Raw genomic sequence first — 50,999 nt, forward strand, 5'->3', positions numbered from 1 at the left:
ACATTTTAACAAGCGAAAAGGTAGAAGATTGTCAACTGCTGATTCGCATAAATAATAGATATATCTTCAAAAATAGATTATCCGGTTATTTATCATCTTGATGATGATAAAAAACTTGAAAAACTTTCAGAACTACGTAGGAAAGAAAACAACGGGGGATTGTCAGAAAATGAAAAAAGAGAATTAATGAGTTTCGAACCGGATGATGAAGTCAAATATATTATATTGATAGAAGAATTATTGAAGAATGCGGATGAGTTTAAATTGGGGCTCGGCATTGAGCCGGACAGTATTCAGCCATATATTTATACGGGCTGTTACTGGAAAAACATAACCCGTCCGCTTTTGAAGGAATTTCTTGCTGTAGCAGCAAATAAGGCGGGCTTCAATTATTATGATATAAGACTGAGTAGGAATCTTGAGAGATTGTATAACCAGTTTGTCGCTCTTTGCACTCTTGTACCGGATTTGAATGAGAAAAAAGATGAGGTGAAAATTAATCTAAAGAATGGGACATTTGTCATTTCAAAGGACAAACAAGAGTTGAGAGACTTTGACAAGCGGGATTTTTTTAAATACCAATTGCCTTTTGAATATAATCCTGAAGCGACTTGTGATGAATTTAAGGCTTTTTTGAATAAGGTTTTGCCTGAAAAAGAATCACAAATGATTCTTGCAGAATATTTGGGATATATTTTTACTCAAAACTTGAAATTGGAAAAGTGCTTGATTCTGAAAGGTGAAGGAAGCAACGGTAAATCCGTCATATTTGAAATAGTGCAAGCACTGCTGGGAGAACATAACACTTGTTCCTATACTATAAGTAATTTGTGCAATGAAAATGGCTATTTCAGGGCGCAGCTAGGTAATTATCTGCTTAACTATTCTTCGGAACTTGGAGGAAAGAATATCAATCCAGACTTATTTAAGAAGCTAATTAGCAATGAGCCTATTGATGCACGTTCTCCTTACGGCCATCCGTTTATACTTCGTCATTACGGGAAGTTCATGTTCAATACGAATAAGTTTCCTAATAATATTGAATTTACCCATGCCTACTTGCGAAGGTTTATAATCTTGAACTTTGAAGTTATTATTCCGGATGAAGAGCAAGATAAGCATCTCGCCGAGAGAATAATATCCAAAGAATTAAGCGGTATTTTCAATTGGGTGCTTGAGGGATTGGACAGATTGTTAAAACAACAGCAATTTACAGAATCACCAAAAGCAAAAGAACTTCTTGAGGAAATGAGATTTGAGTCTGATAGTGTGGCACAATTCCTTGAAGAAAAACAATATTTGCCTTCCACGTCAGGAAATGATAAAATCTTGTTGAAAAGATTTAGAGAAGAATATCAAGCGTATTGTCACATCAAGAAGCTGATACCTGTAGGACAAAAAGAATTTTCGACCCGCATAAAGAGTTTGAAATTTGAGATTCAGAAAGGTGGCGGTGGCAATAATTATATTTTTGTGAAACGTAACAATATCGCTAGACAATTTTTAGAAAATTCATTGCCTGATGGCCTGTAAAAAGTAAGAAATATGGAAAATATCATAAAAGTATCAATGTTTGAAAGTGCGCAAAGTCGTTATGCAAGCGGAGTAGTGAACTTATGGGATTGGTTGTTCTTAGAGGACTATCGTACTGTTTTAATCAAAGAACTTCGGAATGAATCTGATTCGATGAAACGGCGAGAGTTGAAAAAACTTCTTCCTGCAATAACAGTCAGTTGTGTTTGTTCTGAACGACGAACTGAAAAAATTTACGAGTATACGAATTTGATTTGTATTGATATTGACGGAAAAGATAACCCGTCAATATCAAACATAGAAGACCTTAAGATTAAGTTGGGTGAACTGCCTTATATTATGTATTGTGGATTGTCTGCAAGCGGAAATGGCTTGTTCTGTATCATTCCTTATGCGGACCCTACTAATCATGAGAATGTCTTTGAAGCCATAAAAAACGATTTTGAAGAAATGGGTATCATTATAGACAAAAGTTGTGGCGATATATGCCGTTTACGCTTCCTTTCGCATGATACGCAACCGTATGTCAATAAACATGCGGAAGTTTATACGTCTAAGCCAAAAACAAAATCAAATGCAGTGGAATATATTTATAAGCCAAAACAGAAATATAAAACGAAACCACCTAAACCTCGAACGCTTCTTATTCCCAACGCGATAGAAACCTTTCTTCGTCCAAATAATTTTGTTTTGGAAAGCGCCACTCCTTTAACAAAGAAACAAAAAGTTGAGCGGCTATTGAGTGAAATAACTAGAAATCAAGTGGATATTACTTATTATTACAATGATTGGATTGCCATTGGCAATATCATTAAGAATATGTTTGGTGAGGAAGGTAGGGCTTTATTTCATAAGGTCAGTAGTTTTTATCCCAATTATGATTATGATGAAACTGATAGGGAATATTCCGCTATGATAATTGGACGGTATCGATATAATAGTGACCGCTTATTTGAAATAGCCGCAGAATACAAGCTCATTTCCCCAATCAAAAAATAATTTTGAGAAGAAAAGGGATGACTACCGGTGTGTAGCTTATCTCTTTTCTTATATCCGTTTGTGCAAATTATATGCGAAAACCTCATCATGGGCATAAATCGGAGAGAACTCTTGCCAATAGAAGAAACTAAAAGAAAAAGAATATCATTTACCGGTGTGTCACGTTTATCATTGATTATCACCACTTTCCAAAGGTTGTGTGCAAATTGTGTGCAAGGAGTTTCAGTGTGCAAGAAAAAAGCCGCTACAAGGTTGCTTGTAACGGCTTGATTTTCTTTATTTTATGCTTTGTGGACCAGCCTGGGCTTGAACCAGGGACCTCCAGATTATGAGTCTGTTGCTCTAACCAACTGAGCTACAAGTCCGATGTATCCTTTGTTGGATGCGGTGACAAAAGTAGTATTTTCCCTCGAATTATGCAAATCCTTTTGATAAAAAACTACGATACTTTATTTTTAGAACTTATATTTGCGCTTCGGGTTCTTGGGGAACCATCCTTTTTGTACCCGTTCTTCCTGTTCGAAGACCTCTTTAATCGTCCAGAAGGAAGAAAACGCAAACACGCCAAGCAAAGAAGATAAAATCACATTATCGATGCTTAATGAGGCGACCACACCGGCTATGCCGAGTACCAGGAATATCCACCAGCATTTTGTACCCCAATAGTATTCGGCCTTTACCACGACGGGGTGAAAAAGGCCGATAATCAAAAAGGTACATATTCCGATGAATAACCCCGCAAGGTGATATTCATTTAGAAATTCCATCACAATTATTTTTCAACGCGGATGGGGATTTCTTTCTTGATACTCTGTTCCAGAGAAATCAATGTCTCGGTAGCTACCACACCCGGTATTTCTTGCATTTTGTTATTCAGCAAATCCATCAGATGTTCGTTGTCGCATGCATAAAGCTTTGTCAGCATTGTGTACGGACCTGTAGTGAAATGACATTCCACAATTTCGGGAATCTTTTGTAGTTCCGCTACGACAGATTTGTACATGGAGCCTTTTTCCAGTTTGATACCCACGTAGGTACAAGTTCTGTATCCCAATGATTTCGGGTTCACATGGTAACCAGAGCCTACAATGACACCTAGGTCAATCAGTCTTTGCACACGCTGATGGATAGCTGCGCGTGACACTCCACATTCGGCTGCTACGTCTTTAAAAGGGATGCGGGCATTCTGGGAGATAATCTCTAGGATCTGCCTGTCGAGGTTGTCTATTCTTTCCATAATAATAAATTGTAATTTCCTGTTGTTATCAAATAGTAAGCAAATATAGAGATTTATTTTAATTATTCTTCTTTTCGGAGAAAAAAAATAGGAAAAAGCAAAAAAAAGAGGTACAAACGTTTTGCACCTCTTTCCTTTTTCTATTTAGAAAAGAACTTTCTTATTTCTTATCTTTTTCGATGCCCAACAGTTCAACTTCGAAAATCAAAGTAGAGAACGGTTTGATTTGATTGCCAGATTCTCTAGCACCGTAAGCAAGTTCTTGCGGGATGTAAAGTTCCCATTTAGAACCTACAGGCATCATAGTCAATGCTTCTGTCCAACCTTTGATTACTTGGTTGGCACGGAAAGTAGACGGTTCGTTACGTTTGTAAGAGCTGTCGAATTCTGTTCCGTCAATCAAAGTACCTTTGTAGTTCACTTTCACTTTGCAAGTGTCAGCAGGAATTTCACCTTTGCCTTCAGTGATTACTTTGTATTGCAGACCGCTTGCAGTTGTTTTTACGCCGTCTTTAGTCTTGTTTTCAGCAAGGAATTTTTCATTTTCAGCTTTATAGTCAGCATATTTTTCTTCCAAAGCTTTTGCTTTGATAGTTTCCATAGCTGTACGAGTATATTCTTGAGCTGCTTCCATAGTCATTACACCGCCTTTTTCCAAAGTACCTGCGATGAAACCTGCCAGGAAGTTTTCTTTGCTGATGGTTTTAGTAGAGTCAGTGCCAAACAATTCCTGGTTGATACCTTTCATCATCTGGTTGCTGATTTGCTGACCGATTTGCAGACCTGCCATGTAAGCGATGTCTTTTTTGCTAGTCTTGTTTGCACCTTCATTCAAACCTTTGATGAAGTCTGCCATATAAGCAGTATCAACGTCCAGACGACCTGTCAGATAGCCTTTCAGACCTTGAGTCTGAGCCATACCGATAGAATACGACAGTGAGTCGATGTCTGATTTCAGATTTGCTTTAGGAGCTTGAGCTGTACAAGAAGCAAGGCTTGCAGCAGCGGCGATTGCCATAAAAATACTAACTTTTTTCATTTTGCTTTGAAATTTTTTATTTATAATACTTCGAGTAATTCTACTTCAAAAATGAGTGTGCTATGAGGAGGGATCATTTCTCCGGCACCTCTTGCGCCATAACCAAGTTCTGACGGAATATACAGTTTCCATTTAGAACCTTCCGGCATCAGCTGCAAAGCTTCTACCCATCCCGGGATTACTTGGTTGACACCGAATACAGCCGGTTCTCCGCGTTGGATAGAGCTGTCGAACAGTGTGCCGTCAATCAATGTTCCTTCATAGTGGCATCTTACCTGGTCGGTAGCTTTCGGCTTTTTGCCTGTACCTTCTTTGATAATTTCATATTGTAGTCCGCTGGGAAGAACAACTACGCCCGGTCCTTTTTTGTTTTCTTCGAGGAAAGCCTGTCCTTGCTCGATAGCAACGGCACCCATTTTAGCTTCCAGTTCTTCGAAATACTTGTTTACTATTTCGCGGGCTTCATTGTGGCTGATAGCCGTCTGATTGCCTTCCAATACGTCTTTGATTGCTTGTGCGAAATCATCTACCGCAAGGTTTCCGATTCCCATACTTGATAAGTTTTGACCAATTCCGAGGCCAATAGCGTAACTGAATTTATCCATATAATGTTTTTTGTTGGCGATTGAAATGTATCACCATCATGGTTTTAGCTTTCAATCAATTGCAAATTTATGAATCGCAAAAGTACGTGTTTTATTTGAATGATTTAGCATTTGCTATTTAAAAATTCTTATATCTGTGAAAGTTAATCGCTTTTCTTTAAAGAATTAGTTTTTTTGTTCGTAGGATTTAATCGGCTTATTCTTATTATTTAGGTTGGTTTATGTAGATAATTAATCGTCTGACAGCTGTTGAACTTGCGTCTGACAATTGTTGTTTTTTCGTCTGACAACTGTCAGACGAAAGAGTAACAGTAGTCAGACGAATAGTTGTTGCTATAAATGATGCTAACTATCTGCATCTTTCATCTTAAAGTTCTGCATAAATTGGATTATATTAAGCGTGAGAAAGTGTTTTTTTATTCGATGATTCTGATTACATTTGTGTGGCTATTAAAAAAGAAGGAGGAATAGTAATGAAGAATCTGGTAGTTTTGACGGGTGCGGGTATGAGTGCCGAGAGTGGGATTAGTACATTTCGCGATGCAGGCGGTTTGTGGGATAGATATCCAGTGGAGCAGGTGGCCACTCCTGAAGGTTATCAGCGTGACCCGGCTTTGGTGATTAATTTCTATAATGAGCGCCGGAAACAGTTGTTGGAGGTGAAACCGAACCGTGGACATGAATTGTTGGCGGAACTGGAGAAAAACTTCCATGTGACGGTGGTGACACAGAATATTGATAACCTGCACGAACGTGCCGGGAGTAGCCACATCATTCATCTGCATGGCGAACTGACGAAAGTGTGTTCCAGCAGAGATCCTCATAATCCCCACTACATAAAAGAACTGAAACCGGAAGAATATGAAGTGAAGATGGGAGACAAGGCCGGCGACGGCACTCAATTGCGACCTTTTATCGTATGGTTTGGAGAAGCTGTGCCGGAAATTGAAACAGCCATCCAATATGTGGAGAAAGCGGATATTTTCGTCATTATCGGTACGTCGCTTAACGTATATCCTGCGGCGGGGCTGCTTCATTATGTACCGAGAGGAGCAGAGGTGTATCTGATTGATCCGAAACCGGTAGATACGCATACTTCCCGTTCGATACATGTAATTCAGAAGGGAGCTTCTGAAGGAGTGGCTGAATTGAAACAGTTGTTGGGAGTTTGAGAGGTTTCCTTTTCCCGGTTTTATTCCAGTTCGGTGGCAAAAATATGATTGTTCCGGAGTACTTCCGATATTTCGAGTGCAGAGATATCCCTGCACTCGATTCTTAATATTTTCTCCCAGTCCTCAAAGTCCACATTCCATTTGTCTATTTGGGGGAACTCTGCCAAAAGCTCTCCTATGCGCTTGATGTCACGCCTTTGGGTGATAGAAGTTCGAAAAATCAGAATCTTATTTTCCTTTTCCATATTCTTTAGAGTTTTATTTTAATGAACGGAACTCCCGGATCGTCATACTGAAATGTAACCTGAAATTGCGACTTAAAAGTGAAAGGCTGCTAAAGCCGCAAAGACGGGCGATTTCGGTGGCGGAAAGTTCCTTGTTTCGTTTTAATAATAGGGCTGCTTTTTCAATCCGGGTGCGTTTGATATAATCCGTAGGCGTTTCGCCCGTCAGGATTGTAAATACGCGATGGAAGTGGAAAGGAGAAAAGCAGGCGATACCTGCCATTTTCTGTAATGATAACGGCTGGTCTATGTGATTGTGAATATAGTCGGTCACTTTATTGATCCGTAACTGATATTCCTGTTTATTGATATCTTTCGTCTCCATGTTTTCTGCAAAGTAAAGGATAATAAATGCCGGAGAGTTGTCCTATCTTGCTAACTTCTCCGGCAGATAATCAATCTTTTTTTTGTCCTATATAGAATACGTAGCCGTAGTATTCTTTATACTTATTATATAGGCTCTCTTCATACCGTTGCCCGGTGATGAGGTCTGCGGCTGCGTCATTTCCTGCATATTCCTTTAAGAAAGCTTCCTGAACCGGGAATTGGGGAGCGTAGAAATGCTCGGTCCAGCAATTTTCCGGTAAAATGAAATGGGCTGTCGGGATATATCCTGCTTTTTCCATTTGCATTATCTTTCTTGGGATCGTATCGATTTCCGGGTAATTGGCCATCCAGAAGTCTTCTATTTCAGAGGGACGTTCCGGGGTGAACCAGGAAGCTTCCGTTACAGCGATAAACCCGTTCTTTTTCAGGAATTTGTTCCATTCGTTCATGCCGCGTTCGAATCCTATGTTATAGATAGCGCCTTCGGACCAGATCAGATCGAGTTCTTCCTCTTGAAATGGCAGAGCGTCCATAGAGCCGACGATACCCTTTACTCTGTCTTCACAATGCGCTTCTATTGCATTTTTGTTGAATAGCTCGATAAAGTCGGGGAAAAGGTCGATACCTGTAATTTGTCCTTTCGTATAGTTGGCTAATGCCATTGTCTGACCGCCTGTGCCACAGCCAATGTCGGCTATTCGTGCCTTGTCGGACAGTTCGTTGATGAAGCTTACGGCTTTTTGTGTGACTTCAGGACTTCCGGGACCTTGACGTTTTAATGCCTTGAAGTAATTACATATCAGTGTAAAATCGAATTCGTGGATTGATTTAAAATCGTTACTCATTGTTTTAATGTTTTGGTTGTACGGCGAATGGAGGCATATAATGATGCTTGCAACCATTTGACCATACAAATAGTTTAAAAATTTAGATATAGAAAGTAACTCTGACAAGAGTATGTCAGAAAACATAAGGGATAATCTGTAATGAGAGGAAGGCTTACAGATTATTTACAGAACGGAATCCTTATGGAATGAAAATGAGTTAAACATCCAATTATTTCTTTTAGTTTGTGACAAAGATAGGGTTTTAGCTGCAAAACTCAATGATAACTTGATTGAAAAAAGACTGTAAACCTGTATTTTAGCAAGAATAGTCAAATAGGAATATGTTTATATATCCGGTTGCATGGATGAGATTGATCGTCCAAATTGATTGAAACTACATTTTTTTGAGTTATTTTTGTCGAATATTAAATACAAATCTCTCATTTAATGTATGATACCGATGAAAAGCAAATTATTACTCACATGTACCATCCTGTTTTTCTGTTCTTCTTTTCTGTGCGGACAGAATCAATCTTCTAAAGTGGCAAACTCTGTTGAAACGAATAATGGATGCATCCGGCACCCGTGGCAAGGAAAAAGAGTGGGATATTTGGGAGACTCTATTACAGATCCCAACTGTTATGGTGACAAGATAAAGAAATACTGGGATTTTCTGCAGGAATGGCTGGGAATTACTCCTTATGTATATGGTATCAGTGGCAGGCAATGGAATGATGTGCCTCGTCAAGCCGAACAACTGAAGAAAGAACACGGCGGAGAAGTAGATGCTATCGTGATTTTGATGGGTACGAATGATTTTAATGATGGTGTACCTATTGGAGAATGGTTTACGGAAACAGAAGAACAAGTGATGGCAGCCCGTGGGCAAACCCAAAAGCTGGAAACCCGTAAGAAACGCACTCCTATAATGGATGGAAGCACGTATAAGGGACGTATAAACATAGGAATCAATAGACTGAAACAACTCTTCCCGGACAAGCAGATTGTGTTGCTGACCCCGTTGCACCGTTCACTGGCCAATTTTGGAGAAACGAATGTGCAACCGGATGAAAACTACCAGAACAGTTGTGGCGAATATGTGGATGCCTACGTGCAGGCTGTTAAAGAAGCCGGCAATGTGTGGGGAGTTCCCGTGATTGATTTTAATGCGGTAACCGGATTGAATCCGATGGTGGAAGAACAACTGATTTATTTCTATGATGCAGGATATGACCGTTTGCATCCCAGCACGAAAGGACAGATACGCATGGCACGAACGCTGATGTATCAGTTGCTTGCGTTGCCTGCTACATTTTAAATAGGCCGGATGGAATTCTATGAAATTGTACACTATTCTATAGTACATTTTCTGCAAACTTGTAATTTTGTCTTCTATAAATAATAGAACCTATGAGACATAAACTTCTGTTTTCTTTTTTCATCTTTTTGATAGTTGCTTTACCGATTCGTAGTAAGGATTTTGTTTTGACTTCCGGTCAAACAGTTGTCATCGCTTGCAGCCCTTCTGAAGAACTGGTTGTACGAACCGCATTGGAAATGCTGGGGCGTGATATTCAGACAGTATTGTCGTCGACTACCCAAGCGAATGAGAAAACAGGTGAAATTGTGATAGGAACGGTGGGGCAGAGTGAGCTTATCAGCCGGACCGGCATAGATGTTTCTGCGCTAAAAGGCAAGAAGCAGGCTTTTCTATTATCTGTTTCTCCGGAGGGTAAATTGATCGTAGCCGGCAGTGACAAACATGGTACGGCTTATGGAATACTCGAAATATCCCGTTTGTTAGGTGTCTCTCCCTGGGAATGGTGGGCGGACGTAACTCCGGAAAAGAAGAAACTTTTTAAGCTATCTTCCAAATTCCAAAGTCTTCAGGCTCCTTCGGTGGAATATCGGGGTATATTTATTAATGATGAAGACTGGGGCTTGATGCCATGGAGCAGTCGGACCTATGAACCTTCAAAAGTGAAAGGTGAGATAGGCCCGCGTACCAACGAGCGTATTTTTGAACTCTTACTTCGTCTGCGTGCCAACACCTATTGGCCTGCAATGCACGAATGTACACTTCCTTTCTTCCTGACCAAAGGCAATCGGGAAGCTGCCAAGAAATATGGAATCTTCATCGGTGCTTCCCATTGCGAACCGATGGCTTGCAGCGCTGCCGGCGAGTGGAAACGAAGAGGAGAAGGGGCTTATGATTATGTGAATAATGCTCCGGCTGTTTACAAATTCTGGGAAGACCGTGTAAAAGAGGTGGCAGATCAGGAAATACTCTATACGTTGGGTATGCGTGGTGTACACGATGGCAAGATGCAGGGAGCGAAGACGGTGGAAGAACAGAAGGCCGTAATAGATCGTGTGTTTGCAGATCAACGCGGGTTGATTGAAAAATATGTTGATAAGGATGTAACTAAAGTCCCGCAGGTTTTTATCCCTTATAAAGAGGTACTCGACATTTATCATGCCGGATTACAGGTGCCTGATGATGTAACATTAATGTGGTGTGACGATAACTATGGCTATATCCGCCATTTTCCTACGGCCGAAGAATGCGCACGTAAAGGAGGGAATGGAGTCTATTATCATGTTTCTTATTGGGGACGTCCGCACGACCATCTCTGGTTGAGTACGATGAGCCCGTATCTGATTTTCCAACAAATGAAGCTGGCTTACGATCGAGGCATACAGAAGATGTGGATACTGAATGTCGGAGATATCAAGCCTGCCGAGTATCAGATAGAGTTGTTTATGGATATGGCCTGGAATATAGAAGCTGTGGCCTCGGAAGGAGTGACCTCTCATCTGAAACACTGGCTGGAACGGGAATTGGGAGCTTCGTGCGCAAAGGCAGTATTACCTGTGATGCAGGAACACTATCGTCTGGCCCATATTCGTAAACCTGAATTTATGGGAAATACGAGGGAAGAGGAGAAAGATCCTGTTTATCGTGTTGTCAAAGATCTCCCATGGAGTGAAAAAGAAATCAACGGACGTTTGCAGGCTTATGATAAATTGTCGGAGACAGTGGAACGGGCAGCTTCGAAAATCCCATCCGGCAGACAAAGTGCCTATTTTGAATTGGTGAAATACCCGGTGCAAGCTGCTACACAGATGAACCGGAAATTGCTATATGCCCAATTAGCCCGCCACGGAAAAGCGGACTGGGAGAAAAGTGATCTTGCCTATGACAGCATTGTAGTATTGACAAAACAGTATAACTCACTGGAAGATGGAAAGTGGAACCGCATGATGGATTTCCAACCCCGAAAACTCCCCGTATTCAATCGCGTGGAAAGAAAAACGGCTACTTCTCCGATGATGAAAGAGCGTGTAGCTATCTATAAATGGAACGGCTTGGATGGGAAGAATATCCTGAATAGTAAGACCTTGAATGCGCGGAAAGGAACTTCTGCTATTTGTGAGGGCCTGGGATATGAAAGCAAAGCGACAGGCATTGACAAGGGAGATGCACTGATGTTCTCTTTTGACAACTGGAAAACAGACTCGGTAGAGGTTGACATCCGCTTGTTGCCTAATCATCCTGTGAGAGGAGATCAATTACGTTTCTCAATATCGTTGGACGATGCAGCGCCTGAAGTGATCTCTTATGAAACGAAAGGACGGAGTGAAGAATGGAAAGAGAACGTGCTGCGCAATCAAGCCATCCGAACGGTTCGACTTCCGGTATCCGGAAAGAAGTCCCACAAATTGGTAATCAAGGCATTGGACGAAGGAGTGATATTAGACCAGGTGATGCTTTATATGCCTTCGCCTACTGGTGAGTAACTGCACGGATCACGAACCATGCATGATGCGCCACGGTTCCAATCAGCCCGTAATGCTTTGCCATGATCCGAAATCTTTCTTTGAGGGATGCTTTCTGATTCCGGGTAGTCATTCCCTCCTCCAGATAGTCGATGATTGTCAGGTGGGTATTGTGCAAAGTACGTGCTTTCTTCATGATGCGGATGCACCAGTCGAAATCTGCAGAAAAGCGATATTGCAGATTGTATGGCCCTACGAGCGTGTGGCGGGGGAAGAATGCCTGGTGGCAGACTAACATTCCCTGTTTGAAACTTTTCCAGGTGAGCGTTTCAGGGGCGGACAATCTGCGCATCCGCAGGAAATGCCTGTCCTTGTCTACGATAGCGGTTTCTCCGTAAAGTATATCGGGCAGTTCATTGCCGTTGATGGTGTGCACCATTTGTTGCAGCGTATCATCCTCATGAAAACAGTCGCCTGCATTCAGGAAACAGAGATAATCACCGCTGGCAAGGGCGATTCCTTTGTTCATGGCGTCATACAGTCCTTTGTCGGGTTCGCTGACGACGGTGTGTATGCGTGACCGGTAGCGGTTGATAATAGAGAGGGTTCCATCCTTGGAAGCTCCATCCACGATAATATATTCTATATGATGATAGGTTTGTGAAATAACACTTTGAATCGTGTCTTCCAATACCTTTTCAGCATTGTATGTCACCGTAATGATAGAGAACTTGGGAGTAGGATGGACACTATGCATATTTCCCCGTTATTTTATTGTAGACATCTGTATATTTCTTTGCAACGATACTCTCCGAATAATTACCCAGAACCTTGCGGCAGGCCTGTGCAGAGAGTTCGTTGTATTCCGGTTCCGTCAATATCCAATGTATGCCGTTGGCAAAATCTTCCGAGGATTTGTATTGTGCCACGTAGCCGTTGTGCAGATGATCGATCATTTCGGGGATACCTCCCACATTAAAACCGACACAAGGCACTCCACAGGCCATTGCTTCCATAATCATATTGGGAAGATTCTCTTCCAGAGACGGGATGGCGAAGAGGTCTACGGCATTGTAGATATTCACTACTTCATGCTCATTTTTGATATAAGGGAGCGGGTATACATGGAAAGGAAGTTGTTCCTGTAACTGCTGCGACTGGTTGCCGAATACGACTACACCCAGTGAGTCTTTCCATTCCGGATGCTTTTCTGCCAACAGTTTGCATGCCCCAATCAGATAGTCGACCCCTTTTCGTTTATCGGTGATCTTTAATGAGCCGAACAAAACTAGTTTCTTACCTTCCGGCAACATGAATTTGGCACGCGCTTCCTTCTTGTTCATGGGTTTGAACAAGTTGGTATTAATAGCGTTCGGAATATTGGTCACGCTTTTCCCTTCAAATAATGCACTGACCCGGGCTTGTTCCTTCAGCCAGTGGCTACATGTGACGAAATGAATGGGAGCGTAGCTGTATAACTTTTGTTTTTTGCGGAACGTGCGATAGGATAAATCCTTTCGTCCCCCGCCTTTGTAGATGTACGGACAGTCGTGACATTCCTGCTGATAGTTGTTGCACTCCCGTGCGTAATGGCAGATGCCGGTGCATGGCCACATATCGTGCATGGTCCAGACTACGGGTTTGCCGGAGGTCAGTATCTTTCGTATATCGTTCAGTGAGAGCATTCCCTGGTTGATCCAATGCAGATGGATCACGTCGGCCTGGCGGAATTCCGGGAGTGAGGTGATGTCTGTACCTGTGTTGGCGATGTCTACGTCAAACAAATGGTAACGCCGGAAACGGTTGGCACTCCAGATCACAATCCGTTCCCACATGAACTTCCACACTTGCAACCAGTTACTTTTTAAGCGGACAACACTGATTTGGTCGGTCTGTTTGTCACGTACCAGCATTTTGGCTTTGATGCCGTTGTTTTTCAGTGACTCCATCAACCGGCTTGCTGCGATGGCTGCTCCTCCTATTCGTTCAGATGTATTTATAATCAGGACTCTCATGGGCAAAAGTTTATGCAAATGTACGGTTTTTAGAGGAAATGTTTGATATTTCCAGCAAGCTTTCTGCTATTTCGCGTGAAAAGATTTCGAGGTTGAAACGTTCTTCCGCCAGTTTGCGGGCATTCTCTCCCATGCGCCGTGCCTCTTCGGGGTGGTCGGCGATGTAGCGGATAGCGTCTATCCAGCCTTGTACGTCGTTATATTCTACGGTGATGCCTATTCCTTCCTTGTCGATGTCTATTTCGAAGTTGGGGTTGCGCGAACAGATGACGGGGATGCCGAGGGCGAATGCTTCCACGAGCGTGGTCAGTCCTACGGTATAGGGGAAGTCCAGGCAGCAGATCACGATACAACTTTTGCGTGCCACCAGTTTCCCCAGTTCGTAGGGAATCACTCCGTCGGTATAATGGATGCGAATGGAGTCGGGCAATGCATACGGGTCGATGATCTTTTTATAGTTGATGTTACCGCATGAGATGGCAATGTACAAATCCAGTTTCTCGTTCGTTGCGGCAAATGCCTGGAGCAAGGTGTCTACGTCCCGGTTTTCTTTACCGGTGGAGATAAATCCTTCGGGCTTCCGGTCGGGCATTTCTGCAAGCAGGTGGTCGTAGAAAGGAAGATCCGGTCCCCAATGGATGAGTTTCAGTTTGTGGGACGGTGCTTTCCGGGTTTTCTGCGAGTCCTGAATCAGTTTCCGACTGAACAGGAACATTTGGTCTATACCTTTGTAGAAAAGGCGGGAGATTTGTTCGCGCCACGGTTTGGGATTGGTCACGACTGCCGTATGATGCCAGATCACGATGGGCTTGCGGTACAGTCCCAGTGCACGGAGGAAGATGACGGGCTCTATACCCCGGAAAGAGGTGGCGTAGAGGACGTCGTATTTCTCCTTGCAGAAGAGAATCTCTTTGGTGGCGTAAAGCATGAGTTTCAGACGGCCGGAGAAATATTTGCATTTGTGCATCACGGAGTGTATTCCGTAATTCTCCAGTAAAGGAAGTCCGTATAAGATGTGTCCGGGGAATTTATATTCTTTCCATTCCTCGTAGCTTTCCCGTGTGAGGCGGGTATGGTAAAAATAAATAGTAAGCAACTTATTTAGTGGTGCTTGTTTCTTTTCAGCCATTTGTTGATTCGGTTTTTGACAGCTTTCGTAATGATGGAGAAATTGCCGTATTTCAGGTTGAGGAACAGTTCTTCGAACGAACGTCCGATCTTGATCCACGGATGATCCCAGCCCATGATGCGGTAAACGCTCTCTTTGTAGGCAACGTTTTCGATGACGTAGCGGGGATGTTTCAGTGGAAAATCCACCTCATAGCGCTTCATCGTGAAGATGCGGCGGTAACCTTTGGGCAGGGTATGAATCGAGCCGGCGAAATGGGTGGAATCTGCCGTTGCTCCCAAGTTATTAATCATGTTGCGGGTAGGCACGATGCTTAGCCCGGAGTTGAACAGTATGGAGGCGTGGAAGATCGTTTCATAAAAGGCTTTCTGCTGTTCCCGGTGACGCTGGCACATGTAGATAAAGTCGCTCCGGAATTTGCGTTCCTTGATAAGCTGTTCCAGTTGTTGCATATTGAAGGAGTCGTCCAGGAAGTTGTAGAACTCATCCCATTGGTCGACTACCCGTTTCCAGCTTGCCCATCCCCAGATAGAGAAGGTGGTGGTAAAGAAATAGTCATAGGGCATATCTTGGGTGATTTCTTCGGGGTTGAATCCGGCAATCATGCTGATGCGGGTGTCATATTCGTATTTATCCAGCATCTCCTTGCAGAATTGGAAAAAGGAGACGGCGGGCACATCGTCGTCTTCCAATACGATGCACTTGTCGACTTTCGAAAAGGCCCATTTCTGCGAAATGTACTCCGAAGGGTCGCAGCCGAAATTCTTTTCCTGATAAAGCCGTTCTACTTCACATTCCCAGTCTATCTGTGATACGATTTCACGGCAGGCTTTTATTCCGGGCAGGTCACGTTCGTTTCGTGCTCCGTCCTGATAGAGGAAGAGGCGGGACGGACGCGCTTTCTTCACTTGCTCGAACACTTGCGACAACTGTTGCGGGCGGTTGAAGAACAGGATAAGTACCGGGACGTCTACTAAAGCGGATTTCATATTCATAGTTCTTGTTTTGGAGTTGTACTGAATGACAGGGCGGCAGGATAGTGGTTGTTCACTTTTTCCTGCTCTTCTTCTGTAAATCGATGCAGGGTTGGATAGTTGTAACGCAAAAATCCTTCCAGGTCGTCGGGGGCGGTCACTGTGAGAGGGCCGAATTTCACGGGTTGCAGGTGGCGGATGCTTTCTACGGTTACGTGGTCGGCAATGGCCATTACGTTGTTATAGTAACGGGTGTTTCGTGAGTTGAAACAGCTTTGAACTGACACCAGCATGCGGTAGATTGCTTTTTTAGAGAAAAGCAGGTCGACTACCCTGTTCAGGAAACAGGAGAAGGCTCCCCGGTTCGTGGGGTTCTCTATTTCACATGTACCGAAGTGTTTCCACATCCATATCTCTTTTCCCATCAGGCAGCATTTGAGGAAGCCGAGTGCTTCGGATTGTATTCTTCGCAGCAGCTTGTTGTCGGGAATCTTGTCGAATGGGAATATATCGACAAAAATGCCCGGATGCATCGGGACATTCTTGAACATTTCTTCTACAAAAAGGGTGTCGTTTTTCTTGACTTTGGCAAAATAATACGGAGTATGAGGGTCTGTCTCTATCCATGAAAGGAAGTAGGAAGGACCCAGTTCCTCGGGAGCTACTTTCAGAAATTTGTTGTAGTTCTCCCGCGTCATGCCTATGTCAATATCATCATCCCAGGGGAGAATCGCCTGGTCGTAGAGTGCACCGATTGCCGTGCCGCCAATCACAAAATAGGGAATGTTGTGCTTCTGACACACCCGGATGGTTTCTCCCAATATGTCGTAGAGTTCGGCATGTAATAAATCAAGCTCTTCGGCTGTATATTTCTTGTTCATCGGAAATGGTTAATGCACGTTGTGCTACAAAAGTAGTAATTATATTGCTAAGTTACTATAACTTTAAGTTTCCTTGCATAAATTCGGTGGCCACTTGTCCGCGTCCCGGTATGGGAAGGACGGATGCTTGCGGAAAGTCCTTGAGCAGACAGTCTGCCGGATTGATGTCCGGATAGAATTTCTTCAATAGGAACAGGCTGGGGCCGGTGGTGATGCTTCCTATAAAGACGGAGGCGTCCATCAATATCTGTATCGAGGAAAGGAAACGTGCCATTTGTCTTTGTTTCAGCTCTTTGGTGGTCTGCGTGAAAGCGCTGTTGACGTATCCTTTTTCGTCGGGGCTGCAAAGGGTGTACCAGTGTATGTCCGGGGCAAGGGTTTGTACTTGTTCGAAAAGGCGGTAATCGTCCGTTAATACAAAGACGTCGCGTAGGGCGGTCTTTTCTTTAATAAGCCGTATGTAATGTTCCGGTGGAAGCAGGTTGGTTTCGGTGATCTTGTCTCCTCCCCGTATCTGGCATCCTGCGTATTGGGGTGGAAGTTGCAGGTCGGCGGCACATTGGCGACATTCCTGTGCGGTGGTGTCGTTGAGTTTCCAAGTGATTTCCGTCAGTTTTTGGAAGGTATGGAGATAGTCGCCGTCTATTCCCAGTTCGGGAATATGGAAGTGCTGATTGGGGTTGAATGTCAGTTGAAAGTTGAGCAAGACCGGTTTGCCGTATGTGAAAAAGGCAATCGTTTTTCCGATGATGTTCTTACAGGTTACTTTCAGTTTCCATTTCAGTAACTTCGTCTTAGGCAGCTTTTTGTCTTTCATCAATGCCTGCCAGGAGGGGAGGCGATGGGTGTTATAAGTGTGATGAAACGGTTCGTGCACTTGCTCGCAGAAGGGGGCGAAACAATCTTCCCAACCTTTTTCCCATCCGAAGTTGGCGTCGTCGGAGTAAAGCTTGAACTGTATTTTGTGTTGCAGGCAATAGAGCATTGCATGGAGCATATAGGTATATTCGGTAAAGAATCCGGCGTCTATACCTATGTGATAGATCATCGTCTTTTTGAAAGAACGATTTAGAAGGTGGTATTTGGTGGCAAGATCATTGGGGTTCATGTGTCTTCTTTTTGATGAAATACTGGATGCTTTCTTTAAAGGTGACCGAACGGCTGCCCCTCATGGCGGCTACGTAGAGTGCTGCTGCGAGCACTATCTTGCTTGCCAAGCGGAGATAAATATTCTCGATGGAACGGGTGGAATAATAGGTGATTGCCATTACCGTAGCTGCAATGACAGCATAAGGAAGAATGTCTATCAGTGCATGGCGCAGCTTTAGTCCGATTTCCTGCCATACGAAGTAGTGCCACGTCAGTAGCCACAGTATATTGGTGGATACATAGACGGCGAGCATGGCATAGATACCGTGTGAGTGGACTAACAGAACGCCTGACAGTAGAATTATGCCGAGCGCTATGGTGTTCCACATATAGATGCGGGATTTCCCTTTGCTGATGATGAGCTGCTGATAGAGGTATGCGATGGGAGCAAAGGCTCCGCTGATACACAGTATTTGCATGATTAATATGCTGGAATACCACTTGTCGGTGATGGTGATGATAATCAGCTCTTCCGATACGATTCCCAATCCCAACATGGCGGGAAACGAGACAAAAGCGGTGAAACGCAGCATTTTGCGAAATACCCGTTTTTGCCGTTCAAGGTCGTCGGACACTTTGGTGAGTACCGGTTGCGCTACTCCGTTTATCATGCCAGAGATGAAGAGTTGGCCCATGCCGCACCATTTATTGGCTTGGTTGTAATATCCTACTTCTTTTTCGCTGTAGAATTTACCCAGTATCACGGAAAACAGATTGTTATTGATGTGATTGAATACATTGGTAACCAGTAGTTTCCCACTGAATCCGAACATTTCCTTAATCGGGGTGAAGTTGAACTGCAAGCTCGGTCGCCAATGGGTGAAATGCCAGTAACAGGCTGTGTTGATGGTTACGTAAACGATGCTTTGCGTAGCAATTCCCCAATAAGAGAAACCAAAGTAGGCAAGAGTGACTCCGGTGATTCCGGACACGGTGAGTCCGATAACCGAAGACAATGCCCGCTGTTTGACCATCAGATTACGCAGGAGATAGGCACTGTGGGATATTCCCAGACTGGCAATGAAGAAGCCGATAAAAGAATAACGTGCCAGTGGTGTCAGTTCGGGAGTATCGTAAAAGTCAGCGATAAGCGGTGCACAGAGGAATAACAGCAGGTACAGCGACAGACTGATGGCCGCGTTGAACCAGAATACGGCATTGTAATCATTGTGCGTCACTTCTTTCTTATTAACAAGGGCAGCTGTGAAACCACTTTCCTGTATCGAACTGGCAATGAGGGAGAAGATGGCCAACATTCCCACCATTCCATAATCTGACGGAGTGAGCAACCGAGCGAGGAATATTCCGAAAAGCAGATTTAACAACTGTTGTATGCCGTTGCTGAACCCTCCCCAAAATAGTCCTTTGGCTGTCTTTTCTTTTAGTGATTGATTCTCGCTCATGTAATCTTTTTTCCTTTCTCTGTTAAGCGATATTTTTGAGTTGGACTTTTAGGAGAATTAGGTTGAGTCTGTTCTATTAGTTCAAGCTTCATGGCCGGTTGAATATAGTCGTACAGTAGAGTAGGGCGATGCTTAAGATTTAGTGTCTCTAAAATCTCTTTAATACTCATCTCCCTACCAGATAATGCTTTTATTAAGGAGATTACTTGTTCGGTTACTTGTTCGGTTACTTGTTCGGTTACTTGTTCGGTTACTTGTTCTTTCAAATAGAAAGTTAGTACTACTTCCCCCTGATTATCAGATAAAGTAGGTGTCGGTAATCCTACTCGTTTACATTCGCTATACATTAAATCCAAACCACGTCCCCAACTTTCTAACATTTTCCTGCGATAAAGCACATTGGCTATCAATGGATTATTGGGTATTGATTTATGAGGAGATGTTAAGTTATTAATATCAATCCCTTTGGGGAGCTTTCCGGTATTGATAATTTCTACTCTGTCATCGTAAATGGCTATGCCGGCTGATCCACCTGGATTTGAATAATCTCTGTGACAAAAAGCATTTATTACAGCTTCTCGCAAAGCTTTATAAGGAACAGTTAACTCTTCTTCTCTTTCTGCTTTTATTATTTTTCCTGACAATGATAGATGTTTGAATAAGAAAGACATTGCTTCGTCAAATAAAACAAAGATATTTCCTTCTATTTGAGCGTTATCAATAAATTCCGACCGTGTGATACCCTTGAATCTGGCTAATCTTAACTTACATTGAGGAAAATGGTTACTTGTCTTTTTGGCAAAAAGAATGGCGGCTGCGTTTTTAAAAGAACCGTTATCCGCTAAATCTAATTTATCCAGAAGTACCGGGATAGATGTATTTTCAATAATAGATTCTGGTAAACGTCCATTCTCAATTCCCAAGCGTATGGTACCTATAATTTTTTCTTTATCAAATGCTTCAATGGAAAGTTGTTTGTTGAGAAACGCTTCCCATCTGAATTGCTCTTTATGTCTGTTAATAAGTAATTCATTGTAAGTATCTTGAGGCATGACAGAAGTTGTACTCTCTATCTTGATATAGGCTCTTCCATCAAACAGATAAGGCTTTCTGTTGAATATATCTTCAAAATGAATGGCTATGATACATCTATCTTCATGGGTAGGGATAGGAATGTATTGTACGTCTACAAAGACTCCGGGTTCAAACTTCTTGAGAGCTCCGGCTATTTCTTGTTTCGTTTTATCTGAAACCTCCTGTCCTATAATTTTCCCTTTGTCATTGACTCCAAATAACAGGTACCCACCATTTGTAGAGTTCATAAATGCACAACCGGACTCCATTCCTCGTGTTAGTTGACCTGTTGTCGCCTTGAACTCTAAAATATTGGATTCTTTTGAGGTGGCTAAAGATACTATTTCTTCAAATGTTAAGAGCATGGAATATGTACCTGTTTGAGAAAATATGAAACAGAATACATATAAGGAGGATTGGATTAATAAAAATTTTCCTCTTTCATGTATTCTGTTTTTGAATCTGTTATTTTACTTCGCTACCCGGCTTCACTTCACGTCCCGGCATGATAACTGCCAGACTGCCGTCGTTGTTTTCGGCACTAAGAATCATGCCTTCGCTGACGATTCCTTTCAGTTTGCGCGGAGCGAGATTAGCGATGAAGCAAACTTGTTTGCCTACCAGCTCTTCCGGTTGATAATGCTTGGCAATACCTGATACGATGGTACGTGTCTCCAGTCCGTCATCGATTTTGAATTGCAGCAATTTATCCGCTTTCGGAACTTTCTGACATTCGAGAATGGTACCTACACGGATATCCAGTTTCGTGAAGTCGTCGAATTCGATGTTCGGGCGGATAGGATTAGCTTTGTAGTTGGCTTCTTCGTTTGCCTTCTTTGTATCGAGCAGCTTTTGTACCTGTGCTTCGATAGTAGCGTCTTCGATCTTCTCGAACAATAACTCCGGTTTGTTTAACTGATGGCCTACAGGAAGCAGGTTATCTTTTCCCAGCTCAGACCATTCGAAAGTGTCCATATTCAGCATTTTGCGGAGTTTTTCCGAGCTGAACGGCAGGAACGGGTCGAAGGCGATGGCAAGGTTGGCAACCAGTTGCAGGGAGATGTTGAGGATAGTACCTACACGCTCCATATCTGTTTTTGCCAGTTTCCATGGTTCGGTGTCGGCCAGGTATTTGTTGCCGATACGTGCCAGGTTCATGGCTTCTTTCTGTGCGTCGCGGAATTTGAATACGTCGAGCAGTTTTTCTACTTCTGCTTTTACGTCTGCAAATTCTTTCAGCGTTTCCTTGTCGTAGTCGGTCAATTCGCCTTGTGCAGGTACGCACCCGTCGAAGTATTTTTGAGTCAATACCATTGCACGGTTCACGAAGTTACCGTATACGGCTACCAGTTCGTTGTTATTGCGTGCCTGGAAGTCTTTCCAGGTGAAGTCGTTGTCTTTTGTTTCCGGTGCGTTGGCGGTCAGTACGTAGCGGAGTACGTCCTGTTTGCCGGGGAAGTCGATCAGGTATTCGTGCAACCATACAGCCCAGTTGCGGGAAGTAGAGATTTTGTCTCCTTCGAGGTTGAGGAATTCGTTGCTCGGCACGTTGTCCGGCAGGATATAGCTGCCCTCTGCTTTCAGCATGGCAGGGAATACGATGCAGTGGAACACGATGTTGTCTTTCCCGATGAAATGAATCAGGCGGGTCTCGGGATCTTTCCACCAGGTTTCCCAGCTGTCGGGGAGAAGTTCTTTGGTGTTGGAGATATAGCCGATAGGTGCGTCGAACCATACGTAGAGCACTTTTCCTTCTGCTCCTTCTACTGGCACAGGGATTCCCCAGTCGAGGTCACGGCTCACGGCACGTGGCTGCAACCCCATGTCGAGCCAGCTTTTGCATTGGCCGTATACATTGGGACGCCATTCTTTGTGGTCTTCCAGAATCCATTTGCGCAGCCATGCTTCGTGTTTGTCGAGAGGAAGATACCAGTGCTTGGTTTCTTTCATCACCGGTTTGCTGCCGCTGATGGCGCTTTTGGGATTGATAAGGTCCGTAGGAGAAAGTGAGGTTCCGCACTTTTCGCATTGGTCGCCGTAAGCGCCTTCCGAATGGCAGTGGGGACATTCTCCGGTGATATAACGGTCGGCAAGGAATGTTTTTGCTTCCTCGTCATAATATTGTTCGGATGTTTTTTCGATGAATTCTCCTTTATTGTACAATGTTTTGAAGAAATCCGAAGCCAGTTGGTGATGCGTCGGTGAAGTGGTGCGGCTATACACATCGAATGAAATACCGAACTCTTCGAATGATTTTTTAATCAGTGAATGGTAACGGTCTACTACATCCTGCGGAGTAATTCCTTCTTTCTTGGCACGGATCGTGATAGGTACTCCGTGTTCGTCCGAACCTCCGATGAATAATACATCTTCTTTTTTCAGACGCAGATAGCGCACATAGATATCTGCCGGCACGTATACACCTGCCAGGTGACCGATATGGACAGGACCGTTCGCATACGGTAGCGCCGATGTGACGGTGGTTCTTTTGAATTTCTTTTCCATTATATAGTGTGATTTTTGTTGTTTTCAGCTTTGCAATGTGCAAAGATAGTGACTTTTCACCACAGATTACACGGATTAACACAGATTTTTCATTCTCATAGTCGTGGTTGTCTCATAAGAATGATGTAAATTTGATAGCTATTCTAACATAAAACTATTTGCTGATATGTTGGATTTATTTTCACATGTTCTGTTTTTAAGATTGAAACAATATATGAGGATCTAAACTTCGTCCTAATAAAATAAATGATGTATAAGATATTGTAAGAATATGCAGAGATAATTATGTGGATTTGAATATAAATAAGCAAATATGTATAATTATTGGCAGAATTGAACACTGTTCCTTTTAAAGGAAGCTTCTGTTGCTTTTAAAGGAACGATTCATTGGTTAGAAAGAAACATGTCTTTGCTTTTAAACAAAGAGGTAAAAGAGTCTTTTAGGCACAAATTTTCTTCTGGTTGTTCCTGAAATAGTGAGATGCTAATGGTGTTAATTTGAAATCTAAAATTGAGATAATTGATTCTTTTTTATATATAATCTCTTTGAACTATTAATATAATTTGTTTTAATCCCTATTTCGTGTGAATTTGAAATTTACAAATGGTCTCTCTTTCCCTTTTTTGATACATATTGATCTTTGTAGCGTATATTCCAGATTCTCCATCAGTTTTATATCCGTTTTTTCTGCATAAAAATAATTTCATCCCTGATGATCTGAATTTCATGAAGAGATGACGGCTTCATTTTCCAAAAAGTTAGTATAATCTATTTGTAATCTTAATCTTTTTCTTTTTTACAGTCTGTCTATATATAGATTTCTCCTCTTTTTCTTTCTTTTTTCTCATAAGAAAGAATATATTTGTACCTAAGTTAAACGAAAACCAAAGCATGATATGATAACAACCCAGTTGCTTCGTCCTGAAAGCATTGTCGTAGTAGGGGCATCGAATAATGTACATAAGCCGGGTGGCGCAATATTAAAGAATTTGATAAACGGAGGTTATCAGGGAGAACTTCGGGCGGTGAATCCGAAGGAAAAGGAAGTGCAGGGAGTTCCCGCCTTTGCGGATGTGAATGATCTGCCGGACACAGATCTGGCGGTGTTGGCTGTGCCTGCTTCGATGTGTCCTGATATGGTGGAAACATTGGCTAGCAAGAAACAAACTAGGGCATTTATCATACTTTCGGCAGGTTTTGGTGAAGAAACTCACGAAGGGGCACTGTTGGAAGAACGCATTTTGGAAACAGTCAATAAATACGGGGCTTCGTTGACTGGCCCTAATTGTATCGGATTGATGAATACTTGGCATCATAGTGTGTTCAGCCAGCCGATTCCTAATTTGAACTCAAAAGGGGTGGACTTGATCTCCAGCTCCGGTGCTACGGCGGTATTTATTCTCGAAAGTGCCGTTACAAAAGGTTTGCAGTTCAATTCAGTCTGGTCGGTGGGAAATGCCAAGCAGATCGGCGTGGAAGATGTATTGCAATTTATGGATGAGAACTTCGATCCCGAAACGGATTCTCATCTGAAACTACTCTATATTGAAAGTATTCAGAATCCGGACAGGTTGTTATTTCATGCTTCGTCTTTGATTAGAAAAGGGTGCAAGATTGCAGCAATCAAAGCCGGAAGTTCGGAGAGCGGAAGCCGGGCGGCATCTTCCCATACAGGAGCAATCGCCAGTTCCGATTCGGCAGTAGAGGCTTTGTTCCGTAAAGCAGGGATTGTGCGTTGCTTCTCTCGTGAAGAATTGACTACTGTAGGTTGCGTGTTTACTTTACCCGAATTGAAAGGAAAGAATTTTGCCATTATCACCCATGCCGGAGGACCGGGAGTGATGTTGACAGATGCGTTGAGTAAAGGTGGACTGAATGTACCTAAGCTGGAAGGAGAAGTAGCCGAGGAACTAAAAGCCCAACTATTCCCCGGTGCTGCCGTCGGAAATCCTATTGATATTCTGGCTACCGGAACACCGGAACATCTGCGCCTTTGCATTGACTACTGCGAGGAAAAGCTTGACAATATAGACGCCATGATGGCCATCTTCGGAACTCCGGGATTGGTTACTATGTTTGAAATGTATGATGTGCTTCACGAAAAGATGCAGACTTGCAAGAAACCGATTTTCCCCATTCTTCCTTCCATTAATACAGCTGGAGCGGAGGTTTCCGCCTTCCTGGCAAAAGGGCATGTGAACTTTGCAGACGAAGTGACCTTGGGTACTGCCCTTTCACGTATCGTCAATGCTCCTAAACCGGCAGTTCCTGAAATAGAACTGTTCGGAGTGGACGTTCCGAGGATTCGTCGTATTATTGATTCTATTCCGGAGGATGGTTATATCGCTCCCAATTATGTACAGGCATTGTTGCACGCTGCCGGTATTCCGTTGGTAGATGAATTTGTTTCCGATAATAAAGAGGAGATAGTAGCTTTTGCCCGTCGGTGCGGATTTCCGGTAGTTGCCAAAGTCGTTGGTCCTGTGCACAAATCAGATGTCGGCGGTGTTGTTCTGAACATTAAAAGTGAGCAACATCTGGCACTGGAATTTGATCGTATGATGCAGATATCTGATGCAAGAGCAATTATGGTACAGCCGATGCTGAAAGGTACGGAACTGTTTGTTGGCGCAAAATATGAAGAGAAGTTCGGTCACGTGGTACTTTGTGGTTTGGGAGGTATTTTTGTGGAGGTGCTGAAAGATGTATCTTCCGGTTTGGCTCCGCTTTCTTACGAAGAAGCTTATTCAATGATTCATTCTTTGCGTGCTTATAAAATCATTCAGGGAACACGTGGGCAAAAGGGAGTCAACGAAGATAAATTTGCTGAAATTATTGTCCGTTTGTCCACTTTACTACGTTTCGCTACAGAGATCAAAGAAATGGATATAAATCCGCTCTTAGCAACAGAAAAGGCCGTTGTAGCAGTTGACGCGCGTATCAGAATAGAAAAATAGGACTATTCTTTCATTCATTGAGACATATTTACTATCTTTCCGCTGTGATTTTGTCTACATTTGGTAACTCAAACGGAAGGATAGAAAACACGTATGTTTATGAAGAAAGTTCTCATATTTTTAATCTGTTTAATCGGCTATCAGATCGGCTGCCATGCGCAAATGGCGGACGAGCATTATTATTTCAAAAATCTTAGTGTACAGAACGGATTATCTCAAAATACGGTCAATGCGATTTTGCAGGATAAGCAGGGCTTTATGTGGTTCGGCACGAAAGATGGTTTGAATAGATATGACGGTTTGTCATTCCGCAAATTCAAACACGATGACCGCACACGGCGGAGTATTGGTAATAATTTTATCACAGCTCTTTATGAGGACTCAAAAGGAAATATCTGGGTAGGTACGGATGTAGGACTTTATATCTATAATCCGGAAAAAGATTCTTTCCGGCATTTTGCTGAATTGAGCGCAGAAAACACGAAAATAGAGCATACCGTAACTGCAATCTCCGGAGACAACAAAGGATGTGTCTGGGTAGCGGTAGAGTCGCAGGGGCTATTTTGTTATGATCTGGAGGAAGGAATACTCCAGAACCACACATTGAAGAACTTTTCTTTTATCTCCACCAATGTCCAGTCTTTTGTTTTCGATAATAGCGGAACCCTTTGGATTGGCTGCTATGGTGATGGACTTTTCTATTCGAAAGACCGTTTGCAAACCCTTCATCCTTATGTATCACCTGTAGACGATCAAAAAACTTATGAGAATGATGTCGTGATAGGCCTGGTGAAAGGAGCATATAATTGTCTATATATAGGCTCTTTAAAAGGAGGAGTGAAAGAACTGAACCTGACCTCTAACAAACTACATGACTTACTTTCAGAGGATGAAAATGGAGAGTCTGTTTTTTGTCGCGAACTGCTGGTCGCTTCTGATAATGAATTGTGGATTGGTGCAGAATCGGGACTCTATATTTATAATCTTCGAATGGGTAAATATGTTCATTTGCGCAGTTCGATCAACGACCCTTATTCTTTGTCCGATAATGCTATTTATTCCTTGTGTAAGGATCGAGAGGGTGGTATCTGGATTGGATCTTATTTTGGAGGTGTGAACTACTATCCGCGTTTTTATACGTATTTTGAAAAATATTATCCCAAAGGAACAGATAATGGTTTGCATGGAAAACGGGTACGTGAGTTTTGCCAGGATAATCAGGGTATTCTGTGGATTGGTACGGAAGACGGCGGTTTGAACCGTTTCAACCCGAAGACCAAGACTTTTTCCTTTTTTACCCCTAGCAGTGCTTTTACCAATGTGCATGGTCTGTGTTTGATTGATAACCATCTTTGGGTAGGAACCTTCTCAAAAGGAGTGAAAGTAGTAGATACGCGTACGGGAGCTATCGTGAAAACCTATCAGAAAACAGACTCTCCCCGTTCATTGATAGACAATAGCGTGTTCTCTATTTGCCGCACAACGACGGGTGATATTTATCTGGGTACTTTATTCGGTTTGCTGCGATACAACAGACAATCTGATGATTTTGACCGGATACCGGAACTGAACGGCAGGTTTGTATATGATATAAAGGAAGATTCCGGTGGTAATCTATGGCTGGCAACTTATGCAAATGGAGCTTATTGCTACAATGTGAGCGAAAAGAAATGGAAGAACTATTTGCACGATGAAAATAATCCGAAGAGCCTTCCGTATGACAAGGTCTTGAGCATCTTTGAAGATTCTCACCGGCAAATCTGGCTGACTACCCAAGGAGGAGGATTCTGTCGTTTTCAGCCGGATACGGACACATTTGCCAATTATAATTTGTCGGCCGGATTGCCGAACGATGTTGTATATCAGATTGTGGAGGATAAAGACGGATTTTTGTGGTTGACAACCAACAACGGTCTGGTTTGCTTCCAACCCAACACTGGCGTGATGAAAGTATATACCACCTCCAATGGCTTGTTGGGCGACCAGTTTAATTATCGTTCAAGCTTTGAGACTGAAGATGGTACGATCTATCTGGGTAGCATTGATGGTTTTATTGCTTTTAATCCCAAGAATTTCTCGGAGAATAAGTTCATTCCGTCTGTTGCCATTACTGATTTCTTTCTGTTTGGTAAGGAGGTATATGCCGGCGAGCCGGGATCTCCGTTGGAGAAGAGTATAACTTTCTCCGACCAGCTTGTGCTCCAGTCCAATCAGAATTCTTTTTCTTTCCGTGTAGCAGCGTTGGATTTCCAGGCTCCGAAAACGAGCCGGATTATGTATAAACTGGAGGGCTTTGATACGGATTGGCTGACGGTTGGCGAAAGCCCTATCGTTACTTATTCCAATCTTCGTTATGGTGATTATACCTTCCGGGTAAAGGTTGCTAATAGCGACGGTGTATGGAGTGACGACGAAGTGTCATTAGGGGTACATATTCTTCCTCCTTTTTATCTCTCTATATGGGCGTATTGTGTGTATGCTCTGCTGATTATCGGCTGCTCCCTGTATACGGTTATGTATTTCAAGAGACGCAGTAACAGCAAACACCGCAGGCAGATGGAGAAATTCGAGCAGGAGAAGGAACGTGAAGTTTATCATGCAAAGATTGATTTCTTTACGAATGTGGCCCACGAGATACGTACACCGTTGACGCTGATTAAAGGTCCTTTGGAAAACATCATATTGAAGAAACAGGTCGATGCGGAAACGAGGGAAGACTTGAATGTAATGAAGCAGAATACGGAACGGTTGTTGAACCTGACTAACCAGTTGCTTGATTTCCGTAAAACGGAAAGTCAGGGATTCCGCCTGAATTTTGCGAAATGTAATGTAACGGAGGTGCTGAAAGAGACTCATGTGCGTTTTACTTCCCTTGCCAAACAGAAAGGCTTGGAGTTTACTTTGCAAGTGCCCGAGGAGGATTTCTATGCGCATGTGAACCGGGAGGCGTTTACGAAGATTATCAGTAATCTGTTGAATAATGGGGTGAAGTATGCTGAAAGCTACGTACACATATCTTTGGAAGTGCCGGAAACGGATGACAACAATTCATTCTGTATTCGTACGGAGAATGATGGAGTGATTATTCCCAATGAGATGAAGGAGGAAATATTCAAGCCTTTCGTTCGTTTCAATGAAAAAGAAGACGGCAAGGTGACTACCGGAACAGGAATCGGCTTGGCTCTTTCCCGTTCATTGGCTGAACTGCATCAAGGGACTTTGGCTATGGGAGAAGGGGAAGAAAATAATACCTTCTGTTTGATTTTGCCGATTGTTCAGGACATGACAATAACCTTAACCCCGGAACCGGAAGTTGAAATAGACAGGATGAGTGGAGTTCCTGCCGGGGAGACGGAAAAGAAAGATAACCGTCCTACAGTGCTGGTTGTAGAAGACAATCCGGATATGCTTGCCTTTGTGGTGCGTCAGCTGTCGAAAGAATATACTGTGCTGACTGCTACCAATGGTGTGGAAGCGTTGCAAGTGTTGGATGGCAATTATGTGAATTTGGTGGTTAGTGATGTAGTGATGCCTGTGATGGATGGTTTTGAACTGTGCAAGACGATTAAGTCGGATTTGAATTATAGCCATATCCCCGTCATCCTGTTGACTGCGAAGACAAATATCCAGTCTAAGATAGAAGGGATGGAGTTGGGAGCCGATGCTTATCTGGAGAAGCCTTTCTCTGTGGAATACTTACAGGCTTGCGCTTCCAGTCTTATTCAGAACAGAGAGAAACTACGTAAGGCTTTTGCACAGTCTCCTTTTGTAGCAGCCAATACGATGGCGTTGACGAAGGCTGATGAAGATTTTATAAAGAAATTGAATGAGGTGATTCAGGTGAATTATAGTAATCCGGAATTTAGTATGGATGATATGGCGGATAGTCTGAATATGAGTCGTTCCAATTTCTATCGGAAGATAAAAGGGGTGCTGGATTTGAGTCCGAATGAATATCTTCGTCTGGAGCGTTTGAAGAGAGCTGCTCAATTATTGAAAGAGGGAGAAAACCGGGTGAATGAGATTTGCTACATGGTAGGATTCAATTCTCCGTCTTATTTTGCCAAGTGTTTCCAGAAACAATTTGGAGTGCTTCCAAAGGATTTTGTAAGTTAATATTAATTTATAGCTATAAAGATTAGGTAAAAAGGAACTCTTAAAAGAATGATTTGATGAAAAAATATGTAAATTTGTTCGTTTTCGTTTTCATGGTTGGTACTTGTTTTTCGCAGGGGAAAGCACAGACAAAATCTGCAGTGAGTTATAAGAATCCGGTTGTAGATATTGCCATGCCTGACCCTACGGTAATTAAGGCTGCGGATGGTTATTTTTATGTGTATGCTACCGAATCTACCAGAAACGTTCCGATCATGAAGTCGAAAGACTTGGTGCAATGGACTTATTGCAACACGGCATTCACAAATAAAACTCGTCCCAGATTTGAACCCAAAGCCGGAATTTGGGCACCGGACATTAATTATATTAGCGGTAAATATGTGCTTTATTATGCGATGTCGGTGTGGGGAGGAGAACAGACGTGTGGAATTGGAGTAGCTACGGCCGACTCTCCACAGGGACCTTTTACAGATCATGGTAAGATGTTCCGTAGTAATGAGATCGGTGTACAGAACTCGATCGATCCCAGCTTCCTGCAATATGAAGGGAGAAACTATCTGGTTTGGGGCAGCTTCCGGGGAATATATGTTATTGAGCTGACTGAAGATGGTCTGTCATTGAAGCCGGGAGCAGAAAAAAAGAGAATAGCAGGAACTGCTTTTGAAGCTGCCTATATTCATAAGCACGGCGATTATTATTATATGTTTGCCTCTATCGGAAGTTGTTGCGAGGGGATTAGGAGTACTTATAAAGTTGTAGTGGGCCGCTCTAAAAAAGTCTGGGGACCCTACAAAGATAAGTCGGGCAAACCGATGTTGAAGAATGGTTATTCTTTGGTGATAGGTGCGAATGATCATTTTGTAGGCAATGGGCACGGTTCGCAGATTATCCGGGATGATGCCGGACAAGACTGGCTTCTGTATCATGGTTTTTCAAGATCGATCCCGGAGAACGGACGTATTCTGTTGCTGGACCAAATCAAATGGGATAAAGAAGGATGGCCTTATGTAGAAGGAGAATCTCCTTCTTACGAAACACAAAAAGCACCTGTATTTAATAACTGATTTTCAAATAAACTAATTATAATCTTAAATACCACAAGCATGAAACATACCCCTATTAGCAGGCGGGATTTTCTAAAGAATTTAGGCATAGCCGGGGCTGGCACTCTTCTTGCAGCAAGCCCTTGGCTTTCTGCTTTTTCGGAGGTGATGAACACCTCAAACGAGAAGTGTCGTCTGGCAATTATCGGGCCCGGTTCCCGGGGACGGTTTTTAATGGGATTTTTGGCTAAGAACCCCAAAGTCGATATTGTAGCATTGTGCGACATTTATAAGCCGTCTATCGAGAACGCATTGAAACTTGCACCTAATGCCAAAGTGTATGGTGACTACCGGGAAGTGCTGGAGGATAAGTCGATAGATGCTATACTCGTAGCTACTCCTCTTAGTTCGCATTGTAAAATTGTATTGGATGCTTTCGATGCAGGAAAGCATGTATTTTGTGAGAAGTCGATAGGTTTTACGATGGAAGAGTGTTATCGTATGTATCAGAAACATCGTAGCACGGGAAAGATTTTCTTCACTGGTCAACAACGTTTGTTCGACCCTCGTTACATCAAAGCGATGGAGATGATTCATGCGGGTACCTTTGGTAAAATAAATGCAATCCGTACCTTTTGGAACCGGAATGGCGATTGGAGACGTTCGGTACCTTCACCCAATTTGGAACGCCTGATAAACTGGCGTCTTTACAAGGAATTTTCGAAAGGGCTGATGACGGAACTTGCTTGTCACCAGCTTCAGATTGGAAGTTGGGCTTTGCGTAAGATCCCAGAGAAGGTAATGGGGCATGGTGCCATTACTTATTGGAAGGATGGCAGGGATGTGTATGATAATGTGAGTTGTGTATATGTTTTTGATGATGGGGTGAAGATGACATTCGACTCTGTTATATCCAATAAATTCTATGGACTGGAAGAACAGATCATGGGCAACCTCGGCACGGTAGAACCGGAAAAAGGAAAATACTACTTTGAGAATGTGGCTCCTGCACCGGCTTTCCTGCAGATGGTGAATGATTGGGAAAACAAAGTTTTCGATTCTCTTCCTTTTGCCGGAACGAGTTGGGCTCCGGAAACTGCAAATGAGAATACTGGAGAGTTCATTATTGGAGAACGTCCCAAGAGTGACGGTACATCCTTGTTGCTGGAAGCGTTCGTTGAAGCCGTCATAACACAAAAACAACCGGAAAGAATAGCGGAAGAAGGATACTATGCGAGTATGCTTTGTTTGCTGGGACATCAGGCATTAGAGGAAGAGCGGACGCTCTATTTCCCTGATGAATATAAAATAGATTATCTGAACCATCAATCTGTAAAAACATCCAAAGCTGTATGAAAGACACGATTGTAACCGCACAACGAAAGAAAATAGAGTTAATTACTTTACTCGTTTGTTTCGTAGTATCCAATTTGATACACCTTTATGCAATTATTGCTTATCATGCGCCATTTACGGAGATGATAACGTCTATTTTTTATATAATTATATTTACTTTTGTGCTTTATGCCTTCTGGGGGATTTTGCGTCTCTTGTTTTATGGAATGCAAGCACTGTTTAAAAAAAAATTTAAAGAAGAACTTAATCAATATCAATGAAAATAAATAATTTATGGTAACACGAAGGGATTTTTTGAAAACGATGTCGATGGCTTCAGCCGGATTGGCATTGGGAACCGGTGATTTATTACATGCGCAAACCGTTTCACCTAAAAAAGGAAGAGGTGACAAAGTGAAAATTGCTTATATCGGCATTGGTAACCGTGGAGAGCAGATTATTGAAGACTTTGCACGGACAGGTATGGTGGAAGTGGTGGCTTTATGTGATGTAGACATGGGTGCCAAACATACACAAAAGATAATGGCTAAATATCCGAAAGCAAAGCAGTTTAGGGATTTTCGCCAAATGTTTGATAAGGCCGGTAACGAATTTGATGCTGTAGCAATTGCTACTCCCGACCATTCACATTTCCCGATCAGTATGCTGGCATTGGCATCCGGAAAACATGTATATGTAGAAAAACCGCTGGCACGTACTTTCTATGAAGCGGAACTGTTGATGCAAGCTGCACTTAAACGTCCGAATCTGGTTACTCAAGTAGGAAATCAGGGGCATTCTGAAGCAAACTATTTCCAGTTTAAAGCTTGGATGGATGCGGGAATTATCAAGGACGTTACTGCTATCACTGCCCACATGAATAACCCGCGGCGTTGGCATAAATGGGATACTAATATCTATAAATTTCCTTCAGGACAGCAGCTTCCGAAAGATATGGACTGGGACACCTGGCTCGGAGTTACCCCTTATCACGAGTATAATAAAGATTATCATTTAGGACAATGGCGTTGCTGGTATGATTTTGGTATGGGTGCATTGGGTGATTGGGGGGCACATATCCTCGACACGGCTCACGAATTCTTGGAATTGGGATTGCCTTATGAAGTCACCATGCAATACGCAAATGGTCATAATGATTATTTCTTCCCTTATTCTTCCACGATTCTCTTCCGTTTCCCTCAACGTAAAGGAATGCCACCGGTAGATATTACCTGGTATGACGGTCTGGATAATCTTCCTCCTATTCCTGCCGGTTATGGAGTTTCGGGATTGGATCCGAACATTCCTTCAACGAATCAGGGAGATACTCCTGCGGCTAAATTGAACCCGGGAAAGATTATCTATACGAAAGACTTAATCTTTAAAGGGGGTAGTCATGGAAGCACTTTGTCTATCATCCCGGAAGAGAAAGCGAAAGAGATGGCTGACAAATTACCGAAGGTTCCTAAAAGTCCTTCCAATCACTTCGAGAACTTCTTATTGGCATGTAACGGTATTGAAAAGACACGTTCACCGTTCGAAATCAACGGTGTTTTGAGTCAGGTGTTCTCACTGGGTGTAATGGCTCAACGTCTTAATACACAACTGTTCTTTGACAGCCGCACGAAGCAGATTACAAATAATGAATTTGCTAATGCAATGTTGGCGGGACTTCCGCCGCGTAAAGGTTGGGATGAATTTTATAAATTATAAATAGAAAATATTCTTTTCTATCCCTTTCTCGAAGGTAAGGGGATAGGGAAAGACTAATAAAATGATTATGAAGAAAAATATCGTATTAACTTTACTTTTATTCTGTGCCGCTTCTTTAGGTGCACAGAACTGGGAGCCTCTTTTCAATGGAAAGAACCTGAAAGGATGGAAGAAATTGAATGGCAAAGCCGAGTATAAAATTGTAGATGGCGCTATTGTCGGTGTATCTAAGATGGGAACTCCCAATACATTCTTGGCAACGACAAAGAATTATGGTGACTTTATCCTTGAATTTGATTTCAAGATAGATGATGGTTTAAATTCCGGCGTACAGCTTCGCAGTGAAAGCAAGAAGGATTATAAGAAAGGCCGCGTACACGGTTATCAGTTTGAGATTGATCCTTCGAAGCGCGCTTGGTCGGGTGGCATTTATGATGAGGCACGTAGAAACTGGCTTTATCCTTTGACACTGAATCCGTCGGCAAAAACAGCTTTTAAGAATAACGCATGGAATAAAGCCCGTATTGAAGCTGTTGGTAATTCGATCCGTACCTGGATAAACGGAGTTCCTTGTGCTAATATCTGGGATGATATGACTCCTGTAGGTTTCATTGCTTTGCAAGTGCACGCTATTGGAAATGCGGCAGATGAAGGAAAAACAGTTAGTTGGAAGGATATCCGTATTTGTACGACGGATGTAGAACGCTATCAGACACCGGAAGCGCAAGCTGCACCGGAAGTGAATCTGATTGCCAACACGATTTCTCCGAGCGAAGCAAAAGAAGGCTGGGCTCTATTATGGGATGGTAAGACTACTGACGGATGGAGAGGCGCTAAACTTTCTACTTTCCCTGCAAAAGGCTGGAAGATAGAAAATGGTATTTTGAAAGTAATGAAGAGTGGTGGAGCTGAATCTGCAAATGGTGGTGATATTGTGACTACCCGTAAATACAAGAACTTTATTCTGAAAGTAGACTTCAAGATTACTGAAGGTGCAAATAGCGGAGTTAAATATTTTGTGAATCCGGGGCTGAATAAAGGGGAAGGCTCTGCTATCGGTTGCGAATTCCAGATTCTTGACGATGACAAGCATCCTGATGCAAAACTGGGTGTGAAAGGCAACAGAAAGCTGGGCTCGTTGTATGACCTGATTCCGGCTCCTAAAGATAAACCATTCAACAAGAAAGAATTCAATACTGCTACTATCATTGTAAAAGGCAATCATGTAGAACATTGGCTGAACGGAGTTAAGCTGATTGAGTATGATCGTAACAATGATATGTGGAATGCATTGGTAGCATACAGTAAATATAAAAACTGGCCTAATTTCGGAAATCCGGAGGAAGGTAATATACTTCTTCAGGACCACGGAGATGAAGTATGGTTCAAGAACGTGAAGATTAAAGAACTGAAATAGTTCCGTTTTCTAGTTATTAGGAGATACGTCAAAACTCCTTTATGATTTTTATTCAGGCACGGATTACACGGGTTTCACGGTTACTCTAATGAAATAAAAACCGCGTAATCTGTGTAATCCGTTCCTAATTTGTCTTACTATACGATGCAAGTCTCTGTTCAACATTTGTATAAACCGTCCCATGAAGGTAATGGACTGCTTTATGCCTGGTTTCTTTCCATGCATACACGGATGGATATTATCCTGTATAGCCAGAAAACGGAAGAAGAATTGTTGCTTGTGGTCAATCGTATTTATGATGCATTGTGCCGGTTGGAAAAGATAGCGAACTTTTATGACCCGGTCAGTGAATTGTCTTTTGTCAACCGGACAGCTTCCGTTTCTCCGGTCGTTCTTAGCGAAGAACTTTATTCAATGATTGATTTATGTCTGGAGTATAAGGGAAAGACTTTGGGGTGTTTCGATGTCACGGTCCATTCAGAAAATTATAATCAGAACACAATACATTCGGTGCATTTATCAGCCGAAGATCATAGTATCTATTTTTCACAGCCGGGAATTGTTGTCAACTTATCCGGTTTTCTTAAAGGGTATGCTTTGGAAACAGTTAAAAGCATATTGAATGAGTACGTGATAGAGAGTGCATTGATAAATATGGGAAACAGTTCCGTCCTTGCTTTAGGTAATCATCCGGTAGGATCGGGATGGAAAGTCAATAATATACTTCTTCATAATGAATGCCTTACAACCTCTGGTAATGACTCTCCTGAACGTCGGCATATTGTTTCTCCTCGAAATGGAAAATTGGTGGAAGGTGCTCGACAGATATCTGTAGTTACAACTAATGGGGCAATAGGAGAAATATTGTCTACCGCTTTGTTTGCTGCTGACAGTGAACAAACTAAAGCCTTGATGGGTATATATGCGCACTGTCGTGTATATATATATCCACCATGCTGAATATATATACTCACCGTGCTGGTCATATATACCCACCATACTATATTGGCCATCTATATCTAATGATACTTATCCGACTAACTGCCAGGATATAGATAGTCTGTAGGCGAGTATAATTAATTATTAAATACGAACAAATATCCCCCAATTAAATATGACCTGATTTTTTTGTTTTTTGAGACAAAAATACTATTTGAGATAAGCTTGCATTTTTATCTTTGCCGTAAAATTATATTATATAATATTAATATGGATATAAAATATGATACAGATAGAAGTAGATAAGTTCAATGTAAGTTTGAATATTATCTTATAATATTAACTCAAATTTATTTAGTATGAAAAACAAAAAAGAAGGTTTCACATCTCGGGTAGGATTGTTCTTACTATTGGTGACTTTTTGTCTTGGTACAGTACAGGCTCAAAGTTCTAAAATTACGGGATATGTGAAAGATCAATCGGGTGAACCGTTGATTGGAGTAAATGTGATGGAAAAAGGGACTACTAATGGAACCGTAACCGATCTAAACGGATTCTACAGCATTGTGGTAAAGGCTTCAAATGCTGTGTTGAATTTCAGTTATATTGGTTATAAAAATCAAGAAATTCCGGTAGCAGGTAAAAAACAGATTAACGTCACAATGAAAGATGATTCAGAGACGCTGGATGAAGTCGTTGTAGTGGGTTATGGTACGATGCGTAAAAAAGACTTGACTGGTTCGGTCGTCCAAGTTCGCCCTGATAAGATTGCCAATGAAAATCCTAAAACTGTTCAAGACATTTTACGCGGAACACCGGGATTAGTGATAGGTTATGGTGAAGGCGATGCTGGTGCAAAAGGTGGCGGTGAGATGAAAATCCGTGGACAGCGTTCCGTTTATACAGATGGTGGTCATAACAATCCGTTGATTATCCTCGACGGTATGTTTTTCCAAGGAGAACTTTCGGAAATTAATCCGGATGATATTGGACAGATAGATGTTTTGAAAGATGCGTCGGCAGCTGCCGTTTATGGAGCACAGGCTGCTAACGGTGTAATCATCATCACAACGAAAAAAGGTAAAAAAGGCAAGCCTGTGGTCAATTTCACAGCTAGTGTAGGTTTAACTCAAAAGGCTGCTTATCGTGATAGATGGCAAACTACGGACGAATATCTGCAACATTATGTAGACTGGAAAGAAAAAAATACTTATGGTGTGAATGCTGAAACAGGAGAATATGCAGCTTATTCAAGACCTGGTAATGAATATACTTCAAAGCCGGAGTATTTTCGGAATCCTAATAATTTGTCGGGAGTGTCTTTGGAACAGTGGCGTAATTATTCGACCAATCGGGAAGGAGAATCTGATCTTAGTATATGGGCAAGGCGTTTAGGATTTAGATATGATACGGCTTTACTTGACAATCTTTTGTCGGGAAAGACCGTTGATTGGCAAGATGAAGCGTTTCGATTAGGTTTCAACCAAGACTATAATGTAAGCATTAGCGGTGCTGGCGATAAGGTGGATTATTACATGTCTTTAGGTTATCTGCGCAATGAAGGCGCGTTTGTCGATGATACTTATCGAGCTATCCGTGCAAACTTGAAACTAAATGCAAAAGTTACTGATTGGTTTGAAGTGGGTGCAAATGTAAACTTTCAAGATCGTTCGGATGGTGAAATCGGCATGAATAAAGGCGGTTTTATGGAAAACAGTCCATACGCTATGTTGAAAGACGAAAACGGAAACTATACACAAGACCCTTTGATGTATCAATATGACCGTGCTAATGAAACAAACTGGTATTTTGAGAAGCAATACATTCAATTGGAAAAAGGGTATACTACATTGAATACGATCTTCAATGCTAAGGTAAAACTGCCTTTCAACATCACTTATCAGTTTAATATTGCACCCCGTTTCCAATTTTTTTACGACCGCTATTTTACGTCTGCAGAAAGACCTAATTCCAATCCTAACGACCGTGGAACAAACCGGGAACAGGCCAAACGTTTTAACTGGTCTCTGAACAATACGATTACCTGGGATCAAACTTTTGCCAACAAGCACCATGTTATTCTGACACTTGTGCAAGAAGCGGAAGAACGTCAATATTGGTCGGACCGGATTGAAGCCCGTAATATTCTGCCGTCTGACGCGCTTGGGTTCCATAACACCCAGAATGGAGATAAGGCTGTCAGTTCATTCAGGACAGATGATAATCATCAAACGGCTGATGCATTGATGGCGCGTGCATTCTATTCTTACGATGATCGTTATATGGTTACCGGTACCATCAGACGTGACGGTTATTCGGCTTTTGGAGCAAATAATCCTTATGCATGGTTTCCTTCGGGAGGTATAGCATGGTCATTCACCAATGAGGATTTCTTCCAAAAATATGCTCATATCATGAATAGTGGTAAACTGCGTGTTTCATACGGTAAAAATGGTAACCGTTCATTGGAAAATCCTTACGAAGCACTTGCCAATCTTTATCCGGGGGGGGGTAAGATGCAAGGTTATATCACTTCTTCAGGTGACTTATATTTAATGCGTTATTTGATGGCCCAACGTATGAAGAACCCGAATCTGCAATGGGAAAAGACACAATCGTGGAACTTTGCATTGGATTTTGGATTTTTGAACGATCGTATTACAGGTACATTGGAATATTATCGAATGAGTACCAAAGATATGATTATGAGACAACCTCTGTCTAATTTCACCGGATTTGAGAATATCACTACCAATTTAGGACAGGTGGACAATAGTGGTTTTGAGGTGGCATTGAATACGTTGAATATTGATAAGAAGAATTTCCAATGGAGTTCATCATTCAGTCTCTCATATAATAAAAACAGAATCAGGCATTTGTTTGGTGATCGTCAAGATATAGTAGATGCCAATGGTACTGTGGTAGGTTCCAGAGAAGCAGATTATGTGGCAGCCGGATGGTTTATCGACAAGCCTATTAGTGCGATTTGGGATTATAAAGTAACGGGAATCTGGCAGAAAGATGAGGTTGAAGAAGCTAAAAAATACGGGCAGGTTCCTGGTGACCCGAAAGTATGGAACAATCCGGCTAACGACCAATACGATGCTGATGGTAATTTAGTAAAGGTTATTTATAATAATGATGATAAAGTGTTCCAAGGACAAACTGCCGCTCCGGTTACATGGGCATTGCGTAATGATTTCACTTTGTGGAAAGATTTGACTCTCTCTGTGAATATTTACTCTCGTATGGGGCATAAGAGTTTGGAAAGTATGTATTTGAACAATGATGATGACGGCGGCGGCATGACTTACAGATTGGTGAACAAGAATGCGAAGGAATATTGGACTGTAGACAATCCTACTAATAAATATGCACGTATTGAGGCGCAAGGTCCGGAAGGTGCAAAAGGCGCACGTAGATTATATAATCGTTCTTTCATTCGTTTAGAAAATATATCTGTCGGCTATACATTGCCTAGGACTTGGACGGAAAAAATACAAATCGATCGTGTGAAAGTGTATGGCTCTGTTCGTAACGCTGCTGTATGGGCTAAAGATTGGGAAGGATATGGCGACCCAGAAACCGGCAATTTTGCATCTCGTATTTGGACGCTTGGACTTAATTTAACATTCTAATCTTTTAAACAGAAACGTATATGAAAAATTACATTCAAAAATATATTTGTAAAAGTGTCGCTTTATTTGTGGGCGCTTCATTAATGTTGACCGGATGTTCGGAAAGTTTTTTAGATCCGGATCCTCAAACGATGTTTGAACCGGAAACTGTATTTTCTACAGAAAATGGTATCAAATCCGTATTAGCTATTTGTGACCGTCAGCTTAAACGTAATTATGTGAGTGAAGATTCTAGAGAGATGATAGCACTGGCTACAGAATATACTTTTTCTGATTTGATGGTACCGTCTGCGACTGATAAAAGCGGATTGTTGGATAATGTTGACAATCTGTTGAGGCCGAACAGTGACCAAAGTGACGAAAAAAATCTGGGACGCACAAACAGTATATATTTCTTCTGGAGACAAAATTTTGAAGGTATTAGAAATGCTAATACAATACTTTCATTTATTGGTAATGTACCAATGGATGAAACATTGAAAAACGAATATATCGGCCGTGCCTATTTCCATCGGGCTTATCGCTATTATTCATTAGTTTTTCAATTTGGACATGTACCTTTGTTGACAAAACTTCCGGAAGTTCCTAAGCAGAACTATCGATCTACTCACCGTGACGCTATTCTGAAAAAAATGGTAGAAGATATGGAATTTGCAGTACAATGGGTTCCTGAACAGAAAGATATGGATTATGTTGGCATGGTAAATAAAGGTGCTTGCCGTATGTTGCTTTCTAAACTCTATATGTCTATTGGTGAATTCGGGAAGGCAAAGGAACAGTTGGATATCTTAATTGATAAATCAGGCTACTCTTTGATGGAAGAACCTTTCGGAACCTTCTTTGAAGGTGGCGAATCTGCATCATGGCCTATTACCCGCAATGTGATCTGGGATTTGCATCGTCCGGAGAACAAGTTGATTGCCGCTAACAAAGAAGTGATTATGGGTATGCCCAACCGGGGAGCAGAGAAAGAATCATTCATCCCGATGTTGACAATGCGTATTATGTATCCTTTCTTCTTTGATAATAGAATCAAAATGCCTGATGGAAAGCAAGCTCTATTCAACTATACTCGCAAAGATGGTAAATATCGTAAAGAATATGATTATATGCGTGGACTGGGACGTGGCATATCTACATTCCGTACTACTACTTTCTATCAAGACAATTTGTGGGCTGTTAATGATAAAATGGATCAAACCGATTTGCGGCATAGTGCAGAAACGGGAAACTGGATGCATATGGAAAAACTGAAATGTAATAATCCAGATTCTGAATTCTTTGGGCAAAATATCAAGCTTTACGCAGAAGAGGATTATTATAATGAGAAAAATGAACTTGTTACCCGCAAGGGAGATTTGATGTGTTCTGACACTATTCGTCGTTGGTATGACGTCCCTCATTACATTTTCTGCCTGAATGATGTCATCAATCAAGCTAAAGAAACCAATAATGGCCTAGAAGGAGCTACGGATGGCAGTATTGCTGATTGGTATTTATATCGTTTGGCGGAAGCTTACCTGTTGCGTGCAGAAGTAAAATTCTATATCAATCCGGATGATCCAACAATCAAGGATGATATAAACATTATCAGAGAACGTGCTCATTGTACTGAACTTTATACTGGTAAGGTTACTATTGGTGATATCATGGATGAACGTGCGCGTGAACTTTTCTTTGAAGAATGGCGTAATGTAGAGTTAACCCGTGTATCTCTCTGTTTGGCTATCAGCGGCAGAGCGGACGAGTTTGGAAATACATATAGAGTGGAAACATTCGACAAGCAGTCTGGCACCGATTCTGAAGGTGGTAGCTATTGGTATCAACGTTGCATAAAGAAAGGTATGTACAACAAAGGCGTTACTATTAACGTAAACGCTACTAAAACAGATATCAACTATATCATGGGTAAACATAACATTTATTGGCCTATTCCTGAAAAAGCAATTGTTTCTAACGGAAAGGCTCCTTTGTATCAGAACTACGGTTATGATGGTTATGATCCGAGTGTGCAGATATGGGAAACTTGGGAAGAGGCTGTGGCCGATGAAGACAGATTCTGATAGATGAGGAAAGCTTTTGATAATAGATGATAAATAGCCACCGTAACTTCGAATTTCGAGTTGCGGTGGTTGTTTTTTGAACATATTCTGCTATTTATAGGTCGGTTTCTTTTATTCGTTTTATTGCTTTTTGCCTTACTTTGCGTTATCAATAGTCAATCTAATGTGTATATGAAAAATAAGATTTTATTGCTGGGCTTATTTTGTTGTAGCCTGATTTCGGCAAAAGCACAAGTTTTACTCGACAAAGGAACCGGAAAGAATAGTTTCCCTATTGTTTCTTCATTAACGAATGCAGTCGTTTGTTTTGATGGAAAAGATGCAACTGTAGTACGTAAAAGTGCTTCTCTTTTTGTAGATGATGTTCACCGTGTGACGGGGCAAGAGTTGAAGATGGATGAAAGCAAGCCCGGAAGAGTATCTGCGCGGTATGCGATTATTGCCGGTACTATAGGAGAAAGCGGGTGGATTGACGCTTTGGCATCTAGAAACAAAATAGATACGGCAGCTATTGCCGGAGGTTGGGAACGCTATATGATAGAAGTGGTCAACAATCCTGTGCCGGGCATAAAGAAAGCAATTGTTGTAGCCGGAAGTGACAGGCGTGGCACGGCTTACGGACTCCTCTCTATTTCAAAAGCAATAGGAGTATCTCCCTGGTATTGGTGGGCGGACGCTCCAATCAAACAGCAAAAACAAGTTAGTGTAAAAGTCGATAAGTTCATTTCTAAAACACCGTCTGTCAAATTCAGAGGTATCTTTATTAATGATGAAGACTGGGGACTTTATCGTTGGTCGAAACGCAATTTTGAAAAAGAACGTGGAAACTTCGGACCGAGAACGTATGCAAAAGTGTGTGAACTGTTGCTTCGTCTTCAGGCTAATTACCTTTGTCCGGCTATGCATGACGCATCCATGGCATTCCACCGTATTCCTGAAAATCGGCTGGTAGCGGATAGCTTTGCTATTGTCATGGGGTCTTCTCATTGCGAACCATTACTGTTTAATACAGCAAGCGAATGGAAACGTGATAAAATGGGTGAATGGGATTATATCAATAATAAAGAGGGTGTCAACAAGGTGTTGAAATCACGCGTAGATGAATGTGCTCCGTTCGAAAATGTATATACCCTGGCTTTGCGTGGATTACACGACCGGGCGATGAATGCAAGCAATGACATGGATGACAGAAAGAAAATGCTTCAGGAAGCACTGATGGCACAAAGACAAATGTTGGTAGATGCAATCGGTAAGCGTGCAGAAGACATTCCTCAAGCCTTTACTCCTTATAAAGAAGTGCTCGATGTATACGATCAGGGGTTGGAACTTCCGGATGATGTGACCATTATCTGGCCGGATGATAATTATGGATATATGAAACGTTTGAGTAGTCCGAAAGAGCAGAAACGTTCCGGCCGTTCGGGAGTATATTATCATTCTTCTTATCTTGGTAAACCTCACGATCATCTTTGGATGAACACAACTTCCCCTACATTGATGTATGAAGAACTCCGTAAGGCATACGACATGACGGCTGACCGTATTTGGCTACTCAACGCCGGAGATATCAAGTCCTGTGAATTTGCTGTAGACTATTTTCTGACAATGGCTTTCGATATTGATTCATTCAATTTTGAAAGAGCGGCAAATTATCGCACTGAATGGTTGTGCGGTATGTTGGGCGATGACTATCGGGCCGAATATCAGGATGTGATAAACTCTTTCTATAAATTGGCTTTCGCCCGTAAACCTGAATTTATGGGATGGGGTTATCAGTGGGCTACGGATAAACACGGAAGAGAGCGAAATACGGATACTGATTTCTCGCTTGCTAATTATCGTGAAGTGGATACTCGTCTGGCAGAATATCAGCGGATAGGAAATGTGGCAGAAAAAATATTGAAAGCTTTACCGGAAGATAAAAAAGCATGTTATTATCAATCATTATATTATCCGGTCAAAGGTTGTGAACTATTGAACCGTATGATTCTCAACGGACAGAGAAACCGTTGGTACTCTATTCAACAGAGGGCAACTACCGCAGAACTGGAAAAAATGACTAAGGCTTGTTATGATAGTCTGGAAGTAATAACAAAAGGATATAACTCATTACTTGGAGGTAAATGGGATCATGTAATGACCATGAAACAGGGATTTGCCGCAGCCTACTTTGAACTCCCGGCTCTGCGGAAGGTAAATCTGGCACCTGCAGCCTCTTTGGGCATATTGGCCGAAGGAGAGGATATTTTGAAAGGGCAGAAGAGTTTCCATTCCCTGCCATGTTTCAACACATACTTCCGCCAATCCTATTACGTAGACGTTTTCAATAAAGGAGCGACTCCTCTGAAATGGAAAGCATCGGTTTCAGATAACTGGATTCTGTTAAGTCAGAAAGCCGGAGAAACTACCACGGAAAATCGTATAGAAGTCTCAATCGACTGGGCTAAGGTCCCGACTGGTGAGAAAGTATTCGGAACGTTGGAAATCGCATCTGATCGTGGCGAGAAGGAGAATGTTTATATCTCAGTCTTCAACCCTTCTTCTCCTTCATTAGCCGAAATGGACACTTTATTTGTAGAGCACAATGGATATGTTTCTATTGACGCTGCCGGTTTTCACCGGAAGGTAGAGAACAAAGCTATTCAAATGAGAACGATTCCTAACTTGGGAATAGAAAATACAGCTATTCAACTAGGTGACCCGACAGCCGCCCCGCAGCGGACAGCAGGTCGCAGTACCCCTCGCCTGGAATATGATTTCTATACATTCGAACAAGGTTCGGTTGATGTCTACACATACGTATTGCCTACATTTACATTAAGTAAGGACCGTGGGTATGCCGGACATGAAGCAACGAATGTGGAAACGAAATATGGAGTATGTATTGACGAAGGTCCTGTGATGAATCCTTCTACTTCTTCTTTTGAGTATGCACAAATCTGGTACGAAAGTGTGTTGAAGAACTGTAGAATCAACAAAACCACTTTGCATATCGACAAACCGGGTAAACACACAGTGAAAATTATATGTGGCGATGCCGGAACTGTATTGCAAAAGATTGTCTTGGATTTCGGAGGAATGAAGCGCTCATATTTAGGTCCGCAACCGACGAGACAGGGAAAATAGCAAGCTGAATAAAATATACTAGAGCTATGAAAAACACTTTTTTTATGTTATTTTTCTCCATAGCTATCTCATTTATAGCGTGCGGGGGCAGTGGTGAAAATGATGAGAATTTACTAGCTGGTAACGGGAATACGGAGAAACCAAAGGAGGACGAATCCCAGGAGCCTGTGGTTTGTAGCATCACACCTATTGGGGAATTGAATCAGGGGACACCTATTATAAATTCCCACGCAGATGTTACGAAACGCTCTTCATTGATGATGAACTATCGGATGCTTGTGACTATGGAATCTTCGTATCCTCGCTATCCTCGTATAAAAAAGATGAAGAATGGTGACTATATTTTGTTCTATCACAATGGTAGTGCTAATAATAATATTGGTCGGCGTTGTGTTTATGCGCTTAGTAAGGATCTGAAAACTTGGAGCAATAAAGGAGAAATATTTAACAGTTATGACATTATCGATAGCAAAGGCAATAAGAATATACATTGCTATGCTAATTGCGATGGGCTGGTGCTCTCTAATGGAGATATATTGGCAGTTGCATCTTGCAGAGCTAATTCCGGTTATCGGGATTTGCCGGAAGATGCAGGAATTGAATTAAAGCGCAGTACGGATAATGGTGTTACTTGGAGTGAACCTATCAAGATCTATCAGGGAGTTAATTGGGAACCTTTCTTGTTGGAGTTGCCTACAGGTGAATTACACTGTTACTTTACAGATAGCAGTCGTACTGGCTTGGAAGGACATGGCACAGATACAGGTACGGCAATGGTTGTTTCTACTGATGGAGGAAAGACATGGAAACCGGACTTTAGTTCTTCTCCTTATTATGTATTGCGAATGAGGTGGGAGAAAAACGGCATTGTCGGCTATAATCATCAGATGCCTTCTGTTGTGAGACTCAATGATAATAAGGGATTAGCTGCTGCTGTGGAAACCAATAATTCAGGATATCATATTTCGCTTTGTTATTCAGATAAAGACAAATGGGAATATTTGGCTGCCGACCAGGAAGGACCTGTCGATAGTAATAATTGTGTTTTCTCCGGTATGGGACCATATTTGGGACAGCTCCCTTCGGGAGAAACCGTCCTTTCGTATGAATCGTCAAGTAAATATACTCTTAAAATAGGAGATGCTACTGCTCGTAATTTCGGTAGCGCTTATCAACCTTTTTCTGGTGGTTATTGGGGATCATTTTGTATTATTGATTCACATACTTTGGTTGGAACTAATATTAAAGCGAAAGAAGGACCGGTTCAGATGGCACAGTTTGTACTTAATCATCGTATTGATGCCGTGAAAAGAAAGGTAACAATAGATGGTAACAATAAAGAGTGGGCAAATACAGATCATGCACTCTTTGTGGGCAGTAAGTCACAAGCACAAGGAACGTTACGTTGTTCGTATGATGATGATAATATTTATTTCCTGTTAGAAGTACTTGATCGAAACTTGTTAGCCTCTGATTACGCTTCCTTATACGTATCTCCTGTGAGTAATAATAAGCTGTCAAAAGGGGCTTGCTGCATACAAGTAACAATGAATGGACTGAAGAATTGTGAAATATATGATGCATCATGGAAAGAAGCTCAATTAGATGCCCAGGTCAAAACTTATGTTTGCAATGAAACAAATGAGAGGCTTATAGATGATTATGGATATATTGCTGAAATTGCTATTCCACGTTCAAAATTGACTATCACTTCCGGGCAAGTACTTGTCAATTTTTCTATTACAAAGCGGAATTCTTTAGATGCCATTTGTGATGTTGCATCTACAAGTACGGCACGTTGGATACCGGTGACTGGGTTATGATTCGGAGAATTTAATATTGAATAATTAATTATATAGAACACTACGATTATGAAAAGGAATTATTTGATTTATGCCTTATTGATGACTGTTTTTTTGAGCTCAAATGTGATTTCTGCTCAAAATTATTTTGGAGATTTTCCTGTGAAGGCAGATCCAAAGACGGTTGGAAATAAATTGAGCAGACGTTTAATGGAAACTAAACATCAACTGTATTTTGATAGAGGAATACATTATGCAGAGGTGTGTACATGGTATGGAGCTCTTCGTTTTGCAGAATTGACAAATAATAAAGAATTGATAAAGCTGTTAAGAAACCGTTTCGAATTATTGTTTCATCTGGAAAAAGAACTTCTACCTCCACCGATTCACGTAGACCAAAATATGTTTGGTTGCTTACCTCTAAGATTTTATAATATAACGAAAGATAAGCGTTATTTAGATCTGGGACTGCCCTATGCTGACACTCAATGGGAACTTCCTGCCAATGCGAATGAAGAGGAGCGTAAATGGGATAAAAAGGGATATTCTTGGCAAACTCGTCTTTGGATTGATGATATGTATATGATTACTATTGTGCAATCTGAGGCTTATAAAGCTACTGGTGATCCTAAGTACATAAATAGGGCTGCCAAAGAAATGGTTCTGTATTTGGACGAATTGCAACATCCCAACGGTCTTTTCTATCATGCACCGGATGTGCCTTATTATTGGGGACGTGGTGATGGTTGGATGGCTGTCGGTATGACGGAGTTACTTTATAACTTACCGGAAAAGGATCCTAATCGTGCACGTATCATGAAAGGTTACTTGTTGATGATGGATAACTTGAAAAAATATGTGAACAAGGACGGTCTTTGGAATCAGCTGATTACCGAACCGGACTTTTGGACAGAGACATCTGGTTCGGCAATGTTTGCTTATGCCATGATTGTGGGCGTTAGCAATGGTTGGTTGGATAAAAACGAATACGCTCCAGTGGCACGTCGTGCTTGGCTAGGGTTATGTAACTATATTGATGACAAGAACGATTTGACAGAAGTTTGTATCGGTACCGGAAAGAAGAATAGTAAGCAATACTACATGGATCGTCCCCGTATTGCCGGAGATTATCATGGTCAGGCTCCTATTTTGTGGTGCGCTTATGCTTTATTAAATAATAAGTAGATAATATGGAAATTTTATAAATGGGTTAAGTAGTTGCCCAAAAAGTTTTATTAGCTATTACGCAACTATGAATAAAACTTTTTGGGCGGTTAAATTTATTTATGTCTGGATATATGATTCTATTAAATTGATACTATTGTAAGTTTCCTGATTTATTTGTATTGGGTAATGTTATTCTCAATAATCCTTGATGATATACTTTGCTTTTTAAAGTATTCCCATTGAAAGTGACTTGATAATCTTTTTCTGGATTCATACATATAAGAATTGTTCTTTGGTGAGGAGCTGTTGAATCATCAAAAGCAATTTCCGCTTGATATTGAGTATAATCGCTATTAAAATGACAATTAGAAATCCACACTTCAAATCCTGTTGATACTTTTCCTATTCGATAGTATGCAGCAAACCAGTTGAGAATAGGGGATGATAATTCTGAGAATTGATGCCACCCAGCTCCACGTTGGGAGGATATAATAAAGTGTTCGAAAGTGTAATAACTCTCCTCGCATTCTTTCTCTCAGGTATTTAGTGCAGTTGTTGCCACTTGGCAGGCCTTTTCTCCTTCTCCAAGATCTAACAAAGCTTTCCATATCATCCATTGGTAAGGAAACCAAACTGCTCCATTCCAATATCCATCTGTTCGATAATAAGGAGCAGATTGGTCTACTGTAGAAATTCCTACTTCTGTCCACATTTCATTAGGGGAGAATATATGGTTTATCATTCTGTCTGTTTGTTTTGGAGAGGAAATGTTTGCAATCAGCAGACTTATGCTATCTAAACCTTTATTAAAGTTGGAGCCATCTTTATATCGATAAATGCCTATAGGTTTGCCATTGCTATTGTGCATTACATATCCAAAATAGCCTGTTTCTTCATCCCAGGAATAAGTTTGTAATGCATTTGATAGTTGTTTAATGATTTGCTCATACTCTTTTACGTCTTTTTTAAGGCCTAATTCTTTTGCTGCTAAACGTAAAATTTTTGCAGCTCGGATATAATAAGCTGAAGTTACTACTGGAGTAACAGACGCCTTGTCGCGTAAAGCATGTTGAGGTGGGTAGTCATCCCAGCCTCCTGAATTATAAAAATAATCCCATGTATAAAGGCTATTCCAATTTTTGCCGGGTGTGAAATGCCGAATATACTGTCCTTGGGTACGAACGGGATAAACAATGTTAGACAACAATGCTGATTGCAATAAGCGGTGTCCAAACTTATACTTTTTTCCATCTACTACAATTTTATCTTCGGAAGTGTTTGAGTCCTTTTGTATTAATGAATTTAAAACTTCTGGTGTGGAATGAAACTTTTGAATCTGTTCATTAACTTGTTGTGAATTTCCCGTGCAGACCAAGGCATATATAGTCTGTTGGGAATGAGGCCCGAGGACAATCGGACGTAGGAGAGCATTGGAGTAATGCCATTCTTTATTTTCTATTAGTCTTGACGATACATGATCATGAGTTTTCTTACGGAAAAAAGATTCTAAGTTGTTATCTAGAACTTCTCGAATCTGAGATTTCGGATAATTCCACGCTATTCCATAATAGTTATTATATCCTGGATATTTTAAAATAAAATCTTGTTTTGTTTTCCCGATTTAATTTCAGGAATAAAAGAAAGCTTTCTGGAGACTATTTTGATTTGTTTTACATCTTTTTCACTACTGATAAAGAAGCCATCTAAATTAGTACTGTAAGTGCCTTCTGATTTTAATTCTAGCGTATATTTTCCCTATTCTTTGCAAGAATAGGGAACTAAGGCTTATGCTATACTCTCTGGTACCTTGTAATTCCAAACGATTTTCAGTTATTCCCTTTATTTGAAAAGTACTTGTTTTTCCTTTAGGCGTATTGCATCTGAATCCTATCACCCCTTTTTCTTTTCTTGGGAGGATATTTACCTCATAGATTATTTATCTCCTTTATTTTTCCCAACCCCTTTACCTATAACAAAGCCACTGAGTGATTGTGCGGTTCGCATCTCATTTCTTTTCCATCCATCGTATACTAAATTATACTGTGGTAATTTGTGCGCAGATTCATTTGATATATACTCAGTTGCATTATGCCATTGTATATCTAAATCTTTAGGAGTTTTAAATTGTGGCTGTTCTATTTCATAGTCGATATATGCCATCAAATTGAGAACAAGATTTTGGTTAGTGGTCGTATTATTGACGTAATGCATACTTGCTAACGTCTGATGTTCATCTAATATATAATGGGTAACATCGGTAAATACACGATCTTTCCACTCCATCTCATAGCGGTATGTGATGCGATTCATGGAAGAGTTGCTATCCCATGGATAATAAGATGCTTTTGAAAAGCACATGAGGAATCAGTTGACGATTGCGGTAATAGCTTGGCATTACAGAGAAATTGAAACGCATTCCTGCTTTCATATCAGGTATGTGCGAGATTTTGGTGTATCGTTTAGAGTAAGGCCCCCAAGCTTGCTGTGAGGTGATGTCGTGACTATTAGTAAAACATGATGGAGGGCTCGTTGATTGTCCCAATACAGATGTTATCCAAAACATAATCATTAGTAACGTCATTAAAGATTGCTTAGTTTTCATATTAGAGTATAAAATGATTTGTTGTATCAAATGTAAAGCTTCTTGTTGCTAAAATAGAAAGAATTTATTCAATAAAAAATATAAATTATTCATAATGCAAATAATAGGTCATTATAGCTTGTATATATCTTTTTTATTAGTTGTTAA

The 50,999-nt window shown here is 41.6% G+C and carries 37 protein-coding genes and 1 tRNA gene; 18 read left to right on the forward strand and 20 right to left on the reverse strand.

Translation table 11 applies throughout. From position 1 onward, the window contains the following. The first annotated feature begins 159 nt into the window (after nucleotides 1-159). On the forward strand, nucleotides 160-1,533 hold the full coding sequence (locus ACT8YW_RS06055) for a DNA primase family protein (protein ID WP_444104348.1): 1,374 nt from the start codon (nucleotides 160-162) through the stop codon (nucleotides 1,531-1,533). A gap of 12 nt (nucleotides 1,534-1,545) precedes the next feature. Beyond that, nucleotides 1,546-2,532, forward strand: coding sequence for a BT4734/BF3469 family protein (locus ACT8YW_RS06060; RefSeq protein WP_186905495.1), 987 nt, complete (start codon nucleotides 1,546-1,548; stop codon nucleotides 2,530-2,532). A 291-nt stretch (nucleotides 2,533-2,823) separates the two neighbouring features. Here ACT8YW_RS06060 and ACT8YW_RS06065 read toward each other — a convergent pair. From ACT8YW_RS06065 to ACT8YW_RS06085, 5 genes are all read right to left on the reverse strand, one after another. Beyond that, nucleotides 2,824-2,897 (reverse strand) — tRNA-Ile (locus tag ACT8YW_RS06065). A 90-nt stretch (nucleotides 2,898-2,987) separates the two neighbouring features. Continuing rightward, the gene (locus tag ACT8YW_RS06070) at nucleotides 2,988-3,299 is read right to left on the reverse strand and encodes a DUF4491 family protein (RefSeq protein WP_004302581.1); all 312 of its coding nucleotides are present in this window, start codon (nucleotides 3,297-3,299) and stop codon (nucleotides 2,988-2,990) included. Between the two features lie 5 nt (nucleotides 3,300-3,304). Beyond that, nucleotides 3,305-3,769 carry an Lrp/AsnC family transcriptional regulator gene (locus ACT8YW_RS06075; protein WP_004302580.1) on the reverse strand — a complete coding sequence of 155 codons (465 nt, stop codon included), beginning with the start codon at nucleotides 3,767-3,769 and terminating at the stop codon, nucleotides 3,305-3,307. A 160-nt stretch (nucleotides 3,770-3,929) separates the two neighbouring features. Next, nucleotides 3,930-4,808 (reverse strand): FKBP-type peptidyl-prolyl cis-trans isomerase, encoded by an 879-nt coding sequence (locus tag ACT8YW_RS06080; RefSeq protein WP_004323928.1) that lies wholly within the window; start codon nucleotides 4,806-4,808, stop codon nucleotides 3,930-3,932. Between the two features lie 20 nt (nucleotides 4,809-4,828). Continuing rightward, complete coding sequence (locus ACT8YW_RS06085) at nucleotides 4,829-5,413, reverse strand: FKBP-type peptidyl-prolyl cis-trans isomerase (RefSeq protein WP_008775241.1); 585 nt, start codon at nucleotides 5,411-5,413, stop codon at nucleotides 4,829-4,831. 473 nt (nucleotides 5,414-5,886) lie between these two features. Between ACT8YW_RS06085 and ACT8YW_RS06090 the strand changes: the two genes are divergently transcribed. Beyond that, nucleotides 5,887-6,585, forward strand: a complete 699-nt coding sequence (locus ACT8YW_RS06090; RefSeq protein ID WP_008775240.1) for an SIR2 family NAD-dependent protein deacylase — start codon at nucleotides 5,887-5,889, stop codon at nucleotides 6,583-6,585. A gap of 20 nt (nucleotides 6,586-6,605) precedes the next feature. Here the strand turns inward: ACT8YW_RS06090 and ACT8YW_RS06095 are convergent, their stop codons facing one another. The 3 genes from ACT8YW_RS06095 to ACT8YW_RS06105 all read right to left on the reverse strand — a co-directional run bounded on the left by ACT8YW_RS06095 (nucleotide 6,606) and on the right by ACT8YW_RS06105 (nucleotide 8,041). Further along, nucleotides 6,606-6,830 (reverse strand): hypothetical protein, encoded by a 225-nt coding sequence (locus ACT8YW_RS06095; RefSeq protein ID WP_004311131.1) that lies wholly within the window; start codon nucleotides 6,828-6,830, stop codon nucleotides 6,606-6,608. Between the two features lie 13 nt (nucleotides 6,831-6,843). After that, nucleotides 6,844-7,194: a helix-turn-helix domain-containing protein gene (locus tag ACT8YW_RS06100; protein ID WP_004302575.1), complete on the reverse strand. Its 351-nt coding sequence runs from the start codon at nucleotides 7,192-7,194 to the stop codon at nucleotides 6,844-6,846. 70 nt (nucleotides 7,195-7,264) lie between these two features. Continuing rightward, nucleotides 7,265-8,041, reverse strand: a complete 777-nt coding sequence (locus ACT8YW_RS06105) for a class I SAM-dependent methyltransferase (protein WP_149942615.1) — start codon at nucleotides 8,039-8,041, stop codon at nucleotides 7,265-7,267. 442 nt (nucleotides 8,042-8,483) lie between these two features. On the opposite strand from ACT8YW_RS06105, the gene ACT8YW_RS06110 reads away from it, so the two are divergent. Together ACT8YW_RS06110 and ACT8YW_RS06115 are read left to right on the forward strand one after the other, a co-directional pair. Next, nucleotides 8,484-9,341: an SGNH/GDSL hydrolase family protein gene (locus tag ACT8YW_RS06110; protein WP_008646570.1), complete on the forward strand. Its 858-nt coding sequence runs from the start codon at nucleotides 8,484-8,486 to the stop codon at nucleotides 9,339-9,341. Nucleotides 9,342-9,433: 92 nt separating this feature from the next. Next, the gene (locus ACT8YW_RS06115) at nucleotides 9,434-11,824 is read left to right on the forward strand and encodes a glycosyl hydrolase 115 family protein (RefSeq protein WP_444104350.1); all 2,391 of its coding nucleotides are present in this window, start codon (nucleotides 9,434-9,436) and stop codon (nucleotides 11,822-11,824) included. Here ACT8YW_RS06115 and ACT8YW_RS06120 read toward each other — a convergent pair. From ACT8YW_RS06120 to metG, 9 genes are all read right to left on the reverse strand, one after another. Then, a complete protein-coding gene (locus tag ACT8YW_RS06120; protein WP_117512179.1) occupies nucleotides 11,811-12,560 on the reverse strand; it encodes a glycosyltransferase family 2 protein in 750 nt (249 codons plus the stop codon). The two genes, ACT8YW_RS06115 and ACT8YW_RS06120, sit on opposite strands and share 14 nt — an antisense overlap. After that, the gene (locus ACT8YW_RS06125) at nucleotides 12,553-13,818 is read right to left on the reverse strand and encodes a glycosyltransferase family 4 protein (RefSeq protein ID WP_444104351.1); all 1,266 of its coding nucleotides are present in this window, start codon (nucleotides 13,816-13,818) and stop codon (nucleotides 12,553-12,555) included. Before ACT8YW_RS06125 ends, ACT8YW_RS06120 begins: the two co-directional genes overlap by 8 nt. Nucleotides 13,819-13,828: 10 nt before the next feature. Next, the gene (locus ACT8YW_RS06130; protein ID WP_444104352.1) at nucleotides 13,829-14,947 is read right to left on the reverse strand and encodes a glycosyltransferase family 4 protein; all 1,119 of its coding nucleotides are present in this window, start codon (nucleotides 14,945-14,947) and stop codon (nucleotides 13,829-13,831) included. Then, entirely contained in the window at nucleotides 14,920-15,942 is a 1,023-nt protein-coding gene (locus ACT8YW_RS06135) for a hypothetical protein (protein WP_004311137.1), read from the reverse strand. Before ACT8YW_RS06135 ends, ACT8YW_RS06130 begins: the two co-directional genes overlap by 28 nt. Further along, nucleotides 15,939-16,802, reverse strand: coding sequence for a LicD family protein (locus tag ACT8YW_RS06140; protein ID WP_444104353.1), 864 nt, complete (start codon nucleotides 16,800-16,802; stop codon nucleotides 15,939-15,941). Before ACT8YW_RS06140 ends, ACT8YW_RS06135 begins: the two co-directional genes overlap by 4 nt. A gap of 55 nt (nucleotides 16,803-16,857) precedes the next feature. Then, entirely contained in the window at nucleotides 16,858-17,910 is a 1,053-nt protein-coding gene (locus ACT8YW_RS06145; protein WP_128131756.1) for a hypothetical protein, read from the reverse strand. Then, the gene (locus ACT8YW_RS06150) at nucleotides 17,897-19,354 is read right to left on the reverse strand and encodes a lipopolysaccharide biosynthesis protein (protein WP_444104354.1); all 1,458 of its coding nucleotides are present in this window, start codon (nucleotides 19,352-19,354) and stop codon (nucleotides 17,897-17,899) included. The genes ACT8YW_RS06145 and ACT8YW_RS06150 overlap by 14 nt, the downstream gene beginning before the upstream one ends. Then, the gene (locus ACT8YW_RS06155; RefSeq protein ID WP_444104355.1) at nucleotides 19,351-20,793 is read right to left on the reverse strand and encodes a Fic family protein; all 1,443 of its coding nucleotides are present in this window, start codon (nucleotides 20,791-20,793) and stop codon (nucleotides 19,351-19,353) included. The genes ACT8YW_RS06150 and ACT8YW_RS06155 overlap by 4 nt, the downstream gene beginning before the upstream one ends. Before the next feature lie 100 nt (nucleotides 20,794-20,893). After that, the gene (metG, locus tag ACT8YW_RS06160) at nucleotides 20,894-22,933 is read right to left on the reverse strand and encodes a methionine--tRNA ligase (RefSeq protein WP_302825835.1); all 2,040 of its coding nucleotides are present in this window, start codon (nucleotides 22,931-22,933) and stop codon (nucleotides 20,894-20,896) included. 897 nt (nucleotides 22,934-23,830) lie between these two features. On the opposite strand from metG, the gene ACT8YW_RS06165 reads away from it, so the two are divergent. The 13 genes from ACT8YW_RS06165 (at nucleotide 23,831) to ACT8YW_RS06225 (ending at nucleotide 48,268) form a co-directional block, all read left to right on the forward strand. Beyond that, on the forward strand, nucleotides 23,831-25,891 hold the full coding sequence (locus ACT8YW_RS06165) for an acetate--CoA ligase family protein (protein WP_444104356.1): 2,061 nt from the start codon (nucleotides 23,831-23,833) through the stop codon (nucleotides 25,889-25,891). A 99-nt stretch (nucleotides 25,892-25,990) separates the two neighbouring features. Beyond that, nucleotides 25,991-30,007: a hybrid sensor histidine kinase/response regulator transcription factor gene (locus ACT8YW_RS06170; protein ID WP_444104357.1), complete on the forward strand. Its 4,017-nt coding sequence runs from the start codon at nucleotides 25,991-25,993 to the stop codon at nucleotides 30,005-30,007. 56 nt (nucleotides 30,008-30,063) lie between these two features. After that, nucleotides 30,064-31,071, forward strand: coding sequence for a family 43 glycosylhydrolase (locus ACT8YW_RS06175; protein ID WP_149964031.1), 1,008 nt, complete (start codon nucleotides 30,064-30,066; stop codon nucleotides 31,069-31,071). 39 nt (nucleotides 31,072-31,110) lie between these two features. Next, nucleotides 31,111-32,406: a Gfo/Idh/MocA family oxidoreductase gene (locus ACT8YW_RS06180; protein ID WP_444104358.1), complete on the forward strand. Its 1,296-nt coding sequence runs from the start codon at nucleotides 31,111-31,113 to the stop codon at nucleotides 32,404-32,406. Then, nucleotides 32,403-32,666, forward strand: a complete 264-nt coding sequence (locus tag ACT8YW_RS06185) for a hypothetical protein (protein WP_444104359.1) — start codon at nucleotides 32,403-32,405, stop codon at nucleotides 32,664-32,666. Before ACT8YW_RS06180 ends, ACT8YW_RS06185 begins: the two co-directional genes overlap by 4 nt. A gap of 13 nt (nucleotides 32,667-32,679) precedes the next feature. Continuing rightward, nucleotides 32,680-34,098, forward strand: a complete 1,419-nt coding sequence (locus ACT8YW_RS06190) for a Gfo/Idh/MocA family oxidoreductase (RefSeq protein ID WP_444104360.1) — start codon at nucleotides 32,680-32,682, stop codon at nucleotides 34,096-34,098. A gap of 67 nt (nucleotides 34,099-34,165) precedes the next feature. Further along, nucleotides 34,166-35,515 (forward strand): 3-keto-disaccharide hydrolase, encoded by a 1,350-nt coding sequence (locus tag ACT8YW_RS06195; RefSeq protein ID WP_444104361.1) that lies wholly within the window; start codon nucleotides 34,166-34,168, stop codon nucleotides 35,513-35,515. Nucleotides 35,516-35,659: 144 nt separating this feature from the next. Further along, on the forward strand, nucleotides 35,660-36,475 hold the full coding sequence (locus tag ACT8YW_RS06200) for an FAD:protein FMN transferase (protein WP_444104362.1): 816 nt from the start codon (nucleotides 35,660-35,662) through the stop codon (nucleotides 36,473-36,475). Nucleotides 36,476-36,813: 338 nt separating this feature from the next. Continuing rightward, nucleotides 36,814-40,092 (forward strand): SusC/RagA family TonB-linked outer membrane protein, encoded by a 3,279-nt coding sequence (locus ACT8YW_RS06205; RefSeq protein WP_444104363.1) that lies wholly within the window; start codon nucleotides 36,814-36,816, stop codon nucleotides 40,090-40,092. Nucleotides 40,093-40,112: 20 nt separating this feature from the next. Continuing rightward, on the forward strand, nucleotides 40,113-42,155 hold the full coding sequence (locus ACT8YW_RS06210) for a RagB/SusD family nutrient uptake outer membrane protein (RefSeq protein WP_444104364.1): 2,043 nt from the start codon (nucleotides 40,113-40,115) through the stop codon (nucleotides 42,153-42,155). 171 nt (nucleotides 42,156-42,326) lie between these two features. Next, nucleotides 42,327-45,281 carry a glycosyl hydrolase 115 family protein gene (locus ACT8YW_RS06215; protein ID WP_444104365.1) on the forward strand — a complete coding sequence of 985 codons (2,955 nt, stop codon included), beginning with the start codon at nucleotides 42,327-42,329 and terminating at the stop codon, nucleotides 45,279-45,281. A 26-nt stretch (nucleotides 45,282-45,307) separates the two neighbouring features. Next, nucleotides 45,308-47,104, forward strand: a complete 1,797-nt coding sequence (locus ACT8YW_RS06220) for an exo-alpha-sialidase (protein ID WP_004296576.1) — start codon at nucleotides 45,308-45,310, stop codon at nucleotides 47,102-47,104. A gap of 48 nt (nucleotides 47,105-47,152) precedes the next feature. Further along, complete coding sequence (locus ACT8YW_RS06225; protein ID WP_444104366.1) at nucleotides 47,153-48,268, forward strand: glycoside hydrolase family 88/105 protein; 1,116 nt, start codon at nucleotides 47,153-47,155, stop codon at nucleotides 48,266-48,268. A 517-nt stretch (nucleotides 48,269-48,785) separates the two neighbouring features. On the opposite strand, the gene ACT8YW_RS06230 is transcribed toward ACT8YW_RS06225, so the two are convergent. The 3 genes from ACT8YW_RS06230 to ACT8YW_RS06240 all read right to left on the reverse strand — a co-directional run bounded on the left by ACT8YW_RS06230 (nucleotide 48,786) and on the right by ACT8YW_RS06240 (nucleotide 50,813). After that, nucleotides 48,786-49,625, reverse strand: a complete 840-nt coding sequence (locus ACT8YW_RS06230) for an MGH1-like glycoside hydrolase domain-containing protein (RefSeq protein WP_444104367.1) — start codon at nucleotides 49,623-49,625, stop codon at nucleotides 48,786-48,788. 557 nt (nucleotides 49,626-50,182) lie between these two features. Continuing rightward, the gene (locus tag ACT8YW_RS06235; RefSeq protein WP_444104368.1) at nucleotides 50,183-50,560 is read right to left on the reverse strand and encodes a hypothetical protein; all 378 of its coding nucleotides are present in this window, start codon (nucleotides 50,558-50,560) and stop codon (nucleotides 50,183-50,185) included. A 10-nt stretch (nucleotides 50,561-50,570) separates the two neighbouring features. Next, on the reverse strand, nucleotides 50,571-50,813 hold the full coding sequence (locus ACT8YW_RS06240) for a hypothetical protein (protein ID WP_444104369.1): 243 nt from the start codon (nucleotides 50,811-50,813) through the stop codon (nucleotides 50,571-50,573). Nucleotides 50,814-50,999: the final 186 nt, after the last annotated feature.

The sequence above is a fragment of the Bacteroides sp. genome (genome assembly GCF_052357945.1).
GTDB lineage: Bacteria > Bacteroidota > Bacteroidia > Bacteroidales > Bacteroidaceae > Bacteroides.

Coding starts and splice junctions, on each gene's coding strand:
- ACT8YW_RS06060 (WP_186905495.1), top strand. CDS start 1,546: ATGGAAAATATCATAAAAGTATCAATGTTTGAAAGTGCGCAAAGTCGT.
- ACT8YW_RS06070 (WP_004302581.1), bottom strand. CDS start 3,299: ATGGAATTTCTAAATGAATATCACCTTGCGGGGTTATTCATCGGAATA.
- ACT8YW_RS06075 (WP_004302580.1), bottom strand. CDS start 3,769: ATGGAAAGAATAGACAACCTCGACAGGCAGATCCTAGAGATTATCTCC.
- ACT8YW_RS06080 (WP_004323928.1), bottom strand. CDS start 4,808: ATGAAAAAAGTTAGTATTTTTATGGCAATCGCCGCTGCTGCAAGCCTT.
- ACT8YW_RS06085 (WP_008775241.1), bottom strand. CDS start 5,413: ATGGATAAATTCAGTTACGCTATTGGCCTCGGAATTGGTCAAAACTTA.
- ACT8YW_RS06090 (WP_008775240.1), top strand. CDS start 5,887: ATGAAGAATCTGGTAGTTTTGACGGGTGCGGGTATGAGTGCCGAGAGT.
- ACT8YW_RS06095 (WP_004311131.1), bottom strand. CDS start 6,830: ATGGAAAAGGAAAATAAGATTCTGATTTTTCGAACTTCTATCACCCAA.
- ACT8YW_RS06100 (WP_004302575.1), bottom strand. CDS start 7,194: ATGGAGACGAAAGATATCAATAAACAGGAATATCAGTTACGGATCAAT.
- ACT8YW_RS06105 (WP_149942615.1), bottom strand. CDS start 8,041: ATGAGTAACGATTTTAAATCAATCCACGAATTCGATTTTACACTGATA.
- ACT8YW_RS06110 (WP_008646570.1), top strand. CDS start 8,484: ATGAAAAGCAAATTATTACTCACATGTACCATCCTGTTTTTCTGTTCT.
- ACT8YW_RS06115 (WP_444104350.1), top strand. CDS start 9,434: ATGAGACATAAACTTCTGTTTTCTTTTTTCATCTTTTTGATAGTTGCT.
- ACT8YW_RS06120 (WP_117512179.1), bottom strand. CDS start 12,560: ATGCATAGTGTCCATCCTACTCCCAAGTTCTCTATCATTACGGTGACA.
- ACT8YW_RS06125 (WP_444104351.1), bottom strand. CDS start 13,818: ATGAGAGTCCTGATTATAAATACATCTGAACGAATAGGAGGAGCAGCC.
- ACT8YW_RS06130 (WP_444104352.1), bottom strand. CDS start 14,947: ATGGCTGAAAAGAAACAAGCACCACTAAATAAGTTGCTTACTATTTAT.
- ACT8YW_RS06135 (WP_004311137.1), bottom strand. CDS start 15,942: ATGAATATGAAATCCGCTTTAGTAGACGTCCCGGTACTTATCCTGTTC.
- ACT8YW_RS06140 (WP_444104353.1), bottom strand. CDS start 16,802: ATGAACAAGAAATATACAGCCGAAGAGCTTGATTTATTACATGCCGAA.
- ACT8YW_RS06145 (WP_128131756.1), bottom strand. CDS start 17,910: ATGAACCCCAATGATCTTGCCACCAAATACCACCTTCTAAATCGTTCT.
- ACT8YW_RS06150 (WP_444104354.1), bottom strand. CDS start 19,354: ATGAGCGAGAATCAATCACTAAAAGAAAAGACAGCCAAAGGACTATTT.
- ACT8YW_RS06155 (WP_444104355.1), bottom strand. CDS start 20,793: ATGCTCTTAACATTTGAAGAAATAGTATCTTTAGCCACCTCAAAAGAA.
- metG (WP_302825835.1), bottom strand. CDS start 22,933: ATGGAAAAGAAATTCAAAAGAACCACCGTCACATCGGCGCTACCGTAT.
- ACT8YW_RS06165 (WP_444104356.1), top strand. CDS start 23,831: ATGATAACAACCCAGTTGCTTCGTCCTGAAAGCATTGTCGTAGTAGGG.
- ACT8YW_RS06170 (WP_444104357.1), top strand. CDS start 25,991: ATGAAGAAAGTTCTCATATTTTTAATCTGTTTAATCGGCTATCAGATC.
- ACT8YW_RS06175 (WP_149964031.1), top strand. CDS start 30,064: ATGAAAAAATATGTAAATTTGTTCGTTTTCGTTTTCATGGTTGGTACT.
- ACT8YW_RS06180 (WP_444104358.1), top strand. CDS start 31,111: ATGAAACATACCCCTATTAGCAGGCGGGATTTTCTAAAGAATTTAGGC.
- ACT8YW_RS06185 (WP_444104359.1), top strand. CDS start 32,403: ATGAAAGACACGATTGTAACCGCACAACGAAAGAAAATAGAGTTAATT.
- ACT8YW_RS06190 (WP_444104360.1), top strand. CDS start 32,680: ATGGTAACACGAAGGGATTTTTTGAAAACGATGTCGATGGCTTCAGCC.
- ACT8YW_RS06195 (WP_444104361.1), top strand. CDS start 34,166: ATGAAGAAAAATATCGTATTAACTTTACTTTTATTCTGTGCCGCTTCT.
- ACT8YW_RS06200 (WP_444104362.1), top strand. CDS start 35,660: ATGCAAGTCTCTGTTCAACATTTGTATAAACCGTCCCATGAAGGTAAT.
- ACT8YW_RS06205 (WP_444104363.1), top strand. CDS start 36,814: ATGAAAAACAAAAAAGAAGGTTTCACATCTCGGGTAGGATTGTTCTTA.
- ACT8YW_RS06210 (WP_444104364.1), top strand. CDS start 40,113: ATGAAAAATTACATTCAAAAATATATTTGTAAAAGTGTCGCTTTATTT.
- ACT8YW_RS06215 (WP_444104365.1), top strand. CDS start 42,327: ATGAAAAATAAGATTTTATTGCTGGGCTTATTTTGTTGTAGCCTGATT.
- ACT8YW_RS06220 (WP_004296576.1), top strand. CDS start 45,308: ATGAAAAACACTTTTTTTATGTTATTTTTCTCCATAGCTATCTCATTT.
- ACT8YW_RS06225 (WP_444104366.1), top strand. CDS start 47,153: ATGAAAAGGAATTATTTGATTTATGCCTTATTGATGACTGTTTTTTTG.
- ACT8YW_RS06235 (WP_444104368.1), bottom strand. CDS start 50,560: ATGAATCGCATCACATACCGCTATGAGATGGAGTGGAAAGATCGTGTA.
- ACT8YW_RS06240 (WP_444104369.1), bottom strand. CDS start 50,813: ATGTTTTGGATAACATCTGTATTGGGACAATCAACGAGCCCTCCATCA.